The sequence below is a fragment of the Xanthomonas sp. NCPPB 1132 genome (assembly GCF_056629235.1).
In genome coordinates this window covers 416,873-470,884 of the sequence record NZ_CM152819.1, presented here as the reverse complement: position 1 = coordinate 470,884, position 54,012 = coordinate 416,873, and the positions used below count along the sequence as shown (strand labels likewise).

At 69.5% G+C, this 54,012-nt stretch carries 60 protein-coding genes and 2 tRNA genes (2 of these 62 only partly in view); 35 read left to right on the top strand and 27 right to left on the bottom strand.

Going from position 1 to position 54,012, the window contains the following annotated elements:
* From AC1G9L_RS02095 to AC1G9L_RS02065, 7 genes are all read left to right on the top strand, one after another.
* Nucleotides 1-539: the 3' portion of a LysR family transcriptional regulator gene (locus tag AC1G9L_RS02095; protein WP_371180963.1), read on the top strand. The gene continues 406 nt to the left of window position 1, outside the view; only the last 539 of its 945 coding nucleotides appear in the window; its start codon lies beyond the left edge, outside the window; the stop codon is at nt 537-539.
* 27 nt (nt 540-566) lie between these two features.
* Nucleotides 567-2,489, top strand: a complete 1,923-nt coding sequence (locus AC1G9L_RS02090) for an MFS transporter (protein WP_019800765.1) — start codon at nt 567-569, stop codon at nt 2,487-2,489.
* A 96-nt stretch (nt 2,490-2,585) separates the two neighbouring features.
* Complete coding sequence (locus AC1G9L_RS02085; protein WP_040901150.1) at nt 2,586-2,885, top strand: CD225/dispanin family protein; 300 nt, start codon at nt 2,586-2,588, stop codon at nt 2,883-2,885.
* Nucleotides 2,886-2,931: 46 nt separating this feature from the next.
* On the top strand, nt 2,932-3,213 hold the full coding sequence (locus AC1G9L_RS02080) for a CD225/dispanin family protein (RefSeq protein WP_019800764.1): 282 nt from the start codon (nt 2,932-2,934) through the stop codon (nt 3,211-3,213).
* A gap of 56 nt (nt 3,214-3,269) precedes the next feature.
* Nucleotides 3,270-3,692, top strand: coding sequence for a DUF2752 domain-containing protein (locus AC1G9L_RS02075; RefSeq protein WP_019800763.1), 423 nt, complete (start codon nt 3,270-3,272; stop codon nt 3,690-3,692).
* Nucleotides 3,693-3,768: 76 nt separating this feature from the next.
* The gene (locus AC1G9L_RS02070; RefSeq protein ID WP_481070180.1) at nt 3,769-4,110 is read left to right on the top strand and encodes a CD225/dispanin family protein; all 342 of its coding nucleotides are present in this window, start codon (nt 3,769-3,771) and stop codon (nt 4,108-4,110) included.
* Between the two features lie 5 nt (nt 4,111-4,115).
* Complete coding sequence (locus AC1G9L_RS02065; protein WP_010341436.1) at nt 4,116-4,523, top strand: DUF2752 domain-containing protein; 408 nt, start codon at nt 4,116-4,118, stop codon at nt 4,521-4,523.
* Nucleotides 4,524-4,742: 219 nt separating this feature from the next.
* On the opposite strand, the gene AC1G9L_RS02060 is transcribed toward AC1G9L_RS02065, so the two are convergent.
* The 5 genes from AC1G9L_RS02060 to AC1G9L_RS02040 are packed head-to-tail and all read right to left on the bottom strand — an operon-like array spanning nt 4,743 to nt 8,285.
* On the bottom strand, nt 4,743-5,639 hold the full coding sequence (locus AC1G9L_RS02060; RefSeq protein WP_481070179.1) for a hypothetical protein: 897 nt from the start codon (nt 5,637-5,639) through the stop codon (nt 4,743-4,745).
* 52 nt (nt 5,640-5,691) lie between these two features.
* Nucleotides 5,692-6,627 carry an NAD(+) diphosphatase gene (nudC, locus tag AC1G9L_RS02055; protein ID WP_481070178.1) on the bottom strand — a complete coding sequence of 312 codons (936 nt, stop codon included), beginning with the start codon at nt 6,625-6,627 and terminating at the stop codon, nt 5,692-5,694.
* A 48-nt stretch (nt 6,628-6,675) separates the two neighbouring features.
* Complete coding sequence (gene erpA / locus AC1G9L_RS02050; protein ID WP_017908990.1) at nt 6,676-7,062, bottom strand: iron-sulfur cluster insertion protein ErpA; 387 nt, start codon at nt 7,060-7,062, stop codon at nt 6,676-6,678.
* A 31-nt stretch (nt 7,063-7,093) separates the two neighbouring features.
* Nucleotides 7,094-7,543, bottom strand: coding sequence for a bactofilin family protein (locus AC1G9L_RS02045; protein WP_010341431.1), 450 nt, complete (start codon nt 7,541-7,543; stop codon nt 7,094-7,096).
* 7 nt (nt 7,544-7,550) lie between these two features.
* Nucleotides 7,551-8,285, bottom strand: a complete 735-nt coding sequence (locus AC1G9L_RS02040) for a DUF6776 family protein (RefSeq protein WP_481070177.1) — start codon at nt 8,283-8,285, stop codon at nt 7,551-7,553.
* 191 nt (nt 8,286-8,476) lie between these two features.
* Between AC1G9L_RS02040 and AC1G9L_RS02035 the strand changes: the two genes are divergently transcribed.
* The 3 genes from AC1G9L_RS02035 to AC1G9L_RS02025 are packed head-to-tail and all read left to right on the top strand — an operon-like array spanning nt 8,477 to nt 13,787.
* Nucleotides 8,477-9,106, top strand: a complete 630-nt coding sequence (locus tag AC1G9L_RS02035) for a DUF4126 domain-containing protein (RefSeq protein WP_481070176.1) — start codon at nt 8,477-8,479, stop codon at nt 9,104-9,106.
* A gap of 41 nt (nt 9,107-9,147) precedes the next feature.
* The gene (locus AC1G9L_RS02030; RefSeq protein WP_481070175.1) at nt 9,148-11,085 is read left to right on the top strand and encodes an EAL domain-containing protein; all 1,938 of its coding nucleotides are present in this window, start codon (nt 9,148-9,150) and stop codon (nt 11,083-11,085) included.
* 2 nt (nt 11,086-11,087) lie between these two features.
* A complete protein-coding gene (locus AC1G9L_RS02025; RefSeq protein ID WP_481070174.1) occupies nt 11,088-13,787 on the top strand; it encodes a hybrid sensor histidine kinase/response regulator in 2,700 nt (899 codons plus the stop codon).
* Between the two features lie 471 nt (nt 13,788-14,258).
* Here the strand turns inward: AC1G9L_RS02025 and bfr are convergent, their stop codons facing one another.
* The 3 genes from bfr to AC1G9L_RS02010 all read right to left on the bottom strand — a co-directional run bounded on the left by bfr (nt 14,259) and on the right by AC1G9L_RS02010 (nt 15,735).
* Nucleotides 14,259-14,729: a bacterioferritin gene (bfr, locus tag AC1G9L_RS02020; RefSeq protein ID WP_019799694.1), complete on the bottom strand. Its 471-nt coding sequence runs from the start codon at nt 14,727-14,729 to the stop codon at nt 14,259-14,261.
* A 104-nt stretch (nt 14,730-14,833) separates the two neighbouring features.
* Nucleotides 14,834-15,043: a (2Fe-2S)-binding protein gene (locus AC1G9L_RS02015; protein WP_481070173.1), complete on the bottom strand. Its 210-nt coding sequence runs from the start codon at nt 15,041-15,043 to the stop codon at nt 14,834-14,836.
* A gap of 80 nt (nt 15,044-15,123) precedes the next feature.
* Entirely contained in the window at nt 15,124-15,735 is a 612-nt protein-coding gene (locus AC1G9L_RS02010) for an RNA pyrophosphohydrolase (RefSeq protein ID WP_010341422.1), read from the bottom strand.
* A gap of 120 nt (nt 15,736-15,855) precedes the next feature.
* Here AC1G9L_RS02010 and AC1G9L_RS02005 point away from each other — a divergent pair.
* Both AC1G9L_RS02005 and AC1G9L_RS02000 read left to right on the top strand, forming a co-directional pair.
* A tRNA-Met gene (locus AC1G9L_RS02005) sits at nt 15,856-15,932 on the top strand.
* A 41-nt stretch (nt 15,933-15,973) separates the two neighbouring features.
* Nucleotides 15,974-16,048 (top strand) — tRNA-Gln (locus AC1G9L_RS02000).
* Between the two features lie 437 nt (nt 16,049-16,485).
* Here AC1G9L_RS02000 and rpsI read toward each other — a convergent pair.
* Nucleotides 16,486-16,878 (bottom strand): 30S ribosomal protein S9, encoded by a 393-nt coding sequence (rpsI, locus tag AC1G9L_RS01995; protein WP_010341421.1) that lies wholly within the window; start codon nt 16,876-16,878, stop codon nt 16,486-16,488.
* Between the two features lie 2 nt (nt 16,879-16,880).
* A complete protein-coding gene (gene rplM, locus AC1G9L_RS01990; protein ID WP_010341420.1) occupies nt 16,881-17,309 on the bottom strand; it encodes a 50S ribosomal protein L13 in 429 nt (142 codons plus the stop codon).
* Between the two features lie 215 nt (nt 17,310-17,524).
* Here rplM and coq7 point away from each other — a divergent pair, with 215 nt between their 5' ends.
* Entirely contained in the window at nt 17,525-18,169 is a 645-nt protein-coding gene (coq7, locus tag AC1G9L_RS01985; protein ID WP_019799696.1) for a 2-polyprenyl-3-methyl-6-methoxy-1,4-benzoquinone monooxygenase, read from the top strand.
* 183 nt (nt 18,170-18,352) lie between these two features.
* Entirely contained in the window at nt 18,353-18,862 is a 510-nt protein-coding gene (locus tag AC1G9L_RS01980) for a hypothetical protein (protein WP_234006518.1), read from the top strand.
* Between the two features lie 17 nt (nt 18,863-18,879).
* Here the strand turns inward: AC1G9L_RS01980 and sugE are convergent, their stop codons facing one another.
* Together sugE and speD are read right to left on the bottom strand one after the other, a co-directional pair.
* Complete coding sequence (gene sugE / locus AC1G9L_RS01975) at nt 18,880-19,197, bottom strand: quaternary ammonium compound efflux SMR transporter SugE (RefSeq protein WP_019799697.1); 318 nt, start codon at nt 19,195-19,197, stop codon at nt 18,880-18,882.
* A gap of 118 nt (nt 19,198-19,315) precedes the next feature.
* Nucleotides 19,316-20,110: an adenosylmethionine decarboxylase gene (gene speD, locus AC1G9L_RS01970; RefSeq protein WP_017910332.1), complete on the bottom strand. Its 795-nt coding sequence runs from the start codon at nt 20,108-20,110 to the stop codon at nt 19,316-19,318.
* Between the two features lie 144 nt (nt 20,111-20,254).
* On the opposite strand from speD, the gene crp reads away from it, so the two are divergent.
* From crp to AC1G9L_RS01955, 3 genes are all read left to right on the top strand, one after another.
* On the top strand, nt 20,255-20,944 hold the full coding sequence (gene crp / locus AC1G9L_RS01965) for a cAMP-activated global transcriptional regulator CRP (RefSeq protein WP_010341415.1): 690 nt from the start codon (nt 20,255-20,257) through the stop codon (nt 20,942-20,944).
* A 27-nt stretch (nt 20,945-20,971) separates the two neighbouring features.
* Nucleotides 20,972-21,730 carry a sulfite exporter TauE/SafE family protein gene (locus tag AC1G9L_RS01960; RefSeq protein WP_420008172.1) on the top strand — a complete coding sequence of 253 codons (759 nt, stop codon included), beginning with the start codon at nt 20,972-20,974 and terminating at the stop codon, nt 21,728-21,730.
* 194 nt (nt 21,731-21,924) lie between these two features.
* Nucleotides 21,925-22,938 carry a glycoside hydrolase family 5 protein gene (locus AC1G9L_RS01955; RefSeq protein ID WP_481070171.1) on the top strand — a complete coding sequence of 338 codons (1,014 nt, stop codon included), beginning with the start codon at nt 21,925-21,927 and terminating at the stop codon, nt 22,936-22,938.
* A gap of 28 nt (nt 22,939-22,966) precedes the next feature.
* Here the strand turns inward: AC1G9L_RS01955 and AC1G9L_RS01950 are convergent, their stop codons facing one another.
* From AC1G9L_RS01950 to AC1G9L_RS01925, 6 genes are all read right to left on the bottom strand, one after another.
* On the bottom strand, nt 22,967-23,704 hold the full coding sequence (locus AC1G9L_RS01950) for a haloacid dehalogenase-like hydrolase (protein ID WP_371180538.1): 738 nt from the start codon (nt 23,702-23,704) through the stop codon (nt 22,967-22,969).
* On the bottom strand, nt 23,701-24,498 hold the full coding sequence (gene trpC, locus AC1G9L_RS01945) for an indole-3-glycerol phosphate synthase TrpC (RefSeq protein WP_010341411.1): 798 nt from the start codon (nt 24,496-24,498) through the stop codon (nt 23,701-23,703). The genes AC1G9L_RS01950 and trpC overlap by 4 nt, the downstream gene beginning before the upstream one ends.
* A gap of 87 nt (nt 24,499-24,585) precedes the next feature.
* Complete coding sequence (gene trpD, locus AC1G9L_RS01940) at nt 24,586-25,623, bottom strand: anthranilate phosphoribosyltransferase (protein ID WP_371180540.1); 1,038 nt, start codon at nt 25,621-25,623, stop codon at nt 24,586-24,588.
* Between the two features lie 47 nt (nt 25,624-25,670).
* Complete coding sequence (locus AC1G9L_RS01935; RefSeq protein ID WP_019799300.1) at nt 25,671-26,309, bottom strand: flavin reductase family protein; 639 nt, start codon at nt 26,307-26,309, stop codon at nt 25,671-25,673.
* A 49-nt stretch (nt 26,310-26,358) separates the two neighbouring features.
* The gene (locus AC1G9L_RS01930) at nt 26,359-26,940 is read right to left on the bottom strand and encodes an anthranilate synthase component II (RefSeq protein ID WP_019799299.1); all 582 of its coding nucleotides are present in this window, start codon (nt 26,938-26,940) and stop codon (nt 26,359-26,361) included.
* Nucleotides 26,941-27,627: 687 nt separating this feature from the next.
* Nucleotides 27,628-28,533, bottom strand: coding sequence for a LysR substrate-binding domain-containing protein (locus AC1G9L_RS01925; RefSeq protein ID WP_019799298.1), 906 nt, complete (start codon nt 28,531-28,533; stop codon nt 27,628-27,630).
* Between the two features lie 135 nt (nt 28,534-28,668).
* Between AC1G9L_RS01925 and AC1G9L_RS01920 the strand changes: the two genes are divergently transcribed.
* The 3 genes from AC1G9L_RS01920 to AC1G9L_RS01910 are packed head-to-tail and all read left to right on the top strand — an operon-like array spanning nt 28,669 to nt 30,449.
* Entirely contained in the window at nt 28,669-29,295 is a 627-nt protein-coding gene (locus AC1G9L_RS01920) for an FMN-dependent NADH-azoreductase (RefSeq protein WP_481070168.1), read from the top strand.
* 26 nt (nt 29,296-29,321) lie between these two features.
* Nucleotides 29,322-29,645 (top strand): YciI family protein, encoded by a 324-nt coding sequence (locus AC1G9L_RS01915; protein ID WP_019799296.1) that lies wholly within the window; start codon nt 29,322-29,324, stop codon nt 29,643-29,645.
* Nucleotides 29,646-29,666: 21 nt separating this feature from the next.
* The gene (locus AC1G9L_RS01910) at nt 29,667-30,449 is read left to right on the top strand and encodes an alpha/beta fold hydrolase (RefSeq protein ID WP_481070167.1); all 783 of its coding nucleotides are present in this window, start codon (nt 29,667-29,669) and stop codon (nt 30,447-30,449) included.
* A gap of 93 nt (nt 30,450-30,542) precedes the next feature.
* Here AC1G9L_RS01910 and AC1G9L_RS01905 read toward each other — a convergent pair whose 3' ends face one another.
* The 7 genes from AC1G9L_RS01905 to AC1G9L_RS01875 form a co-directional block, all read right to left on the bottom strand.
* Nucleotides 30,543-31,304, bottom strand: a complete 762-nt coding sequence (locus tag AC1G9L_RS01905; RefSeq protein ID WP_481070986.1) for an SIMPL domain-containing protein — start codon at nt 31,302-31,304, stop codon at nt 30,543-30,545.
* Between the two features lie 27 nt (nt 31,305-31,331).
* Nucleotides 31,332-32,402 (bottom strand): aminotransferase class I/II-fold pyridoxal phosphate-dependent enzyme, encoded by a 1,071-nt coding sequence (locus tag AC1G9L_RS01900; RefSeq protein WP_019799293.1) that lies wholly within the window; start codon nt 32,400-32,402, stop codon nt 31,332-31,334.
* Entirely contained in the window at nt 32,399-33,874 is a 1,476-nt protein-coding gene (gene trpE / locus AC1G9L_RS01895; RefSeq protein ID WP_481070165.1) for an anthranilate synthase component I, read from the bottom strand. Before trpE ends, AC1G9L_RS01900 begins: the two co-directional genes overlap by 4 nt.
* A 447-nt stretch (nt 33,875-34,321) precedes the next feature.
* Complete coding sequence (gene yegS, locus AC1G9L_RS01890; protein WP_481070163.1) at nt 34,322-35,260, bottom strand: lipid kinase YegS; 939 nt, start codon at nt 35,258-35,260, stop codon at nt 34,322-34,324.
* Between the two features lie 217 nt (nt 35,261-35,477).
* Entirely contained in the window at nt 35,478-35,960 is a 483-nt protein-coding gene (locus tag AC1G9L_RS01885) for a GNAT family N-acetyltransferase (protein WP_019801110.1), read from the bottom strand.
* 1 nt (nt 35,961) lies between these two features.
* Nucleotides 35,962-36,630 carry a ribulose-phosphate 3-epimerase gene (gene rpe, locus AC1G9L_RS01880; RefSeq protein ID WP_019801109.1) on the bottom strand — a complete coding sequence of 223 codons (669 nt, stop codon included), beginning with the start codon at nt 36,628-36,630 and terminating at the stop codon, nt 35,962-35,964.
* A gap of 9 nt (nt 36,631-36,639) precedes the next feature.
* On the bottom strand, nt 36,640-36,972 hold the full coding sequence (locus tag AC1G9L_RS01875; protein WP_010341396.1) for a J domain-containing protein: 333 nt from the start codon (nt 36,970-36,972) through the stop codon (nt 36,640-36,642).
* Nucleotides 36,973-37,114: 142 nt separating this feature from the next.
* Here AC1G9L_RS01875 and AC1G9L_RS01870 point away from each other — a divergent pair, with 142 nt between their 5' ends.
* From AC1G9L_RS01870 to AC1G9L_RS01840, 7 genes are all read left to right on the top strand, one after another.
* Complete coding sequence (locus tag AC1G9L_RS01870; protein ID WP_019801108.1) at nt 37,115-38,041, top strand: phosphoribosylaminoimidazolesuccinocarboxamide synthase; 927 nt, start codon at nt 37,115-37,117, stop codon at nt 38,039-38,041.
* A gap of 163 nt (nt 38,042-38,204) precedes the next feature.
* Nucleotides 38,205-38,885: a hypothetical protein gene (locus tag AC1G9L_RS01865; RefSeq protein ID WP_481070161.1), complete on the top strand. Its 681-nt coding sequence runs from the start codon at nt 38,205-38,207 to the stop codon at nt 38,883-38,885.
* A gap of 179 nt (nt 38,886-39,064) precedes the next feature.
* Entirely contained in the window at nt 39,065-39,547 is a 483-nt protein-coding gene (locus AC1G9L_RS01860; protein WP_481070159.1) for a hypothetical protein, read from the top strand.
* A 344-nt stretch (nt 39,548-39,891) separates the two neighbouring features.
* A complete protein-coding gene (locus AC1G9L_RS01855) occupies nt 39,892-40,425 on the top strand; it encodes a hypothetical protein (RefSeq protein WP_481070984.1) in 534 nt (177 codons plus the stop codon).
* 70 nt (nt 40,426-40,495) lie between these two features.
* A complete protein-coding gene (locus AC1G9L_RS01850; RefSeq protein ID WP_481070157.1) occupies nt 40,496-42,277 on the top strand; it encodes a peptidoglycan-binding protein in 1,782 nt (593 codons plus the stop codon).
* A 461-nt stretch (nt 42,278-42,738) separates the two neighbouring features.
* Nucleotides 42,739-43,662 (top strand): IS110 family RNA-guided transposase, encoded by a 924-nt coding sequence (locus AC1G9L_RS01845; RefSeq protein WP_481070155.1) that lies wholly within the window; start codon nt 42,739-42,741, stop codon nt 43,660-43,662.
* Nucleotides 43,663-43,774: 112 nt separating this feature from the next.
* The gene (locus AC1G9L_RS01840; RefSeq protein ID WP_019801326.1) at nt 43,775-44,257 is read left to right on the top strand and encodes an Mpo1-like protein; all 483 of its coding nucleotides are present in this window, start codon (nt 43,775-43,777) and stop codon (nt 44,255-44,257) included.
* A gap of 93 nt (nt 44,258-44,350) precedes the next feature.
* Here AC1G9L_RS01840 and AC1G9L_RS01835 read toward each other — a convergent pair whose 3' ends face one another.
* A complete protein-coding gene (locus AC1G9L_RS01835) occupies nt 44,351-45,286 on the bottom strand; it encodes an NAD-dependent epimerase/dehydratase family protein (protein ID WP_481070153.1) in 936 nt (311 codons plus the stop codon).
* A 424-nt stretch (nt 45,287-45,710) separates the two neighbouring features.
* On the opposite strand from AC1G9L_RS01835, the gene AC1G9L_RS01830 reads away from it, so the two are divergent.
* The 6 genes from AC1G9L_RS01830 to AC1G9L_RS01805 are packed head-to-tail and all read left to right on the top strand — an operon-like array spanning nt 45,711 to nt 51,620.
* The gene (locus AC1G9L_RS01830; protein ID WP_019801125.1) at nt 45,711-48,542 is read left to right on the top strand and encodes a monovalent cation/H+ antiporter subunit A; all 2,832 of its coding nucleotides are present in this window, start codon (nt 45,711-45,713) and stop codon (nt 48,540-48,542) included.
* Entirely contained in the window at nt 48,542-48,907 is a 366-nt protein-coding gene (locus tag AC1G9L_RS01825; RefSeq protein WP_010341385.1) for a Na+/H+ antiporter subunit C, read from the top strand. The genes AC1G9L_RS01830 and AC1G9L_RS01825 overlap by 1 nt, the downstream gene beginning before the upstream one ends.
* Nucleotides 48,904-50,466 (top strand): monovalent cation/H+ antiporter subunit D, encoded by a 1,563-nt coding sequence (locus AC1G9L_RS01820; RefSeq protein WP_481070151.1) that lies wholly within the window; start codon nt 48,904-48,906, stop codon nt 50,464-50,466. Before AC1G9L_RS01825 ends, AC1G9L_RS01820 begins: the two co-directional genes overlap by 4 nt.
* Before the next feature lies 1 nt (nt 50,467).
* Nucleotides 50,468-50,971, top strand: a complete 504-nt coding sequence (locus AC1G9L_RS01815) for a Na+/H+ antiporter subunit E (RefSeq protein WP_010341382.1) — start codon at nt 50,468-50,470, stop codon at nt 50,969-50,971.
* On the top strand, nt 50,968-51,252 hold the full coding sequence (locus AC1G9L_RS01810) for a K+/H+ antiporter subunit F (protein ID WP_010341381.1): 285 nt from the start codon (nt 50,968-50,970) through the stop codon (nt 51,250-51,252). Before AC1G9L_RS01815 ends, AC1G9L_RS01810 begins: the two co-directional genes overlap by 4 nt.
* Complete coding sequence (locus tag AC1G9L_RS01805) at nt 51,249-51,620, top strand: Na+/H+ antiporter subunit G (protein ID WP_010341380.1); 372 nt, start codon at nt 51,249-51,251, stop codon at nt 51,618-51,620. The genes AC1G9L_RS01810 and AC1G9L_RS01805 overlap by 4 nt, the downstream gene beginning before the upstream one ends.
* Nucleotides 51,621-51,689: 69 nt before the next feature.
* Here the strand turns inward: AC1G9L_RS01805 and AC1G9L_RS01800 are convergent, their stop codons facing one another.
* On the bottom strand, nt 51,690-52,640 hold the full coding sequence (locus AC1G9L_RS01800; protein ID WP_481070148.1) for a calcium/sodium antiporter: 951 nt from the start codon (nt 52,638-52,640) through the stop codon (nt 51,690-51,692).
* A gap of 209 nt (nt 52,641-52,849) precedes the next feature.
* Here AC1G9L_RS01800 and AC1G9L_RS01795 point away from each other — a divergent pair, with 209 nt between their 5' ends.
* Both AC1G9L_RS01795 and AC1G9L_RS01790 read left to right on the top strand, forming a co-directional pair.
* Nucleotides 52,850-53,947 carry a catalase family peroxidase gene (locus tag AC1G9L_RS01795; protein WP_481070147.1) on the top strand — a complete coding sequence of 366 codons (1,098 nt, stop codon included), beginning with the start codon at nt 52,850-52,852 and terminating at the stop codon, nt 53,945-53,947.
* Nucleotides 53,944-54,012 carry the start of a cytochrome b gene (locus AC1G9L_RS01790; protein ID WP_481070145.1) on the top strand. The gene runs 501 nt beyond the window's last position, so the window shows 69 of its 570 coding nt (coding positions 1-69); the start codon lies at nt 53,944-53,946; the stop codon falls past the right edge of the window. The genes AC1G9L_RS01795 and AC1G9L_RS01790 overlap by 4 nt, the downstream gene beginning before the upstream one ends.

Sequence of the window (54,012 nt, the reverse complement as noted above, 5' to 3'; positions counted from 1 at the left end):
ACCTGGGCGAAGGCCGGCTCGACGTGGCCCTGGTCGGGGTCGGCCCGCACGTGGCGCTGCCGCCGCAGCACCTGCTGCTGCACGAGGAGCCGCTGGCGCTGATCGCCGCGCCCGGCAACCGCTTCGCCGCGCGTCGCGAGGTGTCGCTACGCGAACTGGAAGATGCGCCGATGGCCGGGCTGACCCCCGGCGCCGGCGTGCGCGGCATCATCGACCGCGCCTTCGCCGCCGCCGGCCTGCGCCAGCGCCTGCAGTACGAGGTCACCCACGCCGACCTGCAGCGACAACTGGTGGCCGAGGACCTGGGCCTGGCGGTGGTGCCGCAGACCATGGCCACCGGCATGCACGGCGTGGCCACGGTGGCGCTGCGCGAGCGCTTCCGCTTCCTCACTTACGCGGTGTGGCGGCCCGATCCTACTCCGGCCGCACGCGCCTTCATCGCCCTGCTGCACGCGCGGCGCGACGCCATCCAGGCGGCGGCCGGCAGCGCCGGGGCGGGCCGCCGCGCGCCGCGCCTGCGCGCGCGGCGAACCTGCTAGGCTGCGCGCGTTCGCAAAGGAGCCTGCATGTCCGCCCACAGCCAGTTCGCCCTGCTGCGGCAACGCCGCTTTCTGCCGTTCTTCGTGGTCCAGTCGCTGGGCGCGTTCAACGACAACGTGTACCGGCAGGCGATCATCGGCCTGCTGTTCTACATGGGCGTGACCCCGGAGCAGCGCACGCTGTACACCAACCTGGCGCCGGCACTGTTCATCCTGCCGTACTTCCTGTTCTCCTCGCTGGCCGGGCAGATCGCCGAGAAACTGGAGAAGTCGCGGCTGGTGGTCATCACCACCACGATGGAGATCGGCATCATGTCGCTGGCCGCGGTCGGCTTCCTGACCGAGAACATGGCGGTGCTGCTGGTGGCGCTGTTCTGCACCGGCCTGCAGTCGACCCTGTTCGGGCCGGTGAAGTATTCGATCCTGCCGTCGGTGCTCAAGCCGGAGGAACTGACCGGCGGCAACGGCCTGGTCGAGATGGGCACCTCGATCTCGATCCTGTGCGGCATGATCCTGGGCGGGCTGATCTTCCAGATCGCCGGCAGTCACGGGCCGGTGGCCGCGGCCACCGCGGTGGTGGCACTGGCGGTCACCGGCAACCTGATGGCGCACTGCATCCCCAAGGTCGACGCCGGCGCGCCCGAGCTGAAGATCAACTGGAACCCGCTGCCGGAATCGCTGGCGATCATGCGCCTGACCCGGCGCCAGCTGGCGGTGCGCAACGCCGTGCTCGGCGTGTCCTGGTTCTGGTTCGTCGGCACCGTGCTCACCGCGCAGTTGCCGACCTACGCCGAACTCAACCTGGGCGGCGCGCAGGACCTGTACATCTTCGCCCTGGCGCTGTTCTCCATCGGCACCGGCACCGGCTCGCTGCTGTGCGAGAAGCTGTCCGGGCGCACCGTGGAAATCGGCCTGGTGCCGCTGGGCGCGTTCGGCATCAGCGCCTTCATGCTCGACCTGTACTTCGCCCGGCCCGGCGCCGCGCTGCAGACCGGCCTGGGCATCGGCCAGTTCGTCCACCAGGCCGGCAGTTGGCGGATCATGCTCGACCTGGTCGGCATCGGCCTGTGCACCGGCCTGTTCGTGGTGCCGCTGTTCGCGCTGATCCAGAGCCGCACGCCGAAGGCGGAGCTGTCGCGCGTCATCGCCGGCCTCAACATCCAGAACTCGCTGTTCATCGTGCTGGCGGCGATGATCGGCATCGCCCTGCAGATGCAGGAACTGCACCTGTTCGGCACGCGCATCCCGATGCCCGGGCTGAGCATCCCGCAGGTGTTCCTGGCGCTGGCCATCGCCAACGCGGTGGTGGCGATCTGGATCTTCAGCATCGTCCCCGAATTCCTGATGCGCTTCCTCAGCTGGGTGATGGTGCGCACCCTGTACCGGCTGCGCCTGCACGGCGTCGAGCGGCATGTGCCCGAGGAGGGCGCGGCGCTGATCGTGTGCAACCACGTCAGCTACATGGACGCGCTGGTGCTGGCCGCGGCGATCCCGCGTCCGGTGCGCTTCGTCATGTACTACCGCATCTTCAACATTCCGGTGATGCGCTGGATCTTCCGCACCGCCAAGGCGATCCCGATCGCCGGCGCACGCGAGGATCCCGAACTGATGCAGCGCGCGTTCGACGCCATCGACGCCGCGCTGGCCGAGGGCGAACTGGTGTGCATCTTCCCCGAGGGTGCGCTGACCAAGGACGGCGAGATCGCCGCGTTCAAGTCCGGCGTGGAGAAGATCCTGGCGCGGCGCGCGGTGCCGGTGGTGCCGATGGCCTTGCGCAACATGTGGACCAGCATGTGGAGCAAGCGCGACTCGCGATTGCGGCGCATGCGCGTGCCGCGGCGCTTCCGCGCGCATGTCGAGGTGATCGCCGACGCACCGGTTCCCGGCGCGCAAGCCAGCGCCGAAAGCCTGGAAGCGCAGGTGCGGCGCCTGCGCGGCGATGCCGCCTGAGTGCGGCGCAGGTGCCGCAGGCGCGCGCTTGGGGTAAATTAGCCGCAGGGGAGACGCCACAAGCGGTGGCGTCCATCACGAAGGACCGCGCGGAAAGTGAACCACGTCGCACCACCACCAGCGCCCAACGCGACGGGCGTGTATGTGCCCAACAATCTCGTCTGGGCGATCCTGTCCACGCTGTTCTGCTGCCTGCCGCTGGGCATCGTCTCCATCGTCTACGCCTCGCAGGTGGATGGCCGCCGCGCCGCCGGCGACATCGCCGGCGCCCGCGAGGCATCGCGCAAGGCCGGCCTGTGGGCGCTGTGGTCCGCGTTCGCGCTGCCGATCCTGATGGCGCTGTGGTTCCTGCTGTTCGGCGGCCTGGCCTTCCTCGGCAGCCTGACCAACCACTAGCGCCAAGCGTTTCCCGTTTCACCACCCAACCATCGGAGCAACACGGATGAATACCACCGCACCGCAAGTGTCCAACAACCTCGTCTGGGCGATCCTGACCACGCTGTTCTGCTGCCTGCCGCTGGGCATCGTGTCCATCGTCTACGCCGCGCAGGTCAACACCAAGCTCGCCGCGGGCGATGTGACCGGTGCGCGCGAGTCGGCGGACAAGGCCAAGAAGTGGGCGATCTACTCGGCGATCACCTCGGTGGTGCTGATCGTGCTGTACATGATCTTCCTCTTTGCCCTGGGCGGCCTGGGCATGATGCAGCAGTCGTCCATGTCCTGAGGACTGCGGCCGCCGTCGCCTGCGACGGCGGCCGACCACGCGATCGTCCGCCTGCCATGTCCCTTCAGCGCCTGCAGTCCCTGCCCCGCTGGCTGCCGCTGGCCGCACTGAGCGGCGCCGCAGCGGTCGCCACCGTCGTGCTGCGCCGCGTCGATCCCAATGTCCCCGGCAATCCACTACCGGGTTGCCCGTTCCGCGCCCTCACTGGCCTGTACTGCCCCGGCTGCGGCAGCACGCGCTGTCTGCATGCGCTGGTGCATTTCGATCTGGCCCACGCCTGGGCCAGCAATCCGTTGCTAGTGGTGGCGCTGCCGCTGCTGGCGATCATGGCGCTCAACGCCGCCGGCCTGCGCCTGCGTCCGCTGGCGCCGCTGCTGAAGCTCCTCGCCGACCCACGCCTGTGGCTGTGGGTCCTGCTCGGCTACGCGCTGCTGCGCAACCTGCCCTGGTACCCCTTCACCCTGCTCGCGCCGCACTGACGGCGCGCCATGCCCGCACCGCAGCGACTCGTCTAGACTCAGCGGCTGCCGTGCACCACCCCTCGAGGAGATCCACATGAGCACCGTCAGCCCCGTCACACCCCCGCCCGCGCCCGTGCCCGCCCCGGTCCCCAACCATCTGGCCTGGGCGATCATCTCGACGGTGCTTGGCTTCTGCTTTTGCTGCCCGTCGTTGATCACCGGCATCGTCGCCATCGTCTTCTCGAGCAAGGTCAACGGCCTGCTCAACCAGGGCGACCTGGAGGGCGCGCGTCGCGCCTCCAACACCGCCAAGACCTGGTGCTGGGTGACCACCGTGCTGGCCATCATCGGCGTGCTGATCAATGGGGTCATGGTCGCCACCGGCGGCATGCAGAGCTACATGCAGTACATCCAGCAGATGCAGCACGCGAGCTGATCGGCATGCGCGCCTGGCAACAACGGGCGTGCCTGGGCGCCGCCGCCGCGTTCGCGGCCGGCGGCGCCACGCTGCTGTACCGCTTCGATCCCAATGCCGCGAACAACCCGTTCGCGCCGTGCATGTTCCATGCGCTCACCGGCTACTACTGCCCGGGCTGCGGCATGACCCGCGCCCTGCATGCGCTGGTGCACCTGGACCCGGTCGGGGCGTTCGCGATGAATCCCGGCGCGATGCTGGGCCTGGCCCTGCTGCCGGGCCTGATCGCCTGGAAGGCCGGCTGGCGCGCGGCCTGGTTCGCGCCGGTGGTCGGCGTGGTGTCGCGGCCGAACTTCTGGCTGATCGCACTGCCGGGCTACTGGATCGCACGCAACCTGCCGTGGTTCCCCTTCACTCTGCTGGCGCCGCACTAGCCGGCCTGACACGTCCGCCCCGTCGTGTCCGGTAGCAGGCTCGCACCTCCCCGCCCAGTTGATGGGCACATCTCATCGCGTCGGCACGCGTCCCGTAGGAGCGGCTTCAGCCGCGACGGGCGTTCCCGACAAATCCGTCGCGGCTGAAGCCGCTCCTACGCGACACCCTCATGCGTGGCGAAGCAGCTTGTCAGAGGTGCCCTGATGTCGAGAGCGGCCTCAGCTGACCCAGCCGGCGATCACCAGCAGCGCCAGCAGCACCAGCCACAGCAGCAGCACCCGCCAGACCTGGCTCATCGCATCGCGCAGTTCGGGCAGGCGCTGCAGCGCCGGCACCACCATGCCCGCATCGCTGTAGTCGTGCGCCTCGGCATCGAGTTCGCCGCGCACGCTGGCGCAGGCCACCGGCCCGAGGAAGCCGGTGTCCAACTGCCAGCGCTTGCTGCCGGCGGCGCGCCAGGCGCCGAACACCGCCTCGAAATTGCCGACCAGGGCCAGCGAGAAGGTCATCAAGTGCGCCACCGGCCATTCGAGCGCCGTCAGCAGCGCCCGCGCGCCGGCGGCAGTGGACGGCGGCAGCCGTGACGCGTACGGACCAACCGCGGCCAGCGCCAGCAAGCGGTAGCCCAGCGCGCCGAACGGCCCCAGCAGCAGGAACCAGAACAGCACCGCGAACCAGCGCCGCAGCGCGCTGACCGCCACCGCCTCGACCAACCCGGCCGGATCGGCACGCAGCGGCCCGCCATCGGCCTGCAGTTGCGCCACCGCCAACTGCCGCGCCGCGGCATCGTCGGCGTCGATGATCGCCTCCACGTCGGTGTCCAGGTCGCGCGGCCCCCAACTGAAGGCCAGCACCGCGATCCCGAACAGCAGGGTCAGCAGGCCCAGGTGCGGCGCGGCCAGCAGCCACTGCAGCAGGCCGACCAGCAGCAGCGGCGGCAGCAGCGCCAGCGCGATGCCGTAGCGGCCTCGCCAGGCGCTGCCCTCGCCGGCATGCGTGTCCAGCCAGCTGAGCCAGTCGCCGAAGGCGCCGAAGCGGCGCAACGAGGCCACCATGCCGGGGGCGACATGGCCCAGCACCAGGGCGACGATCACAGCGACGAGGGTCGTGAACATGCAGGTCCTCCGGGACCATTCTGAAACGGATGCGCGCGGCGCGCCGGCGCGGTCACGCCGGCGCGCCGTGCCGGTACCAGTCCTCGATCAGCGCGCGGGCGATGGAGATGCACGGCGGCAGGCGCAGGCCGTGGCCGTCGTCGGCGCTGTCGCCGTGCGCGGCCAGGCGCGCCAGCGCGGCGCCGACTTCCTCGCGCTCGAACCAGCGCGCGTCTTCCAGCTCGCCATCCACTTGCGGCGTGTCCGCCTCTGCCTGCGCGGTAAAGCCGAGCATCAGCGCGCCCGGAAACGGCCACGGCTGCGCGCCGAAGTAGCGGCAACTGCCGGGCCGCACCCGCACCTGGGTCTCTTCGGCTACTTCGCGCGCCACCGTCTGTTCCAGCGATTCGCCCGGTTCGACGAAGCCGGCGATCACCGAATAGCGCCGCGCCGGCCAGCTCGCCTGGCGCCCCAGCAGCAGGCGCCGGCCGTCGCTGACCGCGACGATCACCGCCGGATCCACCCGTGGGTAATGTTCGCTGGCGCACTGGGTGCAGACGCCGAGGAAGCCGCCGCGCTGCAAGGCGATGGTGCCGCCGCACACGCCGCAGAAGCGCGTCCGCGACTGCCAGTGCAGCATCGCGCGGGCGTAGGCGAACAGCCCGGCCTCCCGCGCCGGCCACTCGGCGGCGGCGCGGCGCAGGTCGATGCGCTGCGGTGGCGCCGCCAACTGCGGCACCGCGTCGGCGGCCAGCGCAAACCAGGCCTGGCCGTGGTCCAGGCCGAGGAACAGCGCCTGCTCCGCCAGGGCACCCAGCGCGGCACCGCTGGCGATCAGCGGGCGTCCGTCGGCCTCGGCATGCGCATGGCCATCGGCCTCCAGCACCAGCACCCGCGCCTGGTCCCAGGCCTGGCCCAGCGCGGCCGCATCGTTGCGCACGGCATCGGCACGGTCGATCGCGGGACCGGCGAAGGCGAAGGCGAAGGAGTCAGGCGTCGGATCGGACATGCGCCGCAGGGTGCAGGCAAACCGGGCGTCCCGCAAGCCGCAGCGTGTCTACACGCTGAAGCTGCTGCCGCACCCGCAGGTGGTCTTGGCGTTGGGATTGCGGATCACGAACTGCGCGCCGTGCAGGCCCTCGCTGTAGTCCACTTCCGCGCCCATCAGGTACTGCAGGCTGAGCGGGTCGACCAGCAGGGTGACCTGGTCGGTCTGCACCGCCAGGTCGTCCTCGGCGCGGTTCTCGTCGAACTCGAACCCGTACTGGAAGCCGGAACAGCCGCCGCCCTGGATGTACACGCGCAGCGCCAGCGCATCGTTGCCTTCCTCGCGGATCAGCTCGCGCACCTTGGCCGCGGCGGCCGCGGTGAAGTTCAACGGCCGATCCAGCGACTGGTAGTCGGGCGTGGGCGCGGCGCCCGGCAGGGAAACGAGAGTGCTCATGGCGGCAGGATGGGGACGGCTGGCGCCCGAATCAAGCCTCGGCGGTGAGCGCGCGCGGCGGCTCGGCGTCGCCGGCGGCCTCGCGATGCGCTTCCGGCGGCGCCAGTGCGGCCAGGCTGCCGGCGTGGATCAGGCGCCCGGTCAGCTGCGCGCCGGCGTTCATCTCCACCACCTGGTAGTGCACGTTGCCCTGCACCCGCGCCTTGGACGCCAGTTCCACGCGCTCGGCGGCATGCACGTCGCCGATCAGCTGGCCGTTGATGATCACCACCGGCGCGCGCACCTCGCCCTCGATGCTGCCGTGCTCGGACAGGGTCAGGGTGGCCGGCGCGCCGTCCTCGGCGATGACCTTGCCGAGGATGCGCCCTTCCACGTAGAGCCCGCCGCTGAACACCAGGTCGCCGCGGATCACCACCTGCGCGCCGATCAGCGTGTCGACCACTGTCTGGCCGCTGCTGCGGCTGTTCTTGTTCCCAAACATAGGCTGATTATTCCCCTTTGCCGTTACCGGCCAATGTCCAATCGAAGGTCTGGCTGACCGGCGCCCCCCCGCCGCTCAGCACCACCCGCACCCGTTGCGGAGTGAAGCCCTTGGGCAGGATCACGCTGCCGTCCAGTTGCTGGAAGTAGCGGAACGAGTAGTCCTGCCCGGGCACACCGGTCTTCTGGTGCAGTTCGTCCCAGCCCACGCTGGTCAGCTTGCCGCCGCGCACGCCTTCCACGGTCAGGCGCAGCTGGCCCTGGCTGATCGCGCCGCGGTTGAGGTTCTGGGTCAGCACCACGTTGTAGCGCCAGGTGCCGCCGGCCTCGGCGGAGAACTCCACCGAATGCACGCTCAGGCCCTTGCGCTGGCTGGTCGCGCCGACCAGGCGCTCGTAGAACGCCACGTCCGCGCGCAGCCCGGCGATCTCCTCGTCGCGCTCGGCCAGCGAACTCTGCACCTCGTTGTTGGCGGCGCGGCTGATCTGGTCGGAGCGGGCCAGGGTGGCCTGGCGCTGGTTGAGCGTCTCGATCTGCCGCTGCTGCGCCTGCAGGTTGCGTTCGGCCTCGCGCAACTGCGCGCTGACCGCGCTCAGCCGCGGCGCGGCCTGGCGGCTGGCCAGCCACCAGGTCAGCGCCAGCGACAGCAGCCACAGCGCGGCCAGCAGCAGCCACAGCCCGCGGCCGCGGCGGGGCGAGGCGCCATTGGGCACGATCTGGAAACGGGGAACGGGTCGGTTCATGCGCACTGCCACGCCACCGAGGCGGCGCCGGCGTCGATCCTCGCGGGTCGGCCTGCTGGGCCACCTAGTGTAAGCCACCCTCCTGAGCGGCGCCGGACTGCACCGCATCCCACGCCCCGCCCCGCGGGCTGGCCTTCGCGGCAGGCATGGCCGATAGTGGCCGACACCCGTGCTTTGCAGGAGCGCCTGCCATGACCGACGCCCATCTCTTCGTAATCGGCATCCTGCTGGCCTGGCTGGCCGGCATCCGTGTCTACCTGACCGTGTTCGGCATCGGCCTGGCCGGCCTGCTCGGCTGGCTGGACCTGCCGCCGGCGCTGCAGGCGACGCAGTCGTGGTGGGTGCTGGGCACCTCCGGTGCGCTGGCGCTGGCGGAATTCTTCGCCGACAAGATCCCCGGCGTGGACTCGGTCTGGGACCTGCTGCAGACCCTGACCCGGATTCCGGCCGGCGCGTTCCTGGCCGCGGCCACGCTCTCGCCCGACGGCCAACTCGGCGCCGGCGCGCTGGCCACCGGCGCGGGCGTGGCGCTGACCAGCCACGCGCTCAAGGCCGGCACCCGCGCCCTGCTCAACACCTCCCCGGAACCGGCCAGCAACTGGATCGCCTCGCTGGCCGAGGACTCGGTGGTAATCGCCGCGCTGGCCCTGGCGCTGGCGCACCCGTGGCTGGCGCTGGCGGTGGTGCTGGCGGCGAGCGTGCTCGGCGCGCTGCTGGTGTGGTGGATCTGGCGCCTGCTGTGGCGGGGCATGCGCCGCCTGCTGGCCTCGCCCGCCCCCGCACCCGGCAACGCCACGCACACGGGCGCCCTGCCATCGTGAACTTCATCGCATAATTGGACGCGCCCCAGGAACCAGACGCGATGCCCGCCAACGACACCGCTCCGCTTTCCCCTCGCGAGGACACCCGCGCGCGTCACGTCCGCGCCGAGACGCCGCCGCCGCACTACTGGCGCCGCTGGGTCGGCGATGCAGCGCGCGCCACGCCCGCCGATGGCGCCTCTGCGGCCGGCATCGCCGATCCTGCGCCCATCGCCGCGACGGCCGACACCACGCCGCCGGCCGGCAACGAGCACGACGACGGCGCGGCCGACGCCAACGCGGCCGCCTTCGTGGTCGCCGACGCCACCGCCGATTCCTCCGCACAGGCTGCAGCCGCCGCGCCGTACCGCGTGTTGATCGTCGAGGACGATCGCGCGCAGGCGCTGTTCGCGCAGAGCGTACTGCACGGGGCCGGCATGCACGCGCAGGTGCAGATGCAGGCCGAAGGCGTGCAGCAGGCCATCGCCGACTATCGGCCGGACCTGATCCTGATGGACCTGCACATGCCGGGGCTGGACGGCATGCGCCTGACCGCGCTGATCCGCCAACAGCCGCAGCACCAACTGCTGCCGATCGTATTCCTGTCCGGCGATGCGGATCCGGAGCTGGAATACGAAGTGCTCGACAGCGGCGCCGACGATTTCCTGACCAAGCCGATCCGGCCGCGGCACCTGATCGCCGCGGTGTCCAACCGCATCCGCCGCGCCCGCCAGCAAGCCCAGCACGGCCACGCCGAGGCGGCGCCGCTGAACAACCCCGAGACCGGCCTGCCGACCCGCGCGCATGTGCTGCAGTTGCTGGACACGACGTTGCGCGCCCACCGGCCCGGCAGCCTGTACTTCATCGAGATCGCCAGCGCGCTCGGCCTGCGCGAGCGCTACGGCTACGCCGCGTTCGAGCGGCTGATGGTGCAGGCCGGGCGCCGCCTGGCCGGTGTCACCGCCCCGCAGCCGCTGGCGCGGCTCAACGACAACAGTTTCCTGCTGCTGGCCGACGACGCCGAGGCCGACGCGCAGTTGCAGTGCGCGCAGCGCCTGCGCAACGCGCTGTCCGGCCATGCCTTCCCGCTGCGCGAGGACGAGGCGCTGCACCTGCGCTGCGCGATCGGCTACGCCGACTTCGGCCATGGCTTCGAGGACGCCGGCAGCGCGCTGGAGGCGGTCGAGCGCACCGCGCTGCAGGCGCGGCTGCAGCCGCAGGGCATCGCCGCCTACGTGCCGCCGCGCGCGGACGAGGACCTGCAGCGCATCGCCATGCTGGAAGGACAGCTGGAACCGGCCTACCAGCCGATCGTCGCCGTCGCCGGCGGCGACATCGCCCAGTACCAGGTGCTGCTGCGCCTGCGCCAGCGCGACGGCAGCCTGCTCTCGGCCGGCCAGGTGCTGCCGGCCGCCGAGGCCGGCGGCCGCATCGCCGACCTCGACCAGCAGGTGCTCGATCACGCGCTGGGCCTGCTGCACCTGTACCAGCACGCCACGCCGCCGCTGCGCCTGTTCGTTTCGCAGTCCTCGCGCACGCTGGCGCGTACCGCCTTCGCCGAGTGGCTGATCGACACCATCGGCCGCCGCGGCGTCACCGGCACCTCGCTGGTGATCGACCTGCGCCTGGACGATGCCCTGGTCCACACCGCCACGCTGCAGCAGTTCTGCGCGCGGCTGATGCCGCTGGGCGTGCAGTTCTGCGTCAGCCAGTTCGAACCGGGCGCGGAGGCCGAGGCGCTGCTCGCGCACCTTCCGCTGGGCTATCTGCGCCTGTCGGCGCGCTTCGCCGGCGCGCATGCCGATCCCGATCTGCGCGACCAGTTGCGCGCCACCATCGATCTGGCGCACCGCGCCGGCCTGCTGATCATCGGCCAGCAGATCGAGCAGGCGCAGGCCGCGGCGGCGATGTGGATGGGCGGGGTCGACTTCATCCAGGGCAACCTGGTGCAGTCGGTCGGCGACCAGTTGAACTTCGACTTCCAGAACGCGGTGCTCTAGCCATGTCCGTCCGTCGACGCCGGCCCGTCCCACGGCCGGCGGCCTTCGCCGCGGTGCTCGCCGTCGCCGGCACCCTGCTGGCGCTGCCGCCGCTGGCGCTGCCCTTGCCGGCGCCGTGGCACTGGCTGGCGCCGGTCTGCATGGCTGCCGCCGCGGCCCTGGCCACCCTCGCCGGCTGCCGCGCGCGCCAGCAGATCGAACGCCTGGATGCGGCGCTGGCGCGTGCCGCGCTGGCCGAGTCCGAACGCAACGCCCTGCAGCACGACGTGCATGCGCGCGAGCGGCTGGAACAGGAACTGCTGCAGGCCAAGCAGGCCGCCGAGGCCGCGGTGCTGGCCAAGGGCGAGTTCCTGGCGACGATGAGCCACGAGATCCGCACCCCGCTCAACGGCATCATCCCGATGCTGGAGCTGATCGGGCGCGGCCCGCTCGGCCTGGACCAGCGCGAGATGCTGCGCGCGGCCAGCACCTCCTCGCTGCAACTGCTGCGCATCGTCGACGACATCCTGGATTACTCCAAGCTGGAAGCGAACCGGCTGGAGCTGGAGATCACCACCTTCAACCTGCGCGAGCCGCTCGACGGCGTGCTGGAGCTGATGCAGCGCGCGGCCGAGGCCAAGGGCCTGCGCATGACGCTGCAGCTGGATCCGGCGGTGCGCCTGCCGGTGCGGGGCGATCCGGTGCGCCTGCGCCAGGTGCTGAGCAACCTGCTCGGCAACGCGGTCAAGTTCACCGCGCGCGGCGGCATCGACCTGGGCGTGCGCCGGCTCGGCGAGACCCCGGCGCAGCACCTGCTGCGCTTCGAGGTACGCGACACCGGTATCGGCATCAGCGCCGAACGCCAGGAGCACCTGTTCCAGGCCTTCACCCAGGCCGACGCCTCCACCACCCGCCTGTACGGCGGCACCGGCCTGGGCCTGACCATCTGCAAGCGCATCGTCGAACTGATGGGCGGGCGCATCGGCGTGACCTCGCGGCAGGGCCAGGGCGCCACGTTCTGGTTCGAGATCCCGTTGCTGAAGGTGATCGGCGATCTGGCGCAGCACCCGGGCGGCCTGCCGCGACTGCATGCGTTGCTGGTCGGTGCCGACCAGCGCCTGCAGCAGCGCCTGAGCGTGCTGCTGCCGAACTGGGGCGTGCAGGTCAGCAAGGTCGATTCGACCCAGGAGGCGCTGGAGCGGCTGCGCGGCAACGGCAACGGCAGCAGCGCGCGCCCGGCCTACGACCTGGTGATCGGCGACCTGGACGGCCTGCGGCAGAGCGCGCGCGCCCTGCAGCGCGCGGTAGCGCGGCTGCCGGCGCCGCAGACTACGCGGCTGATCTGGCTGTATGGCGAGGCCGACATTCCCGAGGAGATCCGCGCACACGGCGCCCTGCTGTCGCGGCAGGCCGCCGACATCGATCTGCGCAGCATGCTGGCACTGGCGCCGGCGACGCCGCACCTGGCCAACGAGACGGTGGGCGCCAGCGACGACGCCGCGGATACGTTCTACCACGACGCCTTCGCGCAGGACGCAGCGGACAGCCCCACGCCCCCTCCCGCCGCGGACGCGGCGAGCGCGATCGCCGACGTCCCGCCGCCGCGCAGCGGCTACCGGCTGCTGCTGGTCGAGGACAATCCGGTCAACCTGATGGTGGCGCGGCGCCTGCTGGAATCGCTGGGCCACCACGCCGACAGCGTCGAGGACGGCGCCGCCGCACTGGCGCAGTTGGCGCGGCAGCCGTACGACCTGGTGCTGATGGACTGCCAGATGCCGGTGCTGGACGGCTACGCCGCGACCCGCCAATGGCGCCAGCGCGAGGCCGAGGCGGCGCGCCCGCGCCTGCCGATCGTGGCGATGACCGCCAACGCGATGGCCGGCGACAGACAGCGCTGCCTCGATGCCGGCATGGACGACTACCTGTCCAAGCCGATCGACCGCGCGCGGCTGGAGACCTGCCTGCAGCGCTGGCTGCCGCTGCAGCCGGCGGCCTTGCCGGCCAGCGCGGGGTTCGCGCCGGAGCCGGCCGTCGCGGACGCGTCCGCGGCCATCGCGAGCGGGCCATCGGCAGATGCGCTCGCAGACGCGATGCACGTCGAACCGCAGGACACCCGCCACGCCGACATGCCCGCGGCCGACGCCGCGGCGGCCACGCCTGCTACGGCATCCAGCCCTACCACCCCGTCGACCGCCCCGATGCCATCGCTCGATCACGCCATGCGCGAAGCTCCCCCGGCCGCGCCTGCGCCGGAACAGGACGTGGCGTCGCGCGTCGCCACCGCGGCGTCGACGCCGCCACCCGCCTCGCCGGAGGCCGACGATCTGGAACCACCATCGGCGGTGCCGGCGCCAGTGCTGGACATCGCGGTGCTGGACGAACTGCGCGACGTCATCGGTGCCGCCAGCGTCGCGCAGATCGTCGAGCTGTTCCTGGCCGATGCGCCGCTGCTGATCCAGCGCCTGGAGCAGGCCGCGGCGACGGCGCAGAGCGACGCGCTGCGCGAAGCCGCACACACGTTGAAATCCTCGGCCGCCAACCTCGGCGCACTGGCGCTGTCGGCGGCGGCCCTGCGCATCGAGTCGGGCGTGCGCACCGGCACGCTGGAGCGCCCGGTGGTCGCGGTCGCCCTGGTGATCGCGGAGTTCGCGCGAGCGCGCCTGGCGCTGAGCGGTTACCGCGCCAGCGTGCGTGATGCCGTCGAGGACAGCGCCGCGCCCTGAGGCGTCCGGAGATCTGAGCACGCTCCATGCGTTTCGCCGTCCACGCCCGCAGAGGATGACGGCCAGGTGGAGCGAAGCGCACGACCTGACGCATGCAGGTTGCCCGCGTAGCGAACGGCGCTTGTCGCTTTCCGGATCCGCCGCGGCTTCTGATGCCACGCGTCGCGGCTGAAGCCGCTCCTACAGCAAGAGCGACGCGGCGCTGACATGGGCGTCGCGATGCGCCTTCCTGACCTGCTCTCGTCGCACGATCGGGGTCTGTGATCGCACATGACTGAGGCAGCGCGATTCAGCCGCTTGTTCGATTCTGGTAGGAGCGGCTTGAGCCGCGACGCTTCACCGACACCGCATCGCGGCTGAAGCCGTTCCCGCTCGTGTACGGCGGGGCCGACGCAGTCCCTGCCTGCAGCAGCGAACACGCTCAATCGCGGCGAGGCCCAGGCCAGCGCCGCGGCATCCTGCACCGACGATTTAGTCGTCGAGCTTGGTCAGCAGGTAGTTCGGCTCGCCGATGCGATCGATCAGGTCGAGCTGGGTTTCCAGCCAGTCGATGTGCTCTTCTTCCGATTCCAGGATGTCCGCCAGGAGCTGGCGGCTGACGTAGTCCTGGATCGATTCGGCGTAGGCGATGCCCTCGCGCAGCGTGACCGTGCCCTCCTGCTCCAGCGCCAGGTCGCACTCGAGGATTTCCTTGGGATTCTCGCCGATGCGCAGCTTGCCCAGCGCCTGGAAGTTGGGGAGCCCCTCGAGGAACAGGATGCGGTCCGCCAGCTTGTCGGCGTGCTTCATCTCGTCGATGGATTCCTTGTACTCGTGCTCGGCCAGTTCCTTCAGGCCCCAGTTCTTCAGCATCTTGGCATGCAGGAAGTACTGGTTGATCGCGGTCAGCTCGTTGTAGAGGACCTTGTTGAGGAACTCGATGACTTTGCTGTCGCCCTTCATGCTGTCGCTCGCGTAGATCCGGAAAGCGCAGACTCTAGCGAATCGCGCCGCGAGGTGAAGGAACGCGAATCGTGATCATCCCGCGCCGCAGCGCGGCGATGGACTCAGGCGGCGCGGGCCAGACCGCCCAGCACCGGCAAGGGCAGTTCGCGGCTCAGCGCGCGCTCGAGCAGCTCGCCGGCCATGTCCAGGCAGGAGCCGCAGGTGGCGCCGCAGCCCGTGCGCATGGTCAGTTCGGACACGCTGCGGCAGCCGGCGTCGGCGGCTTCGCGGATCTGGCGATCGGTGACCCCATTGCAGATGCAGACGTACACGGCGGGCTTGGCGGCGGACGGCGCGGACTGCGCCTGGCGCCCATTCAAACCAAAGTGAGAATGGTTGTCAATTCCGCCCGTTAATCGTTATTAATACGCGCCGCCCAGGGCCCGCCGCGCTTGCGCGGACGCTTGCGCGGCCGCTCATGGCCAGCGGTATTGCCCGGCAACCAGGCCTCCTGGGCCAGGGTCGGCATGGCGCGGATGCCGGCGCCGGCGATGGTCTGCGCCAGCGGCGCCAGATGGCGCAGCGCCCGCGCGTAGACCCCGCGCTTGAACAGCACGACGTGCTCCACCGGGTACCAGAAATCGACCCAGCGCCAGTGGTCGAACTCCGGCGTCTCGGTCAGTTCCAGATTCAGCTGGCTCTCGTCGCACTGCATCCGCAGCAGGAACCACACCTGCTTCTGGCCGATGCAGACCTGGCGCTCGTTGCGGCGGATGGCCCGGCTGGGCAAGCGATATCGCAGCCAACCGGGGGTGGCGCCGAGCACTTCCACATGCTCGGGCAACAGCCCGGTTTCTTCGCGCAACTCGCGGTACATGGCCTCCACCGGGGTCTCGTCGGTGTTCATGCCGCCTTGCGGGAACTGCCAGCCGTCCCGGCGCACACGGCGTGCCCAGAACACCTGACCATCCGGCCGCATCAGCACGATGCCTACGTTCGGTCGATAGCCGTCCGGATCGATCACGATGCGGACTCCTGAAAAATCTACTGGCTCCGACTCTGCCATGGCTGCGGCCGGGCCACAAGCAGCGCAGAAACCCGTTGACAGCCGCCCGCTTCTCCATAAGAATTGGCGGTTCACCAGGGCTATGTAGCTCAGCCGGTTAGAGCACAGCACTCATAATGCTGGGGTCGGTGGTTCGAGTCCACCCATAGCCACCATGGTGTGTACGCCCAAGGCGTGCGATACTTGCAGTCCACATTGCCCCGTCGCCAAGCGGTAAGGCACCTGACTCTGACTCAGGCATTCGGTGGTTCGAATCCATCCGGGGCAGCCAAACAAAAAAAGAAGGCCGATCGCAAGATCGGCCTTCTTTTTTTGTTTGGCGCGGGGTTTGCGCAGGCGCTTCGCGCCTACGCCCCACCTCTTGCTGCGCAAGAGGCGGGCCCCAGCCCTTCCGCTTCCACATCCCCGCGCCTGTCGGCGCGCCCCCTTGGACTCCAAGGGGGCTACTCCACCAGATGGAATGCGGATCGTCGGCAGCAGGGGCGCGCGACCCCGTGCTTGAGGCAGGAACTCCAAGCAACCCCGGATATCCAATCAGGGCGGCGATCGACCAAGTCCTGTGAGCAGATCCAACGAGGCAGAGCCTCGACGACCACCACTGCACCAGCCAGCACAAGCCACACCCCAGAACGACAAAAGCCCGGCCGAAGCCGGGCTTTTGCTTGGTCCCAGCAGGCTCCCGAAGGAGCCCACGCCAGGCGCGATGGATCAGCGCTTGGAGAACTGGGTGGCGCGACGGGCCTTGTGCAGACCGACCTTCTTACGCTCGACTTCGCGGGCGTCGCGGGTCATGAAGCCGGCCTTGCGCAGCTCGGTCTTCAGGGTTTCGTCGTACTCGACCAGCGCGCGGGCGATGCCCAGGCGGATCGCACCGGCCTGGCCGGTGGTGCCGCCGCCGGTGGCGGTGACCAGGATGTCGAAGCTTTCGGTGTTCTTGGTCAGCTCCAGCGGCTGGCGCACGATCATGCGCGCGGTCTCGCGGCCGAAGAACTCGTCCAGCGGACGGCCGTTGACGGAGATGTTGCCAGTGCCCTTGCGCAGGAACACGCGGGCGGTGGAGGACTTGCGGCGGCCAGTGCCGTAGTTTTGCGAAATCGCCATGATTAGATATCCAGAACCTGCGGCTGCTGAGCGGCGTGCGGATGCTCCGCACCGGAATAGACCTTGAGCTTGCGGTACATCGCGCGGCCCAGCGGGCCCTTGGGCAGCATGCCCTTGACCGCGATTTCGATCACGCGCTCCGGGTGGCGCTCCAGCGCCTGCTCCAGGCTCTCGGTCTTCAGGTTGCCGATGTAGCCGGTGAAGCGGTGATACTTCTTGTCCTTGAGCTTGTTGCCGGTGACGACGATCTTCTCGGCGTTGATCACCACCAGGTAATCGCCGGTATCGACGTGCGGGGTGTAGACCGGCTTGTGCTTGCCGCGCAGGCGGCGGGCCAGTTCGGTGGAAAGCCGGCCCAGCGTTTTGCCGGCGGCGTCGACGAGATACCAGTCGCGCTGGACGGTCTCGGACTTAGCAGTGAAGGTGCTCATGATCAGACTCGGTTGGTCGGGCGGATTCCTGCAGCGAACGGCCGGAACTTTGCCACGCGTTGTGAATTGCAAAAACGCAAGAGGCGAAATTCTACGTGGCCCGGCCGGCCGGCGCAAGTCCACCCATGACCGGCGGAGATCGGGCAGGCGGCGCGCTTGGCAGTGCGCCGGCCGGGGGCGAAAATCGGGATCCCCACCGCTTCCGGGCTTCCCCCATGACGACCAGCCGCCAGCATTCCCCGCTCGATCGCGCCCTGGTCGAGGCCCAGCGCGCGCTGGAGACCGTATTCGGCGACCCGCCGGCGCATCGCCCCTACCCGGCCGCGGCCACCGCCGATGTGGTGCTGGCACCGGACGAGCGCCGCCATGCCGCCGGCCTGATGCGCATCAACCACGTCGGCGAGGTCTGCGCCCAGGGCCTGTATTTCGGCCAGGCCGCGGTCGCGCGCGATCCGGCCACCCGTGCGCACCTGCTGGAAGCGGCGCAGGAAGAGACCGACCACCTGGCCTGGTGCGCGGCGCGGCTGCGCGAGCTGGACAGCCGCCCCAGCCTGTTCAATCCGCTGTGGTACGCCGGCAGCTACGCGATCGGCACCCTGGCCGGCCTGCGTGGCGATGGCTGGAACCTGGGCTTCGTGGTCGAGACCGAACGCCAGGTCGAGGCGCACCTGGACGAACACCTGCAGACCCTGCCGCCGGCCGACCTGCGCAGCCGCGACGTGCTGAAAGTGATGAAGGCCGACGAGGCCCGCCACGCCGAGCATGCCGAACAGGCCGGCGCACGGCGCCTGCCGCCGCCGATCCCCACGGTCATGGCCGCCGCCTCGCGGCTGATGAAGGCCGTCGCCTATCGGCTGTAGCCGCCCGCCGGTCGGGCCGGCGATGGGCCGACTGGCATTGCCGGCCAGATGGGGGTAAAGTGAACGAACGCTGACTGATTCCACGTCGGCGCACGCCGTTCCGGCCGCAGCACCGCCATGTGCCGCAGCCACCGATGTACCCGTGCCGAGCCGCGCCCGCGTGCGCTCCGCCTGCCGACTGCCATGCCTGCATCCACGCTCCACCTGCCATCGCCCCGCACCCGCTGGTTGTCGCGCCTGCTGTTCGCGACCCTGTTCGCGATCGGCGGCGGCACCCTGTTGCACCACCTGCTCGGCGATTACCGCCAGGCCAGCGCGATCCTGCGCGACCATTCGGTGGCGACCGTGCCGGTGATCGCCGACGGCGCCTTCGGCGTGCAGACCGAGCCGCTGGTGCGCTACCGCTTCCACTATGTGTTCGAGAGCAGGGGCCGGCTGCACAGCGGCGCCTTCGAGGCCAGCGGCGCCGAGGCCGCGCCGCTGCTGCTGGACGGCGCCACCGTCGAGATCGCCTACGCCAACGCCGACCCCGCGCGCTTCGGGCGGCTGGACCAGTTGCAGCATGCCGGCAACCTCGGCAGCGTGTTCACCCGCGCGATGATCGCGCTGTCGATCGCCGCCCTGCTGGCGGTGGTGGCGCACCGGCTGCTGATCGGCCGGGTGCTGACCCGACGCCGCATCGCCGCCGCCTGAGTTCCTGCGCGCGCCGCTCAGTGCGCGACCAGTTTCAGGCCGATCACCCCGGCCACGATCAGGCCGATGCAGGCCAGCCGCGCCGGCGAGGCGCTGTCGCCGAACAGGACCACGCCGAGCACGGCCGTGCCCAGCGCCCCGATGCCGGTCCAGATCGCATAGGCGGTGCCCAGCGGGATGTGCTTGAGCGCCTGGGTCAGCAGCCACAGGCTGAGGCCGGCACCGGCCATGGTCCCCAGGGACGGCCACAGCCGGGTGAAGCCTTCGCTGTACTTGAGGCCGAGGGCGAAGCCGATCTCGAACAGGCCGGCCAGCAACAGGTAGATCCAGGGCATTGTCTTTCTCCGTAGACAAATGAAAACGAAAACGGCCCGATGTCTGCACATCGGGCCGCCGTCGGCAGGGGTCGCAGCGCAGGCTGCGGGCGGGTCGTCCCGCCGGTGTGGAGGCTGCTTACTCGGACAGGTTGCGCCCGTGGAACAGCTCCTCGATCTCGCGCTTGAGCAGCGCCTCGATGCGCATGCGCTCCTTGAACGAGAGGTTCTTGGCCTTCTCCTCGAACAGGTACTGGTCCAGGTCGAAGTCCTTCAGGTGCATCTTGGTGTGGAAGATGTTCTCCTGATAGACGTTGACGTCGAACATCTCGTAGCGCGACTTGACGTTCTTGGCCAGGAAGTTCTGGATCGAGTTGATCTTGTGGTCGATGTAGTGCTTCTTGCCCTTCACGTCGCGGGTGAAGCCGCGCACGCGGTAATCCATGATCACGATGTCCGATTCCAGGCTCTCGATCAGGTAATTGAGGGCCTTCAGCGGCGAAATGACGCCGCAGGTGGCGACATCGATGTCGGCGCGGAACGTGGCGATGCCGTGCTGCGGATGGGTTTCCGGGTAGGTATGGACGGTGATGTGGCTCTTGTCCATGTGCGCGACCACGGCATCGGAAATGATCTCCTTGCCGGCGGCCTTCTTGTCGATGACCGGCTCCTCGGAGATCAGGATCGTCACCGAGGCGCCCTGCGGATCGTAGTCCTGGCGCGCGATGTTGAGGATGTTGGCGCCGATGATCTCGGCCACATCGGTGAGGATCTGGGTCAGGCGGTCGGCGTCGTACTGCTCGTCGATGTACTCGATGTAGCGCTGGCGCTCCTCTTCGGAGATCGCGTAGCAGACGTCGTAGATGTTGAAGCTCAACGCCTTGGTGAGGTTGTTGAAACCTTGCAGCCTCAGGCGAGGCAACGGCTTGACCACGGCGTGGATCCTCTGGAAGTGGGTGGGGAAAGACACTCAATTATGAGCCAAATGGCTCCGCTGCGAAACGTGGCGCCCGTCTCTTGTTTGCCGCCGCGAACGCGTCCCGTTAAGCTTCGGGAATTACGCCGTAGCGAAGCCGCCATGAGCCCCGGAAACACATCCACTGCAGCACCTGTGCGCATCGCTCCAAGTCCTCTGACGTTGGACACCGCCACCATCGACCGCTTCCTGGCCCACAGCCACCGTCGCCGCTATCCGGCGCGGACGGATGTGTTCAGGCCTGGCGACCCGGCCGGCACCCTGTACTACGTCGTCAGCGGCTCGGTCAGCATCATCGCCGAGGAAGATGACGACCGCGAGTTGGTGCTGGGCTATTTCGGCAGCGGCGAGTTCGTCGGCGAGATGGGCCTGTTCATCGAGTCCGATCAGCGCGAGGTGATCCTGCGCACCCGCACGCCCTGCGAACTGGCCGAGATCAGTTACGAGCGCCTGCATCAGCTGTTCCTGGGCTCGCTGTCGTCCGATGCGCCGCGGGTGCTGTACGCGATCGGCGTGCAGCTGTCCAAGCGCCTGCTGGACACCTCGCGCAAGGCCAGCCGCCTGGCGTTCCTGGACGTCACCGACCGCATCGTGCGCACCCTGCACGACCTGGCCCAGGAGCCGGAGGCGATGAGCCATCCGCAGGGCATGCAGTTGCGCGTGTCGCGGCAGGAACTGGCGCGGCTGGTCGGCTGCTCGCGCGAGATGGCCGGCCGGGTGCTGAAGAAGCTGCAGGTCGACGGCATCCTGCATGCCCGCGGCAAGACCGTGGTGCTGTACGGCGCGCGCTGACCGCCATGGGGCGATAGGCCCGGCGCGATGCTGCTGAGCGAGACGTTCTACTGGTTCGTGCTGGTCGGCCTGGCCGCGCAGCTGGTGGACGGCGCGCTGGGCATGGCCTTCGGCCTGGTTTCCTCGTCGGTCCTGCTGAGCCTGGGCCTGCCGCCGGCCGTGGTCAGTGCCAGCGTGCACAGCGCCGAGGTCTTCACCACCGGCGCCTCCGGGCTGTCGCACCTGGCCCTGGGCAATGTCGACAAGCGGCTGTTCCTGCGCCTGGCGCTGCCGGGCATGGCCGGCGGCATCGCCGGCGCCTACGTGCTGACGCAACTGCCGGGCGAGCTGATCCGCCCCTTCGTCTATCTGTACCTGCTCGCCCTGGCGGTGCTGATCCTGCTGCGCGCGGCCGGCCGCGCGCTGCCGCGCCGCGAGGTGCGGCGGGTGCCGCTGCTGGGCTTCGTCGCCGGCCTGCTGGACGCCAGCGGCGGCGGCGGCTGGGGACCGGTGGCGACCTCGACCCTGCTCGCCCATGGCGGCCAGGCCCGCACTACCATCGGCACGGTCAACGCCGCCGAGTTCCTGGTGACGCTGTCGATCTCGCTGACCTTCCTGCTGACGATGGGCGTGCAGCACCTGGACATCGTGCTCGGCCTGCTGGTCGGCGGCATGCTCGCCGCGCCGCTGGCGGCGTTGCTGGTCAAGCGGGTGCGCGAGCGCTGGGTGCTGGTGGCGGTGGGCCTGCTGGTGCTGGGCATCAGCCTGTATCAGGTGGGTGGGGCGCTGTATCGCTGGGTGGGCTGAAGGTGGGGATTGGGGATTGGGGATTGGGGATTCGTAACGGCGGCGTTCGTGGCGCCTGAGGCACCTTCTCTGTTGAGCTGATCTGCGGTCAGGCCGCGTTCGCTTTTTCATGGGTGGACCGCGCGATGATCGCGGCCGGGACGCCGCCGCCGATGGCCGCGCGTCTCGCCACTCCCCTGCCCCGCGAGACCGCCATGCGTGCCATCCCATTGCTCCTGGCCCTGTTGTGTCTGGCGCTGCCTGCGCCGCGCGCACGGGCCGACGACGCCTTCGCCCGGCTCGGGCGCGGGGTCAACATCCTCGGCTACGACCCGCTTTGGAACGACCCGGCGAAGGCGCGCTTCCGCCCGCCGCTGTACCGCACGATCCGCGACGGCGGCTTCCGCACGGTGCGGGTCAACCTGCAGGCGTTCGCGCACATGGACGCGGATAACCGGCTCGACCCGACCTGGCTGAAGACGCTGGACACGGTGGTCGACCAGGCCACCGCCGCGGGCCTGAACGTGATCCTGGACGAACACGACTTCCACCCCTGCGCGGCCGACGCGGCGGTGTGCCGGACCAAGCTGCTGGCGTTCTGGAGCCAGATCGCCCCGCGCTACCGCCACGCGCCGCCGTCGGTGCTGTTCGAGATCCTCAACGAGCCCAACGGCCAGATGACCAGCGCGGTGTGGAACGATCTGCTGCGCGATGCGCTGCAGATCATCCGCCGCGACAACCCGACCCGCACGGTGGTGGTGGGCCCGGCCAGCAGCAATTCCTTCACCGCGCTCGACAGCCTACGCCTGCCCGACGACGATGCGCACCTGCTGGTCACCGTGCACTACTACAACCCGTTCCGCTTCACCCACCAGGGCGCGCCGTGGGCCCCGGCGGACATCCGCGACCACACCGGCGTGACCTGGGGCAGTGCGGCGGACCGGACCAAGCTGTACGGCGAATTCGACCGCATCGCGGCCTGGGCCAAGGCGCACCATCGGCAGGTGCTGCTGGGCGAGTTCGGCGCCTACGAGCAGGCGCCGCCGGCCGATCGCCTGGCCTGGACGGTCGCGGTGGTCAACGCCGCCGAGAAACGCCATTTCGCCTGGGCGTATTGGGAATTCGAGGGCAGCTTCGGCGCCTACGACATCGACCGCGGGCAATGGGTCGCGCCGCTGCACCACGCCTTGGTGGGCAGCGACAGCGCTTACCGCGGGGCCGGCGGCTGATCGCCGGCCTTCCCCGCCGCGGCGCGCCCTAGCGGGAACCGCCAGCGTCGCCGGCGCGGTCGCGGCAACCCCAGTTGAGGATCGGCGTGCCGGACGGCAGCAGCCGGCGGAACACCGCCACCGCGCCGTGCTTGGGATTGACCACCACCGGCGCGGCCGCGGCCTGCAGCAGCGGCAGATCGGCGGTGCTGTCGGAATAGGCCATGGCGATCTCGCCGTAACCCAGTTCGCGCAGCATGCGCATCTTTTCTTCGTTGTGGCAGTGGCGCGTGGCGGTGACCGCGCCCAGGCGCGGGCCGATCAGGCTGCCGACCACCGGCACGTCCTGGTGCGCGACGAAGCCGAGGATGGCGCGCGCCAGTTCCGGCGGCGCGCCGGTGGCGACCACCACGCGATCGCCGGCGGCACGGTGCCGGGCGAACACCTCCAGCGCCTGCGGCAGCAGCCGCTCGCGGATCTGCGCCTGATGCTGCAGCACGTACTGGTCGATGATGCGGTTGAACTCGCGGGCGCGGCGCAGGCCGAAGCTGGCGATCCAGACGTAGCCGGAGATGCCGGTGCGGCGGGTCGGCAGCATCGCCACCAGCGGCCCCAGCAACGGCGTGGCCAGCACCGCGGCGGCCAGGCGCAGCGGATTGCGCTTGATCAGCCAGGCGAACAGATGGCTGCCGGAGTCGCCGTCGTACAGGGTGTGGTCGAAATCGAACACCACCAGCGGCGCGTCGGCGCGCGGCAACGGGTACGGGCTCGGCGCCTGCCCGCTCATGCCGCGAAGAACAGCTGGCGCAGCGCCTCGCCCGGCTCCTCGGCGCGCATGAACGCCTCGCCGACCAGGAACGCGTGCACGCCGGCGCCGCGCATCAGCGCCACGTCGTCGGGGCCGAGGATGCCGCTTTCGGTGACCAGCAGGCGGTCGCGCGGCACCGCGTTCTGCATCGACAGGGTGGTCTGCAACGACACCTCGAAGGTGCGCAGGTTGCGGTTGTTGATACCGATCAGCGGCGCCGGCACCTGCAGCGCGCGTTCCAGTTCATCGATGTCGTGCACTTCCACCAGCACATCCATGCCCAGCTGCAACGCCAGCGACGACAGCTCGGCCAGTTGCAGGTCGTCCAGCGCGGCCACGATCAGCAGGATGCAGTCGGCGCCGAGCGTGCGCGCCTCGTAGACCTGGTAGGGATCGATGGTGAAATCCTTGCGCAGCACCGGCAGGGTGCAGGCATCGCGCGCCTGCTGCAGATAGCGGTCGTGGCCCTGGAAGAAGTCCTCGTCGGTCAGCACCGACAGGCAGGCGGCGCCGCCGAATTCGTAGCTGACCGCGATGTCGGCCGGGTGGAAGTCCGGGCGGATCACGCCCTTGGACGGGCTGGCCTTCTTGACCTCGGCGATCACCGCCGGGTCGCCGTTGGCGATGGCCGCCTGCAGCGCGCGGGCGAAGCCGCGGGTGGGCGGCATGGCCTCGGCACGGGCGACCAGCTCGGCCAGCGGCACGCGCGCGCTGCGCTCGGCGATCTCGTCGGCCTTGCGCGCGAGGATGGTGCGGAGAATGTCGCTGCTCATGCGGTGGGAATCCTGGGGGATGGCCGGATTATCGGCGATGCAGGGTGTCGGGGGTGAGAACCGGGATCGGGCGCTGGCGAAGGCGGTTCAGTCCAGCCCGGCCAGGCCGCGGGTGCAGGCAACATAGGCCTCCAGCTTGGCCCGCGCGCGGCCGTCGGCGATGGCCGCGCGGGCCAGGGCGATGCCGGCACCGATGTCGGCGGCCAGGCCGGCCACGTACAGCGCGGCGCCGGCGTTGAAGGCGACGATGTCCAGCGCCGGGCCGGGCACGTTGTCGAGCACGGCGCGCAGCATCGCCATCGATTCGGCGGCGTCGGCGACCTTGAGGTTGCGGCTGGCCGACATGGCGATGCCGAAGTCCTCCGGGTGCACTTCGTACTCGCGGACCTGGCCGTCGCGCAGTTCGCCGACCAGGGTGCCGGCGCCGAGCGAGAGCTCGTCCATGTCGTCGCGACCCCACACCACCAGCGCGCGCTCGGCGCCCAGTTCCTGCAGCACGCGTGCCTGGATGCCGACCAGGTCGGGGTGGAACACGCCCATCAGGATGTTCGGCGCACCGGCCGGATTGGTCAGCGGACCGAGGATGTTGAAGATGGTGCGCACGCCCATCTCGCGCCGCACCGGCGCCACCACCTTCATCGCCGGATGGTGCACCGGCGCGAACATGAAGCCGATGCCGGTGGCCGCCAGCGCCTGCGCCACCTGTTCGGGCTGCAGTTCGATCGCCGCACCCAGCGCCTCCAGCGCGTCGGCGCTGCCGGATTTGGAGGAGACGCTGCGGTTGCCGTGCTTGGCGACCTTGGCACCGGCCGCCGCGGCGACGAACATCGCGCAGGTGGAGATATTGAAGGTGTGCGAGCCGTCGCCGCCGGTGCCGACGATGTCGACCATGTGGGTGCGGTCGGCAACCGGCACGGTGCGCGAGAACTCGCGCATCACCAGCGCCGCGCCGGCGATCTCGCCGACCGTTTCCTTCTTGACCCGCAAGCCGGTGAGGATGGCCGCGGTCATCATCGGCGAGACCTCGCCGCGCATGATCTGCCGCATCAGCCCGACCATCTCGTCGTGGAAGATCTCGCGGTGCTCGATGGTGCGTTGCAGGGCTTGCTGGGGGGTGATGGTCATGGCGAAGACGGTCTGCGGTTAGGCGAATGAGGAAAAGGCGGCGCGAGTCAGCGCGGAGGCGTCGGCCGCGGCATGCGCAGGCGCCCTTGCGCCAGCACCTCGAAGTAGTCGGCCGGGCCGCCGGCGCGCAGCAGGGTGGCGACCGCAGCCGGGTCGTAGATGCCGTCCTGCAGGGCATGCTCGGCGATGTGCACGCCGACCACCTCGCCCAGCACCAGCCAGGTCTGGATCGGCTCGCCGCGTGCGCTCTGCAGCGGCAGTAACTGGCTGAGCCGGCATTCGAAGCTGACCGGGCTGGCGGCCACCCGCGGCGCCGCGATCAGGCGCGACGGCGCAGCAGTCAGGCCGGCCAGCGCGAACTCGTCCACCTCCGGCGCCACCGCGGCGGAACTGGCGTTCATCGCCTCGGCCAGCGGCCGCGTGGCCAGGTTCCAGGTGAACTCGCCCGTAGCCTCGATGTTGCGCACGCTGTCCTTCCAGCCGATGCTGGCAAAGCCGACGATCGGCGGGACGTAGTTGAAGGCGTTGAAGAAGCTGTAGGGCGCCAGGTTGGCGACGCCATCGGCGCCGCGCGAACCGATCCAGCCGATCGGCCGCGGCCCGACGATGGCGTTGAACGGGTCGTGCGGCAAGCCGTGGCCGTTGGCCGGTTCGTAGAAATGGAAGGCGTCGGTGCGATCGTGCATCGGCAGGGTCCGGCAGTGACGGAAGGCGGGCGACGCCGGCGCGGCGCGCTCAGCGCTCCAGGAAGTTCTTCAGCAAGGCGTGGCCATGCTCGGTGAGGATGGACTCGGGATGGAACTGCACGCCCTCGACCGGGAACTGGCGATGGCGCAGGCCCATGATCTCCTCCACCGTGCCGTCGTCGTGTTCGGTCCAGGCCGTCACTTCCAGGCAGTCCGGCAGCGTGGTCTTCTCCACCACCAGCGAGTGGTAGCGGGTGGCCTCGTAGCGGTCCGGCAGGCCGGCGAACACGCCGCGGCCTTCGTGGCGGATGCGCGAGGTCTTGCCGTGCATGATGGTGCCGGCGCGCACCACCTGCCCGCCGTAGACCTGGCCGATGCTCTGGTGGCCCAGGCACACGCCCAGGATCGGCGTGCGCTGGCCCAGCCGCTCGATCAGTTGCAGCGACACGCCCGCCTCGTTCGGCGTGCACGGCCCCGGCGAGATGACGATGCGCTCGGGCGCCAGGCGCTCGATCTCGTCCACGCTGAGCGCATCGTTGCGCACCACCTTGACCTCGGCACCGAGCGCCTGCAGGTACTGCACGAGGTTGTAGGTAAAGCTGTCGTAGTTATCCAGCATCAAGACGGTCATCGACTTAACCCATTGATTTTCATTGCATGTCTTGGAGAGAGAAAGCCGATCCGCGTGCAGCATTGACGCGCGATGGCTGGGTGCGGCGCAACCGCAGCATCGTTCGCGCCCGCCATCGTTGCCGCGCAGCACCCGCAACGACAGCACCAGGAGCGGTTCGGTCCTCACGCATGGATGCCACCGATCCGTGGCGAGAGGCGCCGGCTCCGCAGACGCGGGAAACCGGGCAGGCGCCGTGACGCGCGGCAGGCATGGGAGGCGTGGATCTGGTGGGGGACAAGACAACTCTCCTTCGTTGGGAGCCGCCATGCCGGGAGCCGAGGGAAGCCGCCACCGGTCAGGGCGGCGATCGAGCAGTCATGGACCGCAGGGGTGCGCCGCTTCTAGGAGAAGCGCCACCAATGCACCACGTTGGACGGGATGTTGCGGGTCATGCACTCGGCCACTTGATCGATGGAAGGTCCGGCCACCGCTGCAGGCAGCGGCGACAGACCGGTCCCGAGTGTAATGCCCATGTTCGACAGTGTCGATTGCACGCCACGCCGGTCGTGTCGCCGCGGGCAGCGGACCACGCGAGCACCGCTCCGGCGACGGCGAGCACGCCGCGCCTGCGGCCCGTTACCGCGCTCCTCGACAGCAAGACAGACCGGTCGATCTTCCGATCCGCCGGAGCCGCAGGCACGGCGCTCAAGCGTCCAGCGCGTGCCCGGCAAAGGTGGCGACCGCCTCGCGGAAGGTGGCGACGATCGGACGCGCATCGTCGCTGCGCCAGACCAGATACAGCTTCACCCGCAGTCTCAGCCAAGGCAGATCGCGGAACACGATGCCGGCCGGCGCGCGCTCCTTCAACGCGGACTGGACCAGCGCCACACCGAGGCCGGCACTCACCAGATACAGCGAGGCCAGTGGATCGGAGGTCTCGTAGGCGATGTCCGGCGTGAAACCGGCATCCTGGCAGGCGGCGAGCAATGCCGGGCGAATCGTATCCACCGGCTGGCGCGTCACCGCGATCCAGGTCTGCCCGTCGAGCTGCGCCGGGGTGATGCTGCGCGAACGACACAACGGATGCCCCTTCGGAATCGCCAGCGTCAACGGCTCGTCCAGCACCAGTGCGCTGCTCAGGCCGGTATCGCGTTCCGGCATCCGGTAGGCGAGCCCCACGTCGAGCATGTGCCGGCGCAGGTAATCGAACTGCACCGCGGTCCCCAATCCCTGCAGCGACAGCAGCACCGACGGGCTGGCGATCCGGAACGCGCGCACGCTCGGGCTGACCACGTTCGCATACATCGCGCCCTCCACGTAGCCGATCGCCAGGCGCCCGGCGCTGCCCGCACCGAGGCGCCGCGCGAAGGTCTCGACCCGATTGGCATTGGCGATCAGCGTCCGCACTTCACCGAGCAGATCGCGGCCCTCCTGGGTGAGCCGGATGCGCTGCTTGCTGCGCTCGAACAACAGCACGCCCAACTGCTCCTCCAGTTGCTTGATCTGCCGGCTCAGCGGCGACTGCGAGATGTACAACTGCTCGGCCGCACGACCGACGTTCTCGGTTTCGGCCACCGCAACGAAGTACCGAAGCTGGCGCAGGTCGAGCATGGGGGTGTGTCCTTTTGGGTCTCAACTTTCCCATATTCCGTCTTGGACGCCCAGCGACCGGGCGGCCATCCTCCGCATCGCCGAGCCGGCGCGACCCACGCGCAGCTCCACTCACCCAACAGCGGACAGAGCACCATGCACATCCTCCACCTCGATTCGAGCATCCTCGGCGATGCGTCGGCGTCCCGAGCGCTGACGGCATTGGTTGTCGCAGAGCTGCTGGCGCACGCGCCAGCGGCACAGATCCGCTACCGCGACCTCGTCGCGGAGGCGATTCCACATCTGGACGGCCCGATCGCGGCCGGATTTCGCCCCTTGACCGCACCGGCGGACACGGCAAGCGTGGCCGCCGAGCACGCGCGATCCGAAGCGCTGGTCACCGAATTCCTGGCCAGCGACGTCGTGGTCGTCGGCGCACCGATGTACAACTTCTCGGTCGCCACACAGTTGAAGGCGTGGATCGACCGGATCGTGCAGCCCGGCCGGACCTTCCGCTACACGCCCGACGGTCCGATAGGACTGGCCACTGGCAAGCGCGTGGTGATCGTGACCACGCGCGGCGGCGTCTACACGAGCGGCCCCCTCGCGCCACTGGACTTCCAGGAGCCGTATCTCAAGGCCACGCTGGGCTTCATGGGCATCACCGATGTGCATGTGGTTCGCGCCGAACCCCTTTCGAAGGGCGATGTGCTGGCCACGCAGGCCATGTCCGCCGCCCGCAGTGCCGCGGCCGACGTTGCGCGCCAGATCGCCCTGCACTGATCCCCCGCACTTTCCGAGGAATCCAGATGATCTACATCGTCGCGTTGTCCTACCTCCGCCCGCCCGAGTACATCCAGGCGCATCTCGATGCCCACCGCCGATGGCTGGCGAACCATATCCAGGCAGGCCGCATCCTCGCGGCAGGACCGAATGCGGACAAATCCGGCGGGATCGTGCTGGCGTCATGCACGAGCCGCGTCGAACTCGACGCCATGATGGCGGAGGATCCGTTCGTGACCCAAGGGATGGTCGCGGTGTCGGTACAAGGTTTCGAGCCGTCGATCCGCGCCGACGCACTGGCGGCACGCTGGGCAAGCGCCGCCGCCGTGGTCAGCGCCCAGCCCGCCTGAGCACACGGCAAAGGAATTCTCATGGCGTTCCCCACCAAGCTTCTTGCGGGCCTTGCGGTCGCCGGCGTGCTCGCTGCCGGTGTGTTTCCGCAATCAAGCCGGGCCGAGACGCTCCGCGGTGCCGTGCCGAACATCGTGCTGGTGCACGGCGCATTCGTCGACGGATCGAGCTGGGCGGCGGTCGTACGGCGACTGCAGCGCAAGGGCTACCACGTGACGGCCGTGCAGAACCCGCTGACCTCGCTGGCCGACGACGTCGCCGCAACCCGCCGCGTGCTGGCGCGGCAGCGCGGACCTGTTCTGCTCGTCGGGCACTCCTGGGCGGGCGCGGTCATCACCGAAGCCGGCAATGCCGACAACGTCCGCGGCCTGGTCTATCTGTCCGCCCTCGTGCCCGACAGTAACGAATCGGTCGCCGAGCTGCTGACCCGGCTGCACGCGCCCATGGACGGCCTGACGCCGGATGCGGACGGATGGCTGTGGCTCGACGCGCCGGCCGCCTTTCGAACCGTCATGGCGGGCGATGTTCCGATGGACAAGGTGCGTGTGCTCGCCGCAACGCAGCAGCCCATCGCCGCGCGCGCCTTCACCGACAGGGTGTCGCATGCGGCATGGCGCAGCAAGCCCAGCTGGTATCTGGTCACCGACAAGGATCACGCGTTGCCGCCGACGGTGCAGCGACAACTGGCGCACGACATCGGTGCCCAGGTCCAGCATCTGGCGTCGAGCCACCTGTCGCTGGTGTCGCACCCGCAGGTGGTCGCCGATTTCATCGACCGCGCGGCGCGCGACGTGGCGCGGTGAGTGGTGGGATCATGCCTGGGTGCCATCGCGCGCGCCGGACGGATCAGCCGGCAGACTGCGTCGGTGTCCGCCGTACACCGCATGGCGAAGGACTCATTGCGCGATCAGGAAGACCGCATAGACGTTTTCGGAGAGGGTGAGGGTGCCGGCTTCGAGCGATTCGGCGGCGGGCGATGCGGCATACCCAAATGCAGAAGGCGGGGCTGGCGCACTCACCAATTGCATCGAGACCGACTCGGACGGCCAGCGTCCGGCTTGGATGCCATACGCGAAGTTCGGCGCCACCTCGGAGATGGTGTACAGGCCGCCCAGACGCACGCCATAGGCTTTTGCCAGGGATTGCGCGGAGCTGCGGGTCTGCTCGGCCGCCTGGCGCTTGAGCTCGGCGCGCAGCGCGGCTTCGCCGCTGTAGCGCGGTGCGATCCCCGACACCTGCACTTCTTCGCTGGTGGCCAATGTGCCCAGCAAAGCGCGTACATCGCCCAATGCGGCGAAGTCGGCGGAGAGCGTGCGCTGCACGCGCGTGCCTTCGAACAGCTGCTTGCCTTCTTGGTAGCGACGCTCGGGCACGATCGACAGCGTCGTGGCCTGCACGCTGCCGGCCAGCGCGTGGCGCTGTGCGAACGCGGCCAGCACCTTTTCGGCATTGGACTGCACACGCTTACGCGCCGCACCCGGGTCGGTATCCACGGCGCTTAGGGTGATTGTCAGACCGAAGCGGTCCGGCACCACCTCGCGCTTGGCCTCACCCTTCACCAACAAGTGCGGCTGCGACGGCAGGCTGTTGACCTGCGCGCCGGCGACGGCCGGCAAGGCCAGCGCTGCGGCAACGGCCCAGGCACCAAGCGTACGGATTTTCATCTTCCTCTCCTTGGCGGAATGTCAGACGGCCGCACGCTGCGTGCCGGAGTGGAGCAGCGCGGCGAAATCCGCGATCAACGTATCGACCGCTGCGTCCTGCGTGGCCCACGAAGTGACAAAGCGGATCACCCAGCGGCCGTCGCCCAGCGGTTGCCAGCGCTCGAAGTCGTAGCGCTGCGCCAGCGTCTCGACCGCGGCGGCGGGCAGGATCACGAACAGTTGGTTGGTCGGCGAGTCCGAGGCGAAGTGCGCACCGGCGGCGGCCAATCCGTCGCGCAGCCGCGTGGCCATGCGGTTGGCGTGCGCAGCCAGTTCGTAGAACAGGCCGTCCTCGAACAGCGCGGCGAACTGCGTGCCCAGTACCATGCCCTTGGCCAGCAGCGCGCCGCGTTGCTTGAGCAGGTAGCGAAAATCCGCTTTCAACACCGGATTGAGGATCACCAACGCCTCGCCGAGCAGCGCGCCGTTCTTGGTGCCGCCGATGTAGAACGCATCGGTGAGCGCGGCGATGTCGGCCATGCGCAGGTCGTTGCCGTCGGCGGTGAGCGCGCTGCCGATGCGCGCGCCGTCCAGGAACAGCAGGAGGTTGTGTACGTCGCAGAACGCGCGCAAGGCCTGCAGTTCGTGCTTGCGGTAAATCGTGCCGACCTCGGTGGTGTTGGACACGTAGACCAGCCGCGGCTGCACCAGGTGCTCGTTGCCGTGCTCGGCCAGCAACGGCGCGATCCGCTCCGGCGTGAGCCGGCCGTCGGCCGCGTCCACGGTGAGCACCTTGTGCCCGGTGGCCTCGATCGCGCCGGTCTCGTGGGTGGCGATATGGCCAGAGGCGGCGGCGATCACCGCCTGGTGCGGACGCAGGAACGCGGCGATGGCGGTGAGGTTGGTCTGGGTGCCGCCGACCAGCAGGTGCACATCGGCGTCGGCGCAACCGATCTCGGCGCGGATCAGTTCAGCGGCGCGCGCGCTGTGCCGGTCCAGGCCGTAGCCGGCATTCTGCCCGGCGCTGGCGGTGGCCAGGGCGGCGAGCAGGCGCGGATGCGCGCCTTCGCTGTAGTCGTTGCGGAAGCCGATCCGCTGCGCGGCGGCGCTCACAGCCCCTTCGCCGCTTCGGCGACCGCGCGGAACAGTGCGCGGCCCTTGTTCATGGTCTCGTCCCATTCGGTCTGCGGATCGGAGTCGTAGACGATGCCCGCGCCGGCCTGCACGTGCAGGCGGCCGTGCTTGATCACCGCGGTGCGGATGGCGATGGCGGTATCGGCGTCGCCATGCCAGCCGAGGTAGCCGATGCTGCCGGCGTAGACGTTGCGCTTGATCGGCTCCAGCTCGCGAATGACTTCCAGCGCGCGGATCTTCGGCGCGCCGCTGACGGTGCCGGCGGGGAAGGTGGCGCGCAGCACATCGGCATAGCTCAGGCCGGGCAGCAGGATGCCGGTGACTTCGCTGACGATGTGCATGACATGGCTGTAGCGTTCGATCACGAAACGCTCGCCGACGGCGACGCTGCCGGCCTGCGAGACGCGGCCCGCATCGTTGCGACCCAGGTCGATCAGCATCAGGTGCTCGGCGCGCTCTTTCGGATCGGCGAGCAGTTCCGCCTCCAGCGCCTGGTCCTCTTCCGGGGTCTTGCCGCGCGGCCGGGTGCCGGCGATCGGGCGCACGGTGACCTGGCCGTTCTCCAACCGCACCAGGATCTCCGGCGAGGAGCCGACCACCTGGGTGTCGCCGACGTCGAGGAAATACATGTACGGCGACGGGTTCAATGCGCGCAGCGCGCGGTACACGTCCACCGGGCGTGCGGTGAACGGCACGCTCAGGCGCTGGCTCAGCACCACCTGGAAGATGTCGCCGGCACGGATGTAGTCCTTGGATTTCTCCACCGCGGCGATGAAGCCCTCGCGGGTGAAGCCGGAGACGAAATCGCTCTCGTCCAGCACGTCGCGCGCCAGCGGCGCGGGGTAACCGGCGCCGGGCTGGCGCAGCGTGGTGGTGAGCGCATCCAGGCGCGCCTGCGCGCGCTCCCAGGCGTCGGCCTCGGCCGGGTCGGCATGCACGATCAGGTACAGGCGGCCCTTGAGGTTGTCGAAGACCGCCACTTCCTCGGACAGCATCAGCAGGATGTCCGGGGTGTCCAGCTCGTCGCGGGCGACCGCGCCGGCCAGGCGCGGCTCGATGTAGCCGATGCACTCGAAGCCGAACCATCCGACCAGGCCGCCGGTGAAGCCGGGCACGCCCGCCAGCTTGGGCACCACATGCTGCGCGCGCAGCGCCTCGACCTCGGCGAAGGGATCGGCGACCTCGCGGCGCTCGATCAGTTCGCCATGGTCGCGCACGTCCAGGGTGTGCCCGCGGAAGGTATACACGCGGCGCACCGGCAGGCCGATGATCGAGTAGCGCCCGAAGCGTTCGCCGCCTTCGACCGATTCGAACAGATAGGTATGCGGGGCGTCGGCGAGCTTGAGATAGACCGACAGCGGCGTGTCCAGGTCGGACAGCACTTCGCGGACGACGGGGATGCGGGTGTGACCTTCAGCGGCGTAGCGCTGGAACTGCTCGCGGGTAATCAAGACGGCTTTCCTTCCGGGACTCGGTGACAGGGCGGACGACGGCTGCAGGCCACCATCGCCACGCACGGCGAGCGGAAGTGAAGGAACGCGGGGTCGTCAGGCTGGACACGGCGGCTACTTTACCGCAACTGCGGCAACTGGCAACGGTTGCAGACGCGACCGTTCGAGTGCGGTGCGGAGGTGGTCGGTGAGGGCGTCGCGTCGGGACTGAAGTCCCTCCCACATGGGGATCACTTGCCTTGGTGCGACATTCTGGGTTTGAAGTGCGCGAGCTGGTCATCGCGTGCGCGTCCACGATCGAACCGATCCTCGCCACGCCGCCTGCGTAGGAGCGGCTTCAGCCGCGACGCGCGTTACCGGGAATGCCTGTCGCGGCTGAAGCCGCTCCTACGAGAGGAACACGCGAGCGACACGATCGCAGATGGAGAGCGTGCGCCGCGGGGTTCGCTAGCGCCCGCGTGCCTGCAGCAACGGCGACTCCGGCGGCAGGTGCATGCGCAGGCGCCCGGGCACGCAGTCGATGCGGAAGTGGCGCGAGGTTTCCGGCTCGCCGTCCAGGTTCAGGGTCAGCGGCTGCGCCGCCTCGATCCGCAGCCATGGCAGGCGCGCACGCACCGCCACCCGCTCCAGTGCGGCCTGCTTGCCGGACGTGACCAGGGTCCCCAGGATCGCGGCGACCTCGCCGGTCAGCTCGGGCACCAGGGTCAGGTCGAGCAGGCCGTCGTCGAGCAGCGCCTCCGGGCACAGCACCTGGCCACCGCCGGCCTGGCGGCCGTTGCCCAGGCCGAGCGCGATGAAATCGCCTTCCCAGGCAAAGTCCGGCCCCTCGAAGCGGGCCCGGATCGGATCGATCCGGCCCAGCCGGCTCATGCCGGTGACCAGGTAGGCCAGCCCGCCCAGCATCTTCTTCAGGCCTTCGTCGGTCTCCACCGTGACCTGGGTGCCGAAGCCGCCGCTGGCGACATTGGCGCACCAGTGCGGGCCGTGCTCGGCCTCGATGCGCAGCAGGTCGATCGGCAGCGCCGTGGTGCGGGCGATCAGCTCCAGCGCCTCCAGCGGCGGCAGCGGGAGGCCGGTGGCCGTGGCGAAATCGTTGGCCGTGCCCAGCGCCACCAGGCCCAGGGCCGGCAACGCCGCGGCCGGCTCCTGGCGATGCGCCAGCGCGGTGGCGACCTCGCTGAGGGTGCCGTCGCCACCGGCGGCGACGATGCAGGCGGCGCCATCGGCGACCGCCTCGGCCACGTAGCGCTCGGCATCGCCCTGCTCCCAGGTGACCCGCACCTGCAGCGCCACATCCCGCGCGCGCATGGCCATGACCGCCTCGCGCAATGCCTCGTCGCCGGCCGACTTGCCGTTGAGGATCAGACGCCAATGCGCTGCAGCCATGCGAACCATCCCGGGGTGAGGCGCCCAGGCTAACGGGCGCGGCATGCGCGATGCGTGAATCCAGGCGGGTGCGTTGTCATACGCACGTCACCGAGCGTCCGGAACATGGAAGGCCATAGCAAGGAAGACGGATGGAGGCAGGATCAGCCTCCGATTTATCTCCCAGGGGCCGCACCGGCGACGGTGCGGTTCTTTTCTTTTGGCCGCCCTGTGCCGCTCAGCCGGCCGCGAACCGGGCCAGCGCCTCGCCCTGCAGCCGGTACACGGTCCACTCGTCCTGCGGGCGGGCGCCGACCGCTTCGTAGAAGTCGATCGCCGGCTGGTTCCAGTCCAGCACCGACCATTCGAAGCGGCCGCAGCCCTCGGCCACCGCCTGCCGCGCCAGATGCTGCAGCAGCGCCTTGCCGGCACCGACGCCGCGGTGCGCCGGGTCCACGTACAGGTCTTCCAGGTACAGGCCGTTACGGCCGAGCCAGGTGGAGTAGTTGTAGAAGTACACCGCGTAGCCGATCGGCTGGCCGTCGGCCTCGCAGATCAGCGCCTGCGCGCGGGCATCGGCGCCGAAGAGGGTCGCGCGCAGGCCGGCCTCGTCGGTCTGCACCGCGTCCTCGGCGCGCTCGTAGCGCGCCAGGTCGCGGATCAGGCGCAGGATCAGCGCCGCATCGTCGGCCACCGCCGGGCGGATGTGCAGCACCGCCATCTCAGCGCCCCGCCACCGCGGCGCGCATCTGCTTGATCACCTCGGCGTGGTCCGGCGCATTGAAGATGGCCGAACCTGCAACGAAGGTGTCGGCGCCGGCGGCGGCGATCGCGGCGATGTTGTCCGGCTTTACCCCGCCGTCGATCTCCAGCCGGATCGGCTTGCCGCTCGCGTCGATGCGGGCGCGGATGGCGCGCAGCTTCTCCAGCGCCGAGGGAATGAAGGCCTGGCCGCCGAAACCCGGGTTGACCGACATCACCAGCACCAGGTCCAGGTCGTCCAGCACCCAGTCGAGGATGTCCACCGGCGTGGCCGGGTTGAGCACCAGACCGGCCTTGCAGCCGTGCGACTTGATCAGCTGGATGCTGCGGTGCACGTGGCGGCTGGCTTCGGGGTGGAAGCTGATGATGCTGGCGCCGGCCTCGGCGAAATCCGGGATCAGCCGGTCCACCGGCTCCACCATCAGGTGCACGTCGATCGGCGCGGTGACGCCATGCTTGCGCAGCGCCTGGCAGACCATCGGGCCGATGGTCAGGTTCGGCACGTAATGGTTGTCCATCACGTCGAAGTGGATCCAGTCGGCGCCGGCGCGCAGCACGGCATCCACTTCCTCGCCGAGGCGGGCGAAATCGGCGGACAGGATGGACGGGGAGATGATGCAGTCGGACATGGCGGGATCTCAGCGCTTGCGCAGGGTGCGGATACGGTCGTAGGCGGTGTTGAGCTGGCTGGCCTTCTTCTCGGCGCGCGCGCGCAACTCGGGGCTGGCGCTGGCGACCTTGTCGGGGTGGTACTGGGACATCAGCCGGCGATAGGCCAGTTCGATCTCGGCGTCGGTAGCGTCGCGGGTCAGGCCCAGCTCGCGGTAGGGATCCTCGCGCTGGGACAGCTTGAACCAGTCGGCGTCGAAGGCATGCCCGATCAGCAGGCCGATCAGGGCGCCCAGCACCGGCGTGGGCCGCAGCAGCAGGGCCCCGGCGATGGCGCCGAGCAGTTTTCCGTACCAGGGCATGGGGCGAGGGCGGGCGCGGCGTCAGGGCCGGCCATTTTACGGCACAGCGGGGCATTCCGGCCGTACACTACGCGGCCCGCCGTCCGCCGCGGGCCCGCCGGGTCCCGGGACGGTCGCCATTGCGAAGTCCGTAGGAGTGCCTGTGTCCACCACGCTGTTGCAATCCGATCTGCCTGGCCTGCCCTTGCGCCACCGCGGCAAAGTCCGCGACGTGTTCGACATCCCCCGCGAGCGCCTGCCGGCCGACGCGCCGCCCGGCGACTACCTGCTGATGGTCGCCACCGACCGCCTGTCCGCCTTCGACGTGGTGCTGCCGGACCCGATTCCCGGCAAGGGCGAGATGCTGTGCCAGGTCTCCAACTTCTGGTTCAAGAAGACCGAGCACCTGATGCCCAACCACCTCACCGGCATCGACGTGGCCGCGGTGCTGCCCGAGGGCGTGGACACCGCGCTGTACGCCAGGCGCGCCGTGGTGACCCGCAAGCTCAAGCCGGTGCCGGTGGAAGCCATCGCCCGCGGCTACCTGATCGGCAGCGGCTGGAAGGACTACCAGCGCACCGGCAAGGTCAGCGGCATCGAACTGCCCGACGGCCTGCGCCAGGCCGAGAAGCTGGCCGAACCGATCTTCACCCCGTCGACCAAGGCCGCCGTCGGCGACCACGACGAGAACATCGACTTCGACGCCATGGTCAAGACCGTGGGCGCCGAACTGGCCGAGCGCGTGCGCGACGCCACCCTGCGCATCTACCGCTTCGCCGCCGACTTCGCCGCCGAACGCGGCATCCTGCTGGCCGACACCAAGTTCGAGTTCGGCACCGACGCCGACGGCCGCCTGTACATCATGGACGAGATGCTGACTCCGGACTCCTCGCGCTACTGGCCGGCCGACCAGTACGAGGTCGGGACCAGCCCGCCGAGCTACGACAAGCAGTTCGTGCGCGATTACCTGGAGACGCTGGACTGGGGCAAGACCGCGCCCGGCCCGCGCCTGCCACAGGACGTGATCGACCGCACCCGCGCCAAGTACGCCGAGGCGCTGCAGCGGTTGGCGGGGATTTCGGTCGATTGAGTGAGGTCGTGCGCCGGGATGCGCCGGCGCATAAAAGATGGTCGCGCAGGGCGGCCGCCTTCCGGCCATCGGACGCCGCCCGGCCGCTCCTGACAAGATGCTCCTGCCCGACTGGACTCGGGCACCCGCGCAAGTGATTGACCGACCCGATCAGGAGGAGACGTTGGCCAGTTCGCCCCGCTGTCTTGCCGCACTCGCACTTTCCATGGCGCTGGTTGCCTGCAGCCCTCGGCAGGCCGGCGCCTCGCCCACCGCAAGCGCCGTCGCTGACGCATCCGCCGGGGTGGTGTCTTCGGACAGAGCCACATCTCTTGGCGCACCCATACCATCGTCCCCTGCCCGCCAGGACGATGGCGTTGCAGCACTGGCCAAGTCCTTGCACCTTCGCTGCGAAAATGCGGCCAAGGGAAGCGGCTGCGTGGCGGGCAACGTGGACACTGGCGACTTCTACGACGTCGAGATGTCCCCAGGCTGTGACGCCGACGGAAACTTCGCAGGCGTTGCCGAACCCGATGCCGCACTTCTGGATGCCTTGCCCGTCACCGGCAGCAACGCACAGGTCGCCGCCAAGCTGTCCGAGGGGCAATTCGTCTGCATCCTGGCGACCGCGCGCGCGGGCCAACACGCGGCCTACCATTACGTCGTCGCCATCCCACCGGCGAGCGTCAGCGCATGCCAGAGCAAGGCGATCTGCAAGCACTATGGCCAGCGTCCCGTCGACTTCGTGACGCAACGCAAGCAGGGCCGACAATGCAGCATCGCAGGCAATGCCCGCCCTGACGGCGACTGCGCGCAGGGATGGATCCAATCGCAGAAACTGGATGTGTTCGCGAACGGACTGTGATCCGTGACGAAGCACGAGGTGCGCGATAGCGGGTCGAGCGGGCGGCTTGCAGGCCTGACATTGGGCGCTGTCGATGCCAAGGCAATACCCTGCGCCGGCTTCACGACATGATGATCGTGGTGAACTAAACTCACCCGCCCGAAGGGCGATTGCCCGCCCGACCCGATCAGGAGGATCCGTTGGCTATCGCACGTCCCATTCTGACGTCCCTGGCATTGGCCGCGGCCCTGGTCGCATGCAAGGCGCAACCGGCTGGCTCCACGGTCGCCGCGGCGACCGCCGCCCCCGCACAGGCCGCACCCGCCGCAGCCGCCCCGCGTTGCCAGGACGCCGATTTCGATGCCTTCCTCAAGCGCTTCATCGCCGACATCGCGGTTCAGGAAAAGGCGACCGCCAACCCGTTGACGATGATCCACATCGACCCGGACGCGCAGCCGGAACCGGCACCGGTGACCCGCAACGTACCGCTGGCCGAGGTCGAATGGCCGGTGATCCCGAACCTGGAGGCGGCCCGCAAGGGCGGGCGCGAGGTCGTGGTGACGCAGAACGCCGAGGGCCGGCAGGTCCTGGTGCGCACTCCCGATACCGGCGACCAGCAGGTCTACCAGTTCGCGGAGAAGCCGTGCTGGACGCTGGTGAAGGTCGACGATCAGGCATTGTAGGCGCACCCACAAATTACGCATGGACGCTTTTTCGTCAGCGCGGCCGTGTTACTCGCGTCACGCAAGCAGCACTCGGCATCTGTCCAATTTATCCAGCAATCGCTGGATCGGGCATCCATCCCCTGCGTCTCTAAGTACGCATTGACTTACCAGAGGAAATTCACGTGCATTTCCTGAAATTCTCTCCCTCGCTTCTCGCCCTGGCATTGGCCGCATGCGGAGGTGCAACGGCAGATGGAAGCGCCGCCGACGCGCGACAACAACAACAGCAGCCCCCCACCTCCAGTCAGCAACACCAGGGGCAAAATGCCCCCGCCACGCCCAACCAGCAAGGGAGTGCAACCGTGCAAAATGTCGCCGCCTTCGTTCCGACCGGAATGGAAACTGTAGACACGGTCCGCGGCGACCTGACCGGTGCTGGTCATTCAGATGCACTGCTGGTTGTGTCCCCCCCATCGTCTGCGAACGACAAACTGGGCCAGGGTGCGCCAAGAACAGTGATCCTGCTGACCCAGGATGAAGGTGGAGAGCTGCACAAGGCCGCGGAGAATACGCATATCGTCCCATGCGCGAACTGCGGCGGCATGGCCGGCGATCCTTATGCGTTTTCGCGGATCGAAAAGGGACAGTTCACCCTCTCTATCTCGGGCGGCTCGCGCGAGCGCTGGGCTGACGACTTCACTTTCCGCTATGCGCCTGACAGCAAAACCTGGCTGCTGGACAAGGTGGTACGCGAACTCACCGATACGCAATCCGAACAACACAAGCAGTTGGAACTGACGGCCAAGGATTTCGGGCAGGTGGCGTTCGCGGATTTCGATCCTGCAAAGCTGCCCAATGTCGCCCCGCTGGAAGAGGGCGAGTCAAACAAGAATTAAAGGGAGGTAATGGTTTCTACGGACATGGATGGTCCGTCCATCACGTTGCTGAGAAATGAGGAGCTACACCATGGCAACAGACAGAGAGAACCAGATGCTTCGCGCCGCCTACGCGGCCGGCATCACACAGCCCAGGGAACTGGCGAATTTCATGGCGCAGGTGGGCCATGAGTCCGGCGGACTTTCCAGGCTCGAGGAAAGTTTCAATTACACCAAGGGAATCGGACAGATCACGGCCAATGTGCGTTCTGCGTTGCGCGAAGGGCCGGAGGCACTGGAAAGCGCGCGCGTCGAGGCGCTCAGGGGACGACCCGAACGGCTCGGCGAACTCATGTACGGCAATCGACGGGATCTCGGCAACGATCAGCCGGGAGACGGCTATCTGTATCACGGCCGTGGCTATATGCAATTGACCGGCAAGGCGCAGTACCGCGCAGCTGGCGAGGCGTTGGGGCTGGACTTGGTCAATCGGCCAGAGCTGGCATCTCAGCCCGAGAACGCCTCGCGCATCGCCACTTGGTACTGGCAGCAGAAAGTTCCCGAGGAGCAACGCAACAGCGTCCAAAACGCGGGTGCCACCATCAACGGCGCCAACCCACCGAACGGCCTGGCGGATCGCGAGAGGCGCTTCGAACACTGGCAGCGAACGCTGACACCCGAGTTGATGCAGAACCTGGCAGCGGGACGGCTGGGTGAAGCCGTCGCTGCACCCACGCAGAGCCATCGGCCAGCTACCGCCAACGTCGGGACTTCTCACAGCAACTTCCAGCAGACCATGGAACGTATGCTGCCGAGCCAGGGCAAGGTCGATCCGCACATCACCGGGCACTACGGCGAACAGCGTGCCCGCGGCCCGCACGGCGGTACCGACTTCAACTACGAAGGCGGCCAAGCCGGGCGCAATCTGCAGCATCCGACGGTGCATGCGCCGATCTCCGGCACGGTGACCTTCTCCGGCGGCCAGTACGGCACGGTGAAGATCCGTGACGCGCAGGGCAACTCGCACGAAATCCTGCATCTGGACTCACGCTCGGTGAAAGAAGGCGATACCGTGCGCGCCGGCGATCCGATCGGCACCATGGGCGGACGCGGCCCGAATGGGGCGAACCAGTACGCGCAGCACGTGCATTACCAGATGCACGATGCGAACGGGAAAGCCGTCAGCCCGGAGACGTGGTGGAACCGCGGCCAGCAAGTCGACGCGCATGGCCGCGATCAGGCACAGCATGGCAACGGCACGCTGCGCCAGGGCGACCACGGTCAGGAGGTGCGCGAGTTGCAGCAGCACCTCAACCGCCTCGGCATCCGCGACGCGCAAGGCCGCCCGCTGGCCGAGGACGGGCGCTTCGGCGACAACACCCACGAAGCGGTGACGGCCCTGCAGAAACAACGCGGCCTCAACCAGGACGGCATCGTCGGCCGCGACACCCGTGCCGGGCTGGCGGCTGCCGAGCAGGCGCAGGCCAAGCCGGCGAAAGGTCCGCAGCTGGGCGAGCCGGGGCATCCGGATACGCCGCTGTACGACAAGATGCGCACGGAGGCCGATCGCGGTGCGGAGAAGGCCAACCCGCCGCACGCCAAACTGTCGAACGAGGCGGTGGCCAACCTGACCCTGCAGGCCAAGCAGGCCGGGATCGACAGTCCCGACAAGCTGAAGGAGGTCAATGTGGCCAACGACAAGGCCTTCGTCGCCGGGACCACGCCGGGCTTCCGTGCGGTGGTGGATCTGCAGCAGCCGGCACCGCCGCTGGAGCAGACCAGCGCGCAGCTGGCCCGCCAGTCCGCGCAGCAGCAGGAAACGGTGCAGCGCGAGCAGCAGCAGGAGACGAACAGGAGCATGGCGCGCGCCTGAGCCGCCAAGCCGTGGCGGGGCGATCGTGCCGATAGCGCGATCGCCCCTGGTCGGCGACGCTGCCGCTTGCGTGCGGTGATGGTCACGTGGTGTCTGACGCATTCCAGACGCCGGTCGTCGAAACGCAAAAAGCGTCTCTCATGCCCTGCATCCGGTTCGATCGAGCCGGATGCAAGTTGCACCTGTAGGAGCGGCTTCAGCCGCGATGGGGCGTCCCCGGTGAGGCCCGTCGGGGCTGAAGCCGCTTGTGTCAAATAAGGGTCTATCGTTGCAGGTGAGAGCGGAGTGCGGCAGGCCGTTTAGCCGCAGTGCCAGCAAGCACGAGTAGGAGTCAGCGCCGCCGCACTCCGGTTCTCCTGCCTGATAAGCCCGAACAGTTGCCCGAGTGACGAGCTCGAACTCCACAAGCATGGGCATCGGCAGGAGCGCTCTCGTCCCTGAGTCTACTGCGGAGAACGTCTATGCGGCGCCATGTCGGGATCGATGTATCCAAGGCCGAACTGGTCATTCATGTCCTGCCGGACGAGCAGGCCTGGACCCAACCCAATACGCCACAGGGGCAACGCGCGCTGGCCCAACGCCTGGCGGAGCTGGGCTGCGAGCGGATCGTGCTGGAAGCCAGTGGCGGCTACGAACATGCCGTGCTGCAGGTGCTCCGAGAGGCAAACCTGCCGGCAGTGCGGATGGCCGCCGATCGTCCGCGCAAGCTCGCCCAGGCCTTGGGCCTGCATGCCAAGACCGATGCCCTGGACACGCGCCTGCTGGCCATCGCCGCCCAGCACATCCCGACCATGCCCACGCCCGTGGCGCCCGAGCACCAGCAGTCTCTTCGCGAACTGCTGGACCTGCGTGCCACCCTGGTGAGCCAGCGTGATGCCCATCGGCGGCGCCTGGAGCACATCACCAGCGCCAAGGTGCAACACCGCTGCCGAGAGGTGATCGCCCTGCTGAACCAGCAGATCCAGACGTTGACGCAGGAGATCGAGCAGCAGGGCAAGACCTGCTCGAGCCTACCCAAGGTGCCTGGGCTCGGCACGATCCTGCGCGCGGTTCTGGCCGCGCGGCTGCCAGAGCTGGGCACGCTGCCGCCACGCAAGCTCGCTGCCCTGGTCGGGCTGGCCCCGTTCAATCACGACAGCGGCTGCTGGAAAGGCCAGCGCCGCATCAAAGGCGGACGTGCCGACGTGCGGCGCGTGCTGTACATGGCCACCTGGGCCAGCATCCGCGCCAAATCCCCCTTGGCCAACACTTACGCGCGCCTGCGCGCAGGCGGCAAACCGGCCAAGGTCGCCATCGTCGCCTGCATGCACAAGTTCCTGCGCTGGCTCAATGCCATCGCGCGCGATCAGGCCCCGTACGCTCCTCCTGTCATCGCAGGTGCATGACAGTTGACTCCTACGGGATGCTTCCCGAAGGTTTAGAAGCCCGACACGCCGCGTGGTGTCTCCGCATCGCGCCAGCGATGGCGCTATGCTGAGCCGGTTCCTGGGAGGGAAGATGGATACCACCGCCTACGCGCGCCCGATCGACCGCTATTTCGCCAGCTATTCCGACGATCACCGCAATGCCGCCAACCAGCGCATCCATGTGGTCGCGGTGCCGGCGATCCTGTGGTCGGTGGTGGCCCTGCTGTGGTGCATCCCGGTCGGCGGCACCTTGTTCCAGAGCGGGCTGTGGGCGGCGTTGGGCATGTTCGCGGCGTGGATGTACTACAACCGCCTGTCGCGCACGCTGGGCTACGGCATGCTGGCGGCGTTCTTCTTCTGCGGCTGCCTGTGCCGGCTGGCGGAAGCGCACCTGGGCCTGCAGGGGCTGCTGTGGCTGGCGATCGGCGTATTCGTGGTGGCCTGGATCGCGCAGTTCATCGGCCACGCGCTGGAAGGGCACCGGCCGAGTTTCCTCACCGACCTGACCTATCTGCTGATCGGCCCGGCCTGGGTGCTGGCCAAGCTGTACCGGCGCATGCACTGGCGCTACTGAGCGCGGCTGGGCTCCTACCGCGCCTTCTTTGCGCACACCTCGCGGTCGCTGCGCGTGGCCCGCAGCAGGCTTGGCCTTGCGCGCAACACTGCATCAGCCCTGCTTAGCCGTCTCCGCGGTCTCCAGGCCCAACATCGCCGCATCCGGGGCGAAGGCGCGCGGCGCGTAGCCGAAATCCTGCCGCGCCGGTTGCAGGTCGAACGCCAGGTCCTCGCGCATGCGCTGCAGCGCGGCGCGGTTCATGCCCTGCAGGCGGCCGCAGGCATGGGCCAGCGCCAGCGCCGACGCGAACAGTGCGTGCGGCAGGGTCAACAGCCGCGCCGGCGGCCGCAGCACGGCCAGGACCCGCCGCACCATCTCGCGGTAGCTCAGCGTCTCGCCACCCCCGAGGGCGTAGCTGCGTCCGTGCGTGGCCGGATGCGCCAGCACCGCCAGCGCCGCGTCGGCCAGGTCCTGCACGTGCACCGGCTGGCGCAGGCCACTGGCGCTGCGCGGCAGCACGAACCAGCCGGTGCGTCGCGCCAGCGCCGCGATCGCGCTGAGGGTGCGGTCGCCGCCGGCGCCGTAGACCAGGGTCGGGCGCAACACCGTCGCCGCCGCGCCGCGCTCGGCGGCGACTGAGAACACGATCGCTTCGGCCTCGCGCAGGCGCCGGGCGACATCGCGTTCGGCGGCATCCAGCGAGTCGCGCTTGACCTCCAGGCTGGTGGAGCCGAAGGCGACCACGCGCGCGGCGGCGACCGACGCGCGCCGGTACCAGTCGGCGAAAGCGTCCAACGGCCCGCAACTGAACACCACCTCCGCCGCCACCGGCGGCGCCTGCAGCGCGCTCAGTTCGCCGGCATGCCAGTGCAGGCCGGGTTGCGGCGCACGCGCCTGCCGTGAGTAGGCATGCACGTCCCAGCCATCGGCCAGCAAGCGGTGCAGCAGGCGCTCGCCGATCTGGCCGCTGCCACCGAACACCAGCGCGATGCGCGGCGATGCCACGGACGGAGGGGAAACGGATGCAGCGGCAAGCGAATCGGTCATCGGCACAGGATAGTGCGTGGGCCGCCATTTGCGGCCGCCACTGCGCGGGATCGTTGCACTGCACCGCATGCCCACGGCTGGTGACGCTTGGCAGGCGATTGGCAGCACAGGCCTGCACAGCGCCGGCGATCGCCACGCTCACCGGCGAACTTGCCCGCGCATCACGCACCCTCGTCCGCATCAAGGTCGCACGCGCCTCTGCTGCCGAACGTGTCCACACGAGGCGCTGCCCGCACCGCACGCCAACCGATAACGCGCAGCGCCGACATCCAACATCGTCCACGCCACGCATGCTCGCAAGCGCCTCACCCGCCCGCGACTACGCTGACGGCATGACCGTGCACGCCTTCCGTTCCCGCGCCGGCCACCGCCGTGACGCGCCTGTTACACTCGGGCTCCTGCTCGCGAATCTCGTATTCCCTGCATGATCCCCGCCCTCGACATCCTGCTGGCCTTGCCGTTCCTGATGGCGGTGGCCGTGGTGGCCCTGCGCCACCGCTCGCGCGCCACCCTGGCCTGGGCCGCGGCGCTGGCGCCGTTGGCGGGATTGGCGGTGCTGAGCGCGCTGACGCCCACCGTGCTCGAGGGCGGCATCGTCCGCGCCGACCACGCCTGGCTGCCGCAGATCGGCCTGCAGTTCTCGCTGCGCCTGGACGGGCTGGCCTGGATGTTCGCCGGCCTCGTGCTGGCGATCGGTGCGCTGGTGGTGATGTACGCGCACTACTACCTCAGTGCGCGCGAGAACGCGGCGCGCTTCTACGCCTGCCTGCTGCTGTTCATGGGCGCGATGCTGGGCATGGTCATCGCCGGCAACCTGTTGCTGCTGATGGTGTTCTGGGAACTGACCAGCATCAGCTCGTTCCTGCTGATCGGCTTCTGGTCGCATCGCCAGGACGCGCGCGATGGCGCGCGCATGGCGCTGGTGATCACCGGCGGCGGCGGCCTGGCGTTGCTGGGCGGCGTGCTGCTGCTGGGGCGCATCGTCGGCAGCTACCAGCTCGACGCGGTGCTCGCTGCGGGCGATGTCATCCGCGCCAGTGCGCTGTATCCGTGGGCGCTGGGGCTGATCCTGCTCGGCATCTTCACCAAGAGCGCGCAGTTCCCGTTCCACTTCTGGCTGCCGCACGCGATGGCCGCGCCCACCCCGGTGTCGGCCTATCTGCATTCGGCAACGATGGTGAAGGCCGGCGTGTTCCTGCTGGCGCGGCTGCATCCGGCACTGGCCGGCAGCGACCTGTTCTTCTACACGGTCAGCGGTATCGGCGCGGTCACCCTGCTCACCGGCGCCTGGTTCGCGATCTTCCAGCACGATCTCAAGGGCCTGCTGGCGTACTCGACGATTTCGCACCTGGGCCTGATCACCATGCTGTTCGGGCTGTCCACGCCGATGGCGGTGGTGGCCGGCGTGTTCCACATCCTCAACCATGCGGTGTTCAAGGCCTCGCTGTTCATGGCTGCCGGCATCATCGACCACGAGACCCACACCCGCGACATGCGCCGGCTCGGCAACCTGCGCCGCTGGATGCCGATCACCAGCGCGCTGGCGATCACCGCCTCGCTGTCGATGGCCGGCATCCCGCTGCTCAACGGCTTCCTGTCCAAGGAGATGTTCTTCGCCGAAGCGCTGGGCGCCGACGGCCCGGCGGCGATGCGCATCTTCACTGCCACCTCGGCGCTGCTGGCCGGCGTGTTCGGCGTGGCCTACAGCCTGCGCTTCGTCTACGAGACCTTCTTCGGCCGCGGCCCGCGCGACCTGGACAAGATGCCGCACGAGCCGCCGCGCTGGATGAAGATTCCGGTGGAGATCCTGGTGCTGGTGTGCGTGGCGGTCGGCATCGTGCCGGCGCTGACCGTGGCGCCGGTGCTGCGCGCCGCCGCTGGCGCGATCCTCGGCGACACCCTGCCCGACTACAGCCTGGCGGTGTGGCATGGCTGGAACGCGCCGCTGGCGATGAGCATCGCCGGCGTGGTCGGCGGCGTGGCGCTGTATTTCGGCCTGCGCCGGCTGACCGCGCTGTACACCGAAGTGCGCCGTTCGCTGGGCAAGCGCGTGTTCCACTGGCACGTGCAGACCCTGTTCGGCCTGGCCGCGCGCTTCACCCGCCTGCTCGCCAACGGCCGCCTGCAACGCAGCCTGCGCTGGCTGGTGCTGGCCGCGGTGGTCGTCGTGGCTGCACCACTGCTGCGGGCGCCGCCGCTGTGGCAGCAGTGGCCGGCGCCGCAGGGCATGCCGTTGCTGGGTTGGGGGCTGTGGCTGCTGATCCTCAGTTGCGCGCTGTCCACGCTGTTCCTGTACCGGCAACGGCTGCTGGCGGTGCTGGTGCTGGGCGGCAGCGGCCTGGGCGTGAGCCTGGTGTTCGTGTTCCTGTCGGCACCGGACCTGGCGCTGACCCAGTTGCTGGTGGAGATGGTGACCCTGGTGCTGATGCTGCTGGGCATGAACTACCTGCCCAAGGCCTCGCCGCCGGAACCGCGGCGCTGGCGCCGCTGGCGCGATGCGGCCCTGGCGATCGTCGCCGGTGGCGGCATGGCGCTGCTGGCGTATTCGGTGATGACCCGGCCGGCGACGACCATGGCCGGCGAGCTGCTGCAGCGCGCGCTGCCGGAGGCCTACGGCCGCAACGTGGTCAACGTGATCCTGGTGGACTTCCGCGGCTTCGATACCTTCGGCGAGATCACCGTGTTCGGCATCGCCGCGTTGGTGGTGCATGCGCTGCTGCGGCGCGCGCGGATGGCGCCGGAGAAGGTGATGCCGGGGCCGCCGATCAAGCTGCCGGTGCCGGCCGACCTGGCGCAGCTGATGTTCCCGCTGACCCTGACCGTGTCGATCTTCCTGTTCCTGCGCGGCCACAACGCGCCCGGCGGCGGCTTCATCGCCGGGCTGGTGCTGGCGGTGCCGCTGCTGATGCAGTACGTGATCCAGGGTGCGGCCTCGGTGGAGTCGCGCTTCGGCTTCGACTACATCCGCTGCATCGGCCTGGGCCTGCTGCTGGCCACGCTCGGCGGCATGGCCTCGATGCTGTTCGGCGTGCCGTTCCTGACCAGCGGCCATCTGGACCTGGAGGTGCCGCTGATCGGTAGCGTGCCGCTGGCCAGCGCGCTGATCTTCGATACCGGCGTGTACCTGGTGGTGTTCGGCGGCACCATGCTGACCTTGTCGATGATGGGCACGATCAAGCCTTCGCGCACCCGCGACTCGCAGCGCGGGCAGATCGATCCGACGCGGCGGTCGGCCATCACCGGGGAGATGCCCTGATGGAACTGGCACTGGCGAGCGCGATCGGCGTGCTGACCGCAGTCGGCGTGTACCTGCTGCTGCGCGCGCGCAGCTTCGACGTGATCCTGGGCATGACCGTGCTGTCCTACGCCACCAACCTGCTGATCTTCGCCGGCGGCCGGCTGGTGCAGGGCAAGGCGCCGGTGCTGCGCGACGGCATCGCCCCGACCCTGGCCGAGCACGCCGATCCGCTGCCGCAGGCGCTGGTGCTGACCGCGATCGTCATCGCCTTCGCGATGACCGCGGTGAGCATCGTGCTGGCGATGCGCAGCCGCGGCGACAACCACAGCGACCACGTCGATGCGCGCCCGGACCCGGGCGACGGCGAAGGCGAGGCGCCATGACCCATCTGCTGATCCTGCCGATCCTGATCCCCTTGCTCGGCGCGGCGCTGTCGCTGTTCGCCGAGCACCGCCGCTACGGCCGCAAGATCCGCCGTGCGGTGGCGTGGACCGCGATGGCGGCGCTGGCCGCGGCGGTGCTGGCGCTGTGCGTGCAGGTGAGCGACGGCCAGGTCCACGCCTACCTGCTCGGCGACTGGCCGTCGCGGCTGGGCATCGTGCTGATGGCCGACCGCCTGTCGGCATGGATGCTGGCGACCACCACCCTGCTCGCCGGCGCCTGCCTGCTGCACGCCTGCGCCGGCTGGGACCGGCGCGCGCCGCACTTCCATGCGCTGTTCCAGTTCCAGCTGGTCGGCCTCAACGGCGCGTTCCTGACCGGCGACGTGTTCAACCTGTTCGTGTTCTTCGAGGTGATGCTGATCGCCTCCTACGGCCTGCTGCTCAGCGGCGGGCGCGGCCTGCGCCTGCGCGTGGGCTTCCACTACGTGGTGTTCAACGTCACCTCCTCTACCGTGTTCCTGATCGCGCTGGGCCTGCTGTACGCGCTGCTCGGTTCGCTGAACATGGCCGAGCTGTCGCAGCGCGTGGCGCAGGCGCCGCCGCAGAACGTGGCGCTGATCAAGGCCGCGTTCGGCCTGTTGCTGCTGGTGTTCTGCGCCAAGGCCGCGCTGCTGCCTCTGTACCTGTGGCTGCCGGAGACCTATGCGCGCGCGCCGGCGGCGGTGGCGGCGCTGTTCGTGATCATGACCAAGGTCGGGCTGTACGCGGTGCTGCGGGTGAGCACGCTGATCCTCGGCAGCCAGGCGCAGGCGCTGGACGGCTATGGCCGCGACTGGCTGCTGTGGCTGGGCCTGGCGACGCTGCTGCTGGCCGCGCTGGGGGTGCTGGCGGCGGTGCGCCTGCGGGTGCTGATCGGCTATCTGGTGATCGTCTCGGCGGCGACGCTGTTCGTGGCCTTCGCCCTGGATGCGCCGGGCACGCTCGGCGCCGGCCTGTACTACCTGGCGCACAGCAGCTTCGTGGCCGCGGCACTGTTCATGATCGCCGACCTGATCCGGCGTCGCCGCGGCGGCGCCAGCGATCGCAAGGAGATCATCGCGCCGCTGCCGGGCAAGACCGTGCCCGGTGTGCTGTTCCTGATCGCGGCGATCTCGGTGGCCGGGCTGCCGCCGCTGTCCGGCTTCCTGGCCAAGGTGGCGATCCTCAGCGCGACGCCGGGCGGGCTGACCGGGCCGGTGTGGGCCGCAGTGCTGCTCAGCAGCCTGATGGTGATCATGGGCTTGACCCGCGGCGGCGTGCGCCTGTTCTGGCGCGTGCCCGGCGACCAGGACACCGCCGAGGATGGCACCGTGGAGCTGCCGCGCCCGGCACCGCGCAAGGCGCCGGCGCGGCCGCTGGAAACCGCCGCCACCGTGCTGCTGCTCGGCTACGGCGTGGCGATGACCGTGGCCGCCGGGCCGCTGCTGCGCTACAGCGAGACCGCCGCCGCGCAGCTGCTGCGCCCGGCCGACTACACCACCCAGCTGCGCGCCACTGCGCCGGTCCTGCGGGAGCCCTGACATGTCCGCCCGTCCCTGGTCGCGCCGCCTGTTCCCGTCCTGGCCGCTGAGCCTGACCGTCACCGCGTTCTGGCTGCTGATGAGCGACAGCTTCAGTCTCGGCCAGGTGCTGCTGGGCGCGGTGCTGGGCGTGGCGGTGCCGCTGTTCGCCGCGCGCCTGGACCGTGAGTTCGCGCGCATCGGCTCGCTGCGCCCGGTGCCCAAGATGCTGTGCGTGGCGGCGTGGGACATCGTGCGCTCCAACGTGGTGGTGGCGCTGCAGGTGCTGGGCCCGGAGAAACGCATCCACCCCGGCTTCATCTGGGTGCCGCTGGACATCGCCAACATCCACGGCATCGCCGCGTTGACCAGCATGATCACCCTGACCCCGGGCACGGTGTCGGCGGCGCTGTCGGACGACCGCAAGTACCTGCTGGTGCACGTGCTGCACCTAGACGATGCCGAGACCGTGATCCGGCAGATCAAGACGCGCTACGAGGCGCCGTTGATGGAGATCTTCCCATGACCAGCCACATGTTCATCGAGACCACGATCGTCGTGTGCATGCACGTGGTGGCGCTGGCGATGCTGCTGGCGCTGTGGCGGCTGCTGCGCGGGCCGACCGTGCCCGATCGCATCCTGGCGCTGGACACGCTGTCGGTGACCGCGATCGCCGAACTGATGCTGTTCGGCATGTACCTGGATTCGCCGGTGTACTTCGAGGCGGCGCTGATCATCGCCATGCTCGGCTTCGGCAGCACCGTGGTGCTGAGCAAGTACGTGCTGCGCCGGGACATCGTCGAATGATCGGCGTGCTGCAGGTGGGGCTGTCGCTGCTGCTGATCGTCGGCTGCTTCTTCATCCTGGTCGGGGCGCTGGGCCTGGTGAAGCTGTCGGACTTCTTCAAGCGCCTGCACGCGCCGACCAAGGCCAGCACGCTGGGCGTGGGCTGCGTGCTGCTGGCCTCGGTCGGCTACCACCTGTTCCTGGGCCAGGACCCGCAGCCGCGCGAACTGCTGATCACCGCATTCCTGTTCATCACCGCGCCGATCAGCGCGCACATGATGGCCAAGGCAGCGCTGTCGCTGATGCTGGAACAGCGCCCGCAGGTGCCGGGCAGCGACCACGCCGAGCAGGAAGGGCTGCCGCCGCCGGAGCAGCCGGAGGAGCCGTAGCACACGGCCTATTTCTTAGGAGCCAGCCGCTTTTTCGAATCCCCAATCCCCAATCCCCAATCCCGGCACTCAAACCACCAACGCCAGCTCCAGCCCCACCCACGCCAGGAACGCCACCAGCAGCACCGCCCCCTCGCCGCGGCTCAGGCGCATGTCGCCGCGCAGCATCGGGTACAGCACCACCGCCAGCGCGATCGCCGCCGGCAGTTCCAGGCGCACGAACGAGGCCGGCAACGGCAGCGGCCGCAGTGCCGCCATGCCGCCGATCACCACCAGCAGGTTGAACAGGCTCGAGCCCAGCACGTGGCCGACCACCATGTCGCCTTGGCCACGGCGTGCGGCGGCCACCGCGGCGGCCGCTTCCGGCAGCGCGGTGCCGATCGCCACCGGCAGCAGGCCGACCAGCAACGGCGACAGGCCCCAGGCCGCACCCAGCCGCGGGGCGTGCTCCACCACCAGGTTGGCGCCGGCGTTCAACAGCACGAGGGCGATCAGCAGGCGCAGCAGGTTCAGCACCAGCCCGGTGCGGGTCACCGCGTAGCCGGACACGCCGAGCTGGCGTGCGGCCGGTTCGTGGCGCGCGCGCAGCAGCAGGAAGGCGACCACGCCGACGAAGGCCAGCAACAGCGCCACGCCCTCGGCACGCGAGATCGCCCCATCCAGGCCGAAGCCGATCAGCGCCAGCGTCGCCAGGGTCAGCAGGATCAACAGCGGCGGCAGCAGGCGGGTGCGCAGCAGCAGCGGCGCCGCCAGCGTGGCCAGGCCGAGGGTCAGGCCGAGATTGGCCAGGTTGCTGCCGACCGCATTGCCCAGCGCCAGGTCCTGTGCGCCGGCGGCGTAGGCGCGCGCGTTGACCGCCAGTTCCGGCAGCGAGGTGCCGAAGGCCAGCAGCAGCAAGCCGGCCACGAACGGCGAGGCACCAAAGCGCTGTGCCAGGCCGGAGGCCGCCTTCACGATCGAGTCCCCGCCCAGCGCCAGGAACGCCAGCCCCAACACGACCCAGCCGATCGTACCCGCCATCGCCGACTCCCCGCCCTCAAGAAGCGGCGATTCTATGCGCAGCGCCGATGACGCCGCCGTGGTCGTGCCTTGCCCCTGGCACGCGGCCGCGGCCGGCAGCGCGCGCAGGCCGCCATCACTGCACCGCGTTCATCCCCGAGCGTGTCTGCTAGCGCCTGCACCGCGCCCGACCGCGTTCCTCCCCTCGCCGCCGCCACAGGAGCCGCCCCATGTCCCGTCCCGATCCCACGCCGCCGCGCCGGCGGCCCTGGCTGGCGCTGGCCGGCATCGCCGCGATCGCCGCCGTGCTCGCCGCCGCCTTCGCCTGGAGCGCCGGCTGGCTCGGCGGCCCGCAAAGGCTGACCGCGCAGCGCATGACCGACGCCATCGAAGCCGGCGGCCCGCCGCATCCGGGCTTCCGCCGTGCGCACAGCAAGGGCGTGTGCGTCAGCGGGCATTTCGAAGGCAACGGCCAGGGCAGCGCGCTGTCCTCGGCGCGGGTGTTCGCGCAGGCTTCGGCGCCGGTGCTGGGCCGGCTGTCGATCGGCGGCGGCGACCCGCATGGCGCCGACGGCGCCGCCCGCGTGCGCAGCATGGCGCTGCAGTTGCGCAGCGACGACGGCCAGGAATGGCGCACGGCGATGAACAGCTTCCCGTTCTTCGTGGTCGCCAGCCCCGAGGGCTTCATGGCGCAGACCCTGGCCGCGCGCCCGGACCCGGCCACCGGCAAGCCGGATCCGGCGAAGATGGCGGCGTTCCTGCAGCGCTACCCGGAGGCGAAGAAGTTCCAGGAGTGGGCCAAGACCGCGCCGTGGTCGGACAGCTGGGCCAACACCCAGTACAACGGCGTCAACGCGTTCCGCTTCACCGCCGCCGACGGCAGCACGCATGCGGTGCGCTGGTCGATGCGCCCGCAGACCCCGTTCGCGCCGCTGTCGGCCGAGCAACGCGCCAAGGCCGATGCCGACTTCCTGAGCGAAGACCTGCAGGCGCGGCTGGCGCGCGGCCCGCTGCGTTGGGACCTGGTGCTGACCGTGGCCGCGCCCGGCGACCCGGTCGACGACCCGTCGCAGCCGTGGCCGCAGGATCGCCAGCAGGTGGTCGCCGGCACCCTGGTGCTCGACCATGCCGAGCCGCAGGCCACCGGGCCGTGCCGCGACCTCAACTACGATCCGCTGATCCTGCCGCACGGCATCGCCGGCTCCGACGATCCGATCCTGGCCGCGCGCTCGGCGGTGTATTCGCAGTCCTTCAACCGCCGCGAGCGCGAGATCGCCCACGGCCAGGCGCCCGACGCCACCGGCCGCCCGCACGGAGGTGCGCAATGAACCGCGACGATCGCTCCGCGCACTTCAACCTGCTCGCGCGCGTATTGCACTGGCTGATGGCGGCG

Bases quoted from the DNA above. Each gene is read 5' to 3' on its own strand.
- AC1G9L_RS01935 (WP_019799300.1), bottom strand. From the start codon at position 26,309: ATGCACGATCGCACCGACGCCTTCCATTTCTACGAACCGGCCAACGGC.
- AC1G9L_RS02045 (WP_010341431.1), bottom strand. From the start codon at position 7,543: ATGTTTGGGAACAAGAACAGCCGCAGCAGCGGCCAGACAGTGGTCGAC.
- AC1G9L_RS01820 (WP_481070151.1), top strand. From the start codon at position 48,904: ATGACCCATCTGCTGATCCTGCCGATCCTGATCCCCTTGCTCGGCGCG.
- AC1G9L_RS02075 (WP_019800763.1), top strand. From the start codon at position 3,270: ATGTCCCTTCAGCGCCTGCAGTCCCTGCCCCGCTGGCTGCCGCTGGCC.
- trpD (WP_371180540.1), bottom strand. From the start codon at position 25,623: ATGACCATCACCCCCCAGCAAGCCCTGCAACGCACCATCGAGCACCGC.
- AC1G9L_RS01920 (WP_481070168.1), top strand. From the start codon at position 28,669: ATGCACATCCTCCACCTCGATTCGAGCATCCTCGGCGATGCGTCGGCG.
- AC1G9L_RS02080 (WP_019800764.1), top strand. From the start codon at position 2,932: ATGAATACCACCGCACCGCAAGTGTCCAACAACCTCGTCTGGGCGATC.
- AC1G9L_RS01825 (WP_010341385.1), top strand. From the start codon at position 48,542: ATGGAACTGGCACTGGCGAGCGCGATCGGCGTGCTGACCGCAGTCGGC.
- AC1G9L_RS01955 (WP_481070171.1), top strand. From the start codon at position 21,925: ATGCGTGCCATCCCATTGCTCCTGGCCCTGTTGTGTCTGGCGCTGCCT.
- AC1G9L_RS02070 (WP_481070180.1), top strand. From the start codon at position 3,769: ATGAGCACCGTCAGCCCCGTCACACCCCCGCCCGCGCCCGTGCCCGCC.
- AC1G9L_RS01950 (WP_371180538.1), bottom strand. From the start codon at position 23,704: ATGAGCGGGCAGGCGCCGAGCCCGTACCCGTTGCCGCGCGCCGACGCG.
- AC1G9L_RS01810 (WP_010341381.1), top strand. From the start codon at position 50,968: ATGACCAGCCACATGTTCATCGAGACCACGATCGTCGTGTGCATGCAC.
- AC1G9L_RS01800 (WP_481070148.1), bottom strand. From the start codon at position 52,640: ATGGCGGGTACGATCGGCTGGGTCGTGTTGGGGCTGGCGTTCCTGGCG.
- AC1G9L_RS02065 (WP_010341436.1), top strand. From the start codon at position 4,116: ATGCGCGCCTGGCAACAACGGGCGTGCCTGGGCGCCGCCGCCGCGTTC.
- AC1G9L_RS02040 (WP_481070177.1), bottom strand. From the start codon at position 8,285: ATGAACCGACCCGTTCCCCGTTTCCAGATCGTGCCCAATGGCGCCTCG.
- AC1G9L_RS01925 (WP_019799298.1), bottom strand. From the start codon at position 28,533: ATGCTCGACCTGCGCCAGCTTCGGTACTTCGTTGCGGTGGCCGAAACC.
- AC1G9L_RS02030 (WP_481070175.1), top strand. From the start codon at position 9,148: ATGCCCGCCAACGACACCGCTCCGCTTTCCCCTCGCGAGGACACCCGC.
- AC1G9L_RS01875 (WP_010341396.1), bottom strand. From the start codon at position 36,972: ATGCCCTGGTACGGAAAACTGCTCGGCGCCATCGCCGGGGCCCTGCTG.
- AC1G9L_RS01815 (WP_010341382.1), top strand. From the start codon at position 50,468: ATGTCCGCCCGTCCCTGGTCGCGCCGCCTGTTCCCGTCCTGGCCGCTG.
- AC1G9L_RS02035 (WP_481070176.1), top strand. From the start codon at position 8,477: ATGACCGACGCCCATCTCTTCGTAATCGGCATCCTGCTGGCCTGGCTG.
- AC1G9L_RS01980 (WP_234006518.1), top strand. From the start codon at position 18,353: ATGCCTGCATCCACGCTCCACCTGCCATCGCCCCGCACCCGCTGGTTG.
- AC1G9L_RS02090 (WP_019800765.1), top strand. From the start codon at position 567: ATGTCCGCCCACAGCCAGTTCGCCCTGCTGCGGCAACGCCGCTTTCTG.
- AC1G9L_RS01805 (WP_010341380.1), top strand. From the start codon at position 51,249: ATGATCGGCGTGCTGCAGGTGGGGCTGTCGCTGCTGCTGATCGTCGGC.
- AC1G9L_RS01910 (WP_481070167.1), top strand. From the start codon at position 29,667: ATGGCGTTCCCCACCAAGCTTCTTGCGGGCCTTGCGGTCGCCGGCGTG.
- crp (WP_010341415.1), top strand. From the start codon at position 20,255: ATGAGCCCCGGAAACACATCCACTGCAGCACCTGTGCGCATCGCTCCA.
- AC1G9L_RS01845 (WP_481070155.1), top strand. From the start codon at position 42,739: ATGCGGCGCCATGTCGGGATCGATGTATCCAAGGCCGAACTGGTCATT.
- AC1G9L_RS01840 (WP_019801326.1), top strand. From the start codon at position 43,775: ATGGATACCACCGCCTACGCGCGCCCGATCGACCGCTATTTCGCCAGC.
- AC1G9L_RS01930 (WP_019799299.1), bottom strand. From the start codon at position 26,940: ATGACCGTCTTGATGCTGGATAACTACGACAGCTTTACCTACAACCTC.
- AC1G9L_RS02060 (WP_481070179.1), bottom strand. From the start codon at position 5,639: ATGTTCACGACCCTCGTCGCTGTGATCGTCGCCCTGGTGCTGGGCCAT.
- AC1G9L_RS02025 (WP_481070174.1), top strand. From the start codon at position 11,088: ATGTCCGTCCGTCGACGCCGGCCCGTCCCACGGCCGGCGGCCTTCGCC.
- AC1G9L_RS01850 (WP_481070157.1), top strand. From the start codon at position 40,496: ATGGCAACAGACAGAGAGAACCAGATGCTTCGCGCCGCCTACGCGGCC.
- trpC (WP_010341411.1), bottom strand. From the start codon at position 24,498: ATGAGCAGCGACATTCTCCGCACCATCCTCGCGCGCAAGGCCGACGAG.
- yegS (WP_481070163.1), bottom strand. From the start codon at position 35,260: ATGGCTGCAGCGCATTGGCGTCTGATCCTCAACGGCAAGTCGGCCGGC.
- AC1G9L_RS01830 (WP_019801125.1), top strand. From the start codon at position 45,711: ATGATCCCCGCCCTCGACATCCTGCTGGCCTTGCCGTTCCTGATGGCG.
- sugE (WP_019799697.1), bottom strand. From the start codon at position 19,197: ATGCCCTGGATCTACCTGTTGCTGGCCGGCCTGTTCGAGATCGGCTTC.
- rplM (WP_010341420.1), bottom strand. From the start codon at position 17,309: ATGAGCACCTTCACTGCTAAGTCCGAGACCGTCCAGCGCGACTGGTAT.
- AC1G9L_RS01960 (WP_420008172.1), top strand. From the start codon at position 20,972: ATGCTGCTGAGCGAGACGTTCTACTGGTTCGTGCTGGTCGGCCTGGCC.
- AC1G9L_RS01835 (WP_481070153.1), bottom strand. From the start codon at position 45,286: ATGACCGATTCGCTTGCCGCTGCATCCGTTTCCCCTCCGTCCGTGGCA.
- rpe (WP_019801109.1), bottom strand. From the start codon at position 36,630: ATGTCCGACTGCATCATCTCCCCGTCCATCCTGTCCGCCGATTTCGCC.
- coq7 (WP_019799696.1), top strand. From the start codon at position 17,525: ATGACGACCAGCCGCCAGCATTCCCCGCTCGATCGCGCCCTGGTCGAG.
- nudC (WP_481070178.1), bottom strand. From the start codon at position 6,627: ATGTCCGATCCGACGCCTGACTCCTTCGCCTTCGCCTTCGCCGGTCCC.
- AC1G9L_RS01885 (WP_019801110.1), bottom strand. From the start codon at position 35,960: ATGGCGGTGCTGCACATCCGCCCGGCGGTGGCCGACGATGCGGCGCTG.
- erpA (WP_017908990.1), bottom strand. From the start codon at position 7,062: ATGAGCACTCTCGTTTCCCTGCCGGGCGCCGCGCCCACGCCCGACTAC.
- rpsI (WP_010341421.1), bottom strand. From the start codon at position 16,878: ATGGCGATTTCGCAAAACTACGGCACTGGCCGCCGCAAGTCCTCCACC.
- bfr (WP_019799694.1), bottom strand. From the start codon at position 14,729: ATGAAGGGCGACAGCAAAGTCATCGAGTTCCTCAACAAGGTCCTCTAC.
- AC1G9L_RS01795 (WP_481070147.1), top strand. From the start codon at position 52,850: ATGTCCCGTCCCGATCCCACGCCGCCGCGCCGGCGGCCCTGGCTGGCG.
- AC1G9L_RS01915 (WP_019799296.1), top strand. From the start codon at position 29,322: ATGATCTACATCGTCGCGTTGTCCTACCTCCGCCCGCCCGAGTACATC.